We start from the raw sequence: 57373 nt of genomic DNA on the forward strand, positions 1-57373 counted from the left end.
GAGTTGACCGAGTTGACCGAGTTGACCGAGTTGACCGAGTTGACCGAGTTGACCGAGTTGACCGAGTTGACCGAGTTGACCGAGTTGACCGAGTTGACCGAGTTGACCACTCTGTCGTCTGCAATCTTGAGTTTGAGGGTGGCAGGTGAAGGCCGAGGACAGCCCGTTTACGCCCGGAGCGGGCGTCATGCCCGACGTGATGGCGGGCCGCGACGCGGTCGTGGCGGCCATGACGGCGCAGATGCGGCGGGCACTGAAATACCGGGCGGCGCGCAGCCTGGTGCTGCACGGGCTGCGCGGAACCGGAAAGACATCCATTCTTCTGGAGGCTCGCGAACAGGCCGAAGGTCTGGGCTGTCTGGTGTCCTGGATCGAGGCGGTGCCAGACAGGCCCTTCCTGCAGCAACTCGTCGCCCAGTTGCGCAAGGTTTTGATCGGACTCGACAATATCGAGAAGGCCAGGACGTTTGTACGGGCGGCGGGCCGGGCGCTGGCCAGCCTCGTCCGGTCGGTGAATATCGATTTTCCCGGCGGATCCGTCGGTATCGAATTCGAACCCGAGCCGGGCATCGCCGACAGCGGCGATCTCGAGACCGATCTGCCCGATCTGTTCGAAGCCGTCGGTGTGGCGGCCAGGCATGCCGGCACCGCTGTCGTACTGATCGTGGATGAGCTCCAGTTCGTCGGACATGGGCACCTCAATGCCCTGATCGTTTCCATGCACCGGATTGCCCAGCGGCGGCTGCCGGTCATCCTGATAGGCGCCGGACTGCCCAACATACTGCGGCAGCTGGGCGAGAGCCGTTCCTATTCCGAGCGGCTCTTCATGGCGGAGACGATCGGCCCGTTGAGCCGCGAGGCGACCGATACGGTCTTTCGCGACACGCTGGCACTGGAAGATGTGGAAATCGGAGACGGGGCGCTGGAAGCGTTGTGGGCCGAGACGGAGGGCTATCCGCATTTCATACAGGAATGGGGCAATGGCTGCTGGGCCGTTGCCAAAGCCTCACCGATCCGCCGCCGCGACGTCGAGCGAGCAGCGGGCCGCGTACGTGAGGCGCTGGATCGCGGCTTCTTCCAGATGCGCCTGGACCGGTGTACGCTCCAGGAGATGGACTATATGCGGGCGCTGGCCACGCTGGGACCGGGCGAGCACCGGCCCGGTGCGGTGGCGAAAGCCTTTGGTGTCGGCTCGTCCAGCCAGCTCAATTCGACGCGCCAGCACCTGATAGAAAAGGGCATGATCTACGCCCCCAGTTACGGGCAGCTTGCCTTCACGGTTCCCCGGTTCGACGCCTTCCTGATGCGTCATGCAGACTAGCCCTCGCCTTCGATCTCCTCGCGCAGGGCCTCCAGCTCCAGCCACTGCTCTTCCTTTGCGTCGCGTTCGGCGAGCGCGTCGGCCAGCTGCCGGGAGACCTGGGCGAAGCGGGTGCTGTCGGCAAACAGCGCCGGATCGTTCATCTGGCCTTCGAGCCTGGCGATGGTCTCGCCCAGCGCGTCGATCTCGCCCGGCAGGCGTTCCAGCGCATAGCGGTCCTTGTTCGCCATGCGGCGTTTTTCTGGCTTTGGCGCTGCCGGCTTCGGCGATGTAGCGGATGCCGGCTTGGCGGCGGTCACATTGCCAGTGCGGTCGTCCGGCGAGACACCGCGGCCGCGCTGGGCGAGCATGTCTGAATAGCCGCCGGCATATTCGCGCCAGCGCCCGTCGCCTTCCGATACGATGACACTGGTGCAGACCCGGTCGAGAAAGTCGCGATCGTGCGAGACCAGGAAGACCGTTCCGGCATAGTCGTCGATCAGCCCCTGCAGGAGATCGAGCGTTTCCAGATCGAGATCGTTTGTCGGTTCGTCCAGCACCAGGAGGTTGGAGGGCAGGGCAAGGGCGCGGGCCAGCATCAGGCGGGCCTTCTCGCCGCCGGAGAGCACGCGCAGGGGCGTGTTGGCCTGCTCGGGCGGGAAGAGGAAGTCCTTCATGTAGGCCATGACGTGCTTTGTCTTGCCGGCCACCTCGACCTGGCTTCCGCCGCCCTGGGTCAGCGCTTCCGACACGGTCCAGTCGTCCCTCAGAGCCAGACGCTTCTGGTCGAGACTGGCGATTTCCAGCTTGGTGCCCAGGCGCACTTCGCCGGTATCCGGCGCAAGCTGTCCGGTGAGGATGTTGAGCAGCGTCGTCTTGCCGGCGCCATTGGGGCCGACCAGACCGATCCGCGCCTTCCGGGCGATCTTGGTGGAGAAGTCCTTCACGATCGAGCGGCCGCCAAAGCCGATCGAGACATGCCGGGCTTCGGCGACCAGCTTGCCGGAATCCTGGGCCTGGCTGGCTTCCAGCTTGACCTGGCCCTGCGGGCCGCGATGCGTCGCGCGCTGGCGCTTGAGATCCTGCAGGTCGGCGAGACGGCGCACATTGCGCTTGCGGCGCGCCGTCACGCCATAGCGCAGCCAGTCTTCCTCGCGCACGATCTTGCGGTCGAGCTTGTGCAGTTCTTCCTGCTCCTGCTCGAACACCTCGTCGCGCCAGGCTTCGAAGGCGCCGAAGCCTTTTTCAAGCAGGCGCGTGCGGCCACGGTCCAGCCACAGCGTCTTGCGGGTCAGGGTTTCCAGGAAGCGCCGGTCGTGGCTGATCAGCACCAGAGCAGAGCGGCAGGCTGCCAGCTCGCTTTCCAGCCATTCGATGGCGGGCAGGTCGAGATGGTTGGTCGGCTCGTCGAGCATCAGGATGTCGGGATCCGGCGCGAGCGCTCTGGCCAGCGCGGCACGACGGGCTTCGCCGCCAGAGATCACGTCCGGCTTTTCCTCGCCCGTCAGACCGAGCTGTTCGAGCAGATAGTCGGCGCGATAGTCCATATCGCCTGGCGCCAGTCCGGCGACCACATAGTCACGCACCGTCGCGTAACCGCCCAGGTCGGGATCCTGCTCGAGATAGCGGATGGTGGCGCCGGGGTGCACGAAGCGTTCGCCACCGTCGGCTTCTACCAGTCCGGCGGCGACCTTCATCAGGGTCGATTTGCCCGAGCCATTGCGGCCGACGAGGCACAGCCTTTCGCCTTCGCCGACCTGCATGTCGGCGCCGTCGAGCAGTGGCGTAACGCCAAAGGTGAGGTGAATACCCTGCAGGGTGAGAAGCGGTGGTGCCATACGCCGACGCATACAATTGCGCGGGCCTGTCGTCACGGGTTTCCGGCATCGCGCGTATGAAGGGGGGACAAGGGGAATAACCGTCCCTCTGGTGGGGTTTGTGTACAAAGGCTCATTTGTGCCCGATCCGGGACAGGCCTAGTCTTGCCCCAATTTTGCCATTTTCAGGGGAGGCGGCTCGCAGGGGCCGTGACGGGACATGTTGGAAATCAACAACCTTACCAAGACTTATGCGGGTGGCGTGCGTGCCATGGACGGCGTCACGCTGAACATTCCCAAGGGCATGTTCGGTCTGCTCGGCCCGAACGGTGCGGGCAAGTCGACGCTGATGCGCACGCTGGCAACGCTGCAGGCGCCGGACAGCGGTACGGCCACGTTCGACGGTATCGACATCGTGCGCGAGCCCAAGGCCCTGCGTGCTGTGCTGGGCTATCTGCCGCAGGATTTCGGCGTCTATCCGCGCATGTCGGCGCGCGCCATGCTGGATCATCTCGCGGTGCTCAAGGGCATCTCGAACGGCAAGGAACGCAAGCAGGTCGTCGAAGCCCTGCTGGAACAGACCAATCTCACCCAGCATGCCGGCAAGTCGGTGGCCAGCTATTCCGGCGGCATGCGCCAGCGTTTCGGCATCGCGCAGGCGCTGCTCGGTGATCCGAAACTCATCATCGTCGACGAGCCGACGGCCGGTCTCGACCCCGAGGAGCGCAACCGCTTCCACAATCTCCTGTCCGAAATCGGCGAGAATGTCGTCGTCATCCTGTCGACCCACATCGTCGAGGATGTCGCCGATCTGTGCCCGGCCATGGCGATCATGAATGGCGGCAAGATTGTCGCTCAGGGGGCTCCGGCGGAGCTGATTGCCCAGCTGAACGGCAAGGTCTGGGCGAAGACGGTGAGCAAGGGTGAGCTTCCGGCTGTGCGCTCCCGTCTCAATGTGATTTCCGAACGCCTGACGATGGGCCAGGTTCTTGTGCGGGTCCTGTCGGATACCGATCCGGGCGAGGGTTTTGAAGCCGCGACGCCGGATCTCGAGGATGTCTATTTCGCCACCATCACCGACGGCCGCCGGGCCGCCAACGCTGCATAAGCGGCGCGAGGGAGGCTTAGCCATGCTCTGGAAAATCGCCGGATTCGAATTCCGGTTTCAGCTCTTTTCGCCGGCATCCATTGCCATTTTCGCGATCTTCTTCCTGCTCGTATTCGGCGGGGTGACGATCGACCAGATCCAGGTCGGCGGCGGTGGATCCGTCAACATCAACTCGCCCAATGCGCTGACCATCAACATCCTGATTTTCTCGATCTTCGGGGCGATCATACCGACGGTCTTCCTGTCGTCCGGCGTGTTGCGGGACTTCGGGTTCAAGACGTCGGAACTGTTCTATTCGCGACCCGTGCGGGAATTCGACTTCGTGCTCGGTCGCTTCATCGGCGGTTTCGTGATTACGGCCCTGGTCTTCTCGGCCGTGCCGCTGGCCTTCCTCGCCGGCAGCGTCATGCCCTGGCTCGACCCGGAACTGGTCGGACCGACGAATCTCGCCTGGTATCCCTATCTCTTTGCCGTGTTCGGGCTGGTCAATCTGTGGGTGATCGGCACGATCCTGTTCACGGTCGCCAATTTCACGCGTTCGACCATCGCGACCTATGCGGCCTTCGTGGCGTTGCTGGTTCTCTATTTTGTCGGTGTCGGCCTGTCCCAGTCCCAACCGGAGCTGCGCGATATGCTCGCGCTGATCGATCCCTTCGGTTTCAACACCTTCGGCGAGGTCACACGCTATTGGACCGTGTTCGATCAGAACGAGCGGGTTGTCGCGTTCGAAGGCGTGATGATGCAGAACCGCCTGCTCTGGATCGGCTTCGGCCTGGTGCTGCTGGCGATCAATGTCGCGACCTTCCGCTTCCGCCAGGGCAGTTTCAAGCTTCCCGGCCGCAAGGCCGCTGGCGCAGTTGCTCCGTCCGGCGCGGCCAATGCCATTTCCGAAATCGAGCTGCCGCGCGTGACGCCGAAACTCGATGGTGGAGCCGCCTTCCAGCAATTCCTCGCCCGGCTGAGCTTCGAGTTCAAGGGCGTGGTGTTCAATGTCGCCTTCTGGATTCTTCTGGTCCTGGGGCTGCTCAACACCGTTCCGGGCTTCTTCCTGGGCAATGAGTATTACGGCACACCGAACTATCCGGTGACGCGGATCATGATCGACGTCATCAACGGCGCCTTTTCATGGCTGCCCAGTGTCGTGGTGATCTACTACGCAGCGGAGGTGATGTGGCGCGAGCGCCGGGTCGGCTTCTCCTACATCGTGGACGCGACGCCGACACCGAGCTGGGTGTTCATGGCGACCAAATTCCTCGCGCTCTGCCTGGTTGTTGTCAGCCTGATCGGCCTGGCCCTGCTTGCCGGTGGCGTATCCCAGATGATCCAGGGCTTTGCTCCGGTTGAGTGGGATCAGTACGCCTTGCGCGGCCTGGTCGGGATGATCCTGCCGACGGCGATTTTCGCGGCCCTGGCGATCTTCGCCCAGGTGCTGATGAACAATCGCTGGCTCGGCATGGCCTTCATGCTGGTCTTCCTGATCGTCTCCATCGTGATGTCGCAGATGGGGCTCGACCATAATCTCTACCAGTATGGCAGCACCCCCGGTGCGCCCTATTCGGACATGAACGGCTATGGCCATTTCCTCGGCATTTCGCTGTGGTTCTATGCCTACTGGTCGTTCTGGGCGTTGCTGTTGCTGGTCCTGTCCTACCGGCTCTGGAGCCGCGGGTCGCTGTCGCCGATCCTTGCCCGTCTGGGGGCATTCGGTCGCGGCATGACGCCGGCAACAGCGGGTCTGATCGTTGTAGCCCTGGCCGGTATCGCCGGTACAGGCGGCTGGATCTTCTACAACACGAATATCCGCAACGAGTATCTGTCCTCCAACGACTTCCGCGGGCTGCAGGCCGAGTATGAGCGGGAGTATCTCTACCTTGAGGATGTCGATCAGCCGACGATCGTGGAAACGGCCTACGAGGTGGATATCTACCCCTCCGAACGCCGCTACACGGCGCGGGGCCAGTATGTGCTGGAAAACCAGACGGACGCCCCGATCGATACGCTGTGGATCTCCTATGGCTACGGTACGACAGTGCTGTCACAAGAGGCGCAGGGTGCGCAGGTCGATGCGGAAGATCCGCGTTTCCTGACCTATTCCTTCCGCTTCGACACCCCGATGCAGCCGGGCGAGACGCGCACGTTCGACTTCTCGGTCGAGCGGGCCAATCCCGGTTTCCGCAATGCGGGCAATGTCAGCACGGTCAATTACAACGGCACCTTCTTCAACAATGGCGAGTCGATGGCCAATATCGGCTTCAACGGGAACTGGCGTCTGCAGGACCGCCAGCAACGCCGGCGTGAAGGACTGGAGCCGATCGACCGGGCCTTCCCGCTGGAGGACGAAAGCCATTGGGACGAGAACGGTCTGACCGGGTCCCACTACGTCACCTTCCGCACGATCGTGTCGACTTCGGCCGACCAGATCGCCGTCGCGCCGGGCTATCTGGAACGCGAATGGGAGGAGAATGGCCGCCGGTACTTCGAATACGTGATGGACCGGCCGATCCTGAACTTCTACTCATGGCTCTCTGCCGATTATGCGGTGGCCGAGCAGGAGCAGGACGGGATCGATCTCCAGGTCTTCTATCACCCGGAACATGCCTGGAATGTGGACCGGATGCTCGAGGCATCGGCTGACTCGCTGGCCTATTTCTCGGAGCATTTCAGCCCCTTCCAGTACCGGCAGTTCCGGATCCTGGAATTCCCGGCCTACCAGACCTTTGCCCAGTCCTTCCCCAACACGATCCCGTATTCCGAGGGCATCGGCTTCATCGCCAATCTCTCGGACCCGTCGGAGATCGACTATGTCTACTACGTGACTGCGCACGAGGCGGCGCACCAGTGGTGGGCGCACCAGGTGCTGGGGGCGAATGTGCAGGGTGCCACCATGCTGGTGGAAACCTTCGCCCAGTACTCGGCGCTGATGGTGATGCGCGAGGAATATGGCGAAGACCATATGCGCCGCTTCCTCAAATACGAGCTCGACAGCTATCTGTCCGCTCGCGGCTCCGAGTCGATCGAGGAATTGCCGCTCTACCGGGTCGAGAACCAGCCCTACATCCACTACCGCAAGGGTGCGGTGATCATGTATGCCCTGGCCGATTATCTCGGCGAGGATGCGGTGAACCGCGTCATGCAGCAGCTGATCGCCGAGCGGGCCTATTCCACCGACCCGTATGCCACCACGCTCGACTTCCTGCGGATCCTGCGCGCCGAAGCCGGGCCGGAATGGGAAAGCGTGATCCACGACTTCTTCGAGCGGATCGTCGTGTTCGACCTGGAAGCCGTTTCGGCGACCGCGAGCGAGCGCGAGGACGGCCGCTGGGATGTCGCCATCGAGATCGAGGCGCACAAGTTCGAGGCCGACGGGGCCGGCGAGCAGACCGAGGAGGATATCGACTACATGATCGATATCGGCCTGTTCTCGGAGAATCTCGACGATGCCTATGAAGGCAGCGATCACGTGCTCTACATGGAGAAACACCGGATCGACGAGACCACGATGCGTATCGAGCTCATCGTCGACGAGCAGCCGCTCTATGCCGGTATCGATCCCTACAACAAGCTGATCGATCGAGATTCAGACGACAACCTCGTCCGCGTCACCGTCGAATAGCGCAGGCAGAAAACAGGACGGCCGGCCCGCCAGGCGGACCGGCCGTCTTGATTCTTCGGTCCGGGCCTGGCCGTCAGATGGCCGTGCGGACGTCGGTGTAGTGGATGTCCTCGGAGGTGCGCGTCAGCGAGCGCAGGAAGCTGGGGAAGATGTCCAGCGCGTCGTCGGCCGACAGGCTGCCCTTCTCCCGGTCGGTCCACCAGTAATTCCAGAACGACGTCACATGGGTGACCGCCGAGAGGTCGCTGCCGAGCTGACCGAAATAGGCCGGCGCCTTGAGCAGGAAGTCGCGGATCGCCGTCGGGTCTCCGCCCTTGCAGAAGCGCGTGTACTGGGCGTCGTAATCGTCGATCACCGTGGTCAGCGCGGTCCAGCGATCCTTGGCCATTTTCAGGATGGCGCGGCGGATGTCGTTGACTTCCTTGTTCTCTTCCCAGGTTGCGCCGCGAACGGTGACATTGTTCAGCTCGACCAGGAATTGCCGCAGCCCGTTGCGAGCCTCGCGGATGCGCCAGCGGTAGTAGAGAATGCCCTTCCAGCCGAAAATGCCCTCTTCATACTGCTCTTCGCTCATGCCGAGGGTTTCGCGCAATCCGACCAGCTTCTGTTTGTCCTCGCCGTCCAGAAGCTGGCGGGCAAACTTGCGGGCGCGGTCATCATTCGGGCTCAGGATCTCGTCATTGAAGGCCAGATTGACGATGCCGAATATCTGCCGCGTCACATGGCCCAGCATCGCTTCCTGCTCGTCCGGCGAGATGTTGAAATAGAAGCGGCCGACAGGGCGCTCGCCGGTGGCATAGCGGTCGGCGAGGAGGAAGGGGTCGAAGGAGGGCATTGCAGCGAGTTCCTTCACCCGCTGCAGGTCGGCCTCGAATTTCGGATTGATCGAGCCGGTGCCCAGGAATTCCTTGAGCCGGCGGTCAAAACCTTTTTCCTCCACAAAGAAGGAATGCCCGCCCATCGCCAGATCGTCGACGGAGACGGGGATGATCAGCTTGGTGGCGACCGGGTTCTCCGTCAGCAGATAGGGCCGGTCATGCGGGCGAACGGTGTGCTTCAGCATGAAGCTGGCATTCAGCCGCACATTGCGGAAGAAGGGCTTCGCCGCGAATTCCAGGGTCTGGCCGTATTTGCGGTGGATCGACCACAGGTCGAGAATGCGGGGTGTTGCACCGCCGCGCACGATCCGGCGAAGGCTGCTTCTGTCTGACCCGCTCATCCATTCCGTCCTGATTGCCCCAGCGCTGCAACGCTAGCGGGAACAGCTTAATATCGGATGACCTTGCCCCTTATTCCACTGCATGCGGGGCTGCTGCCTGAACGGTGGGCAGCAGCCCCGGCGGGCAGGACGATGGCGCGGTCTCAGGCCGCGTCCGTCGTCACGACGACCGGTTGGGGTATGGGTGAGCGCAGGCGCCGGCGGGCTTCCGTGCCGGTATGGCTGGCGCCGGGAGCGGTCCGGGTCACGCTGGCGATGAAGTCAGAGAACAGCGTCACCGCCTCGCGGGCGTGCAGGAAGCCCTTGGAGTTCTGCTTTGCCCAGTAGCGCCAGTAGCCGGGCACATGCCCCACCACCGAAAGATCGCTGCCCACATCGTAGAAAAGCGAGGGCGCCTTCAGGAGGAAGTTCCGGAAACCATGCGCATCCTCGCCGCGGCAGAAGCGGCCGAACACGGTCTCGTACTCCTCCATCACCGTCGTCAGGCAGGCCCAGCGGTGCCGGGTCTCGTCGATGATCGCGCGGCGCATGTGCTGCAGCTCGGAATACTCGTGCTCGCTGGCGCCGACGATCGAGACCGCCTTGATCTGCTGGATGAAGCCTTTCAGTGCCGAGAGCGCCTCGTTCATGTGATAGCGATAGTAGAGGATGCCCCGCCAGCCGAAGATGCCGGAGCGGAACTCCATCTCGGTCATGTCCAGCGAGCGGCGCAGATCGCTCAGGCGGCCGTCCAGGTCGCAGGCCAGCAATTGCCGGGTAAAGCGCAGGGCGCGTTCCTTGTCCTGCTGGGAATGATCGCCGAAGGCGAGACTGACCACGTCGACGATTTGGCGCGCCACGGAATCCTCCATGCGCTCCTTCTCGTGATCGGAAATGTTGAAGTAGAGATCGTCGATCGGCCGGGCATGATCGCGATAGCGTTCGGCCAGGATGAAAGGGTCGAAACTGGGCAGCGCGGCCAGTTCGCGCAGCCGGATCAGGTCGAGATCCATCAGGTGCGGCTCGTCCGGGCGCTCGAACAGGGTGCGCATCTTCTGGGCAAAGCCGATCTCCTCGACGAAGACGGCATGCCCGCCCAGCGACAGGTCGCTGTCGGCGAGCGGCACCAGAACCTTGGTCACGACCGGCTGGGACGACATCACATAGGGGCGTTCATGGACGCGCACCGTGTGCTTGATGATGAAGCAGCGGTTCAGGCGCGGGTGCAGGAAGAAGGGGTTGGCGCTGTGCCGGTCGTATTCGCCATAGCGCCGGGCGATCGAATACAGGTCCAGGATCCGCGACGTGGCGCCACCCTTGATGATGTTGCGCAGATCCGAGCGCATGGTTTCGCGGACACGTGCCATCGAGGACCCTCCCAGACAGGTGCATAACCCGGCCGGACTTAAGGCGAGGTCTGTCCTCGCGCTCGGAATTGAGTCGAATGCGATCTATCGCCGGGACGCGGTGTGGGCGGGCGGCTTCAGGCTGGCAAAGAGAAAGCCGGCAGCGGCCCCGCCCAGGCACAGGGTCAAGAGGCCGGGCAGATCGCGCGAGGAGGCGACCGGCGTGATCGTCGCGTCGAGGACCTGGCCGTAGAAGGCTGTGATGCCCAGCATGATGGCGGCTATGGCTGCACCCCCGGCGAGGGTGAAGCCCAGCCGCCGCCAGCCGCGGCCCAGGACCCGGCCCAGCAGCCCCGCGACCGGAAACGCGACGGCAAAGCCGAGGAGGATCAGCACGAAGAGTGTGGGTGCGAAACCGGCGAGGTCCTGCCGGATCGCGTCTAGGCGGACCGCGGTGGGGATGCTCGCTCCGGCGCGAACGAGGGCCTGCAGGACGACATGCGTGTTGGCGATGCTGACGAGCACGGTGCCCGTCACGACGGCGAGCAGGTAGACGGCAATCATGCGGGCCGTGGCCATGGCGTCCCCCGAATTGGGCTCAACAGCGATGGGCCGAGCCTATAGTGTGACGTCATTGGCGACAATTCGCTTGGGGGATGAGATGGCCGGAAAATTGATCGTGCTGGGCCTGGCCCTGATGCTGGCCGCCGCGCCGGGACACGCCCAGATGCATCTGGAAACCCGGGTCGAGGGGCTGGAACACCCCTGGAGCCTCGCCTTCCTGCCCGATGGCCGCATGCTGGTTACCGAGAAGCCTGGCCGTCTGCGCCTTGTGGCGGCGGATGGCACGCTGTCCGATCCGCTCGCCGGCGTGCCGGAGGTTCTCTATTCCGGCCAGGGCGGTCTGCTGGATGTCGTGCTGCACCCGGATTTCGAAACCAATGGCTGGCTCTATCTGACCTGGTCCGAAGGACGTCCGCGGGACAATACGCTGCATCTTGGCCGGGGGCGGCTGGTGAGCGGTGCGCTGGAGGATTTCGAGACGCTGTTCTCGGCCACGCCTCGACGGCGAACGGATGTCCATTATGGCGGGCGTGTTGCCTTTCTGGCCGATAACAGCCTGCTGCTGGGGATCGGCGAAGGCTTCGATTTTCGCGAACAGGCCCAGAATCCGCAAAGCCATTTCGGCAGCTTCGTCCACCTCGCCGATGACGGAACGCCCTTGGGCTCCGCCTTTGAGGGCGCGGCGCCGGGCGTCTTCTCGATCGGCCATCGCAACCCCCAGGCTGTCGTGGTCGATCCGGTCACCGGCACGGTCTACGCCAATGAGCACGGGCCGCAGGGTGGCGACGAGATCAATGTGCTGGCCGAAGGGAATAATTATGGCTGGCCGATTGCCAGCCATGGCGTCGACTATACCGGCGCGCTGGTCACGCCGTTCCAGACCTATGCCGGCATGACCGATCCGGTCCATGTCTGGGTGCCTTCGATTGCGCCCGCGGGGATGGCGATCTATCGCGGTGACATGTTTGCGGACTGGGATGGCGACCTTCTGGTCGCAGCCCTGATTGCCGGCGACGCTGACGTGCCCTCCGGCCATGTGCGCCGGGTCGATCTGGAGAACGGCACGGTGGCGGGTGAAGAGGTGCTGTTCGGCGAGCTGGAGGCGCGCATCCGCGATGTCCGCGTTGCGCCCGACGGCGCTGTCTGGCTGGTCACGGACGAGGAAAACGGCCGGCTGGTGCGGGTAAGCCGGGAGTAGGTTCCTGAGGTAATATGTTGTGAACGCCGCCAGCATTGACCTTCGGGCCGGCTGCCCACTATATCCTCCCCATACAGCCGCCTCGTTCCAGAGGCGATCATCCTGAAGGCCCCCGGATAGCTTGTCTTCCGGGGGTTTTCATTTAACATTATGCAAATGAAGGTTGCAATTCTGATCGATGGCGGCCATTTGCGTGCTGGCGCAAAGCAGGCTCGCAAGACATACGACAAAGACTTTATCGAGGCTTTCGCGCGAGGATGTGTCGCAGGAGACGAGTATCTGCTTCGAATTCTCTACTACGATTCCCCGCAATATCGTGGGCAGAAGAGCCTCCCCATTTCAGGCAGGCCGCACCAATTTACCGCGTCAGACAAATGGATGGTCGATCTGGCAAAGCGCGACCGTTTCGCCGTGCGCCGTGGAACACTGGCGTTTCGAGGCTGGAAACCGAAGGCACTGCCATTGAAGCAAACTGCGGTTGATCTTGTCGATACAGACTTCGACCCGATCTTCGAGCAGAAGGGCGTGGACATGCGCGTCGGGCTCGATATCGCGACATTGTCAAACGAACGCCTCGTAGACCGGATTGTACTGGTATCGGGCGACACGGACATGATTCCGGCCATGAAACACGCGCGGAAAGCCGGCGTCGAGGTCGTAACCGTTCAACTCCCCAAGCCTGCCATGGGGCTGCACGATCAGATCATGGCGCATTGCGACAGCGTCAGGCCGGTGGTGTGGCCGTAGAGGACGGTGAGCCAACTGAAACGATGCCGGTACCTTGAGTGACGGAAAGTCGCAATCGAGCGCCGGCAAATCGTAATTGGAGGAGTCCGGCCGTTTGGTGGCCTTGATCTTCTCTATTCCGCGGGGCCCGATCCCTCTCGGATCCCGAACCGTCGCTTGCCGTACCACATGTCCAGGAATTCCCGGATTGCCCGTGCTCGCTGCCGCCGCCAATTGCCCAGCCGCATGGGCGCGCCCAGCATGACCGGGGTGAGCACCAGCGTCAGCAGGGTCGAGAAGCCCAGCCCCCAGACCACCGCCGAGGACAGCTGCACCCACCATTCCGAAGCCGGTCCGCCGATCGACAATACGCCATGGGCGAAGTCGGCATTGATCTGGAACACCATCGGCAGCAGGCCGAAAATCGTCGTCACCGTGGTCAGCATGACCGGGCGCAGGCGCTGGGCAGCGGTGCGCACGATGGCCTCGTCGACGGCCATGCCCAGGCCGCGCAGGCGCTGGAAGGTGTCGATCAGCACGATATTGTTGTTCACGACGATGCCGGCCAGCGTCACCACGCCCGTCCCCAGGAAGAGGATGGAGATGTAGGGGAAGGTCAACAGCACGCCCAGCAGCACGCCGACTACCGACAGCACGACCGCCTGCAGTGTCAGCACGACATGCCAGAAATTGTTGAACTGCCAGAGCAGGATCACCGCCATCATGAACAGCGAGGCCAGCATGGCGTTGCCGAAGAAGGCGCCGGCTTCGGCATTCTCCTCGTCGGCGCCGAGATAGTCGATATCGACCCGGCGATCGATGGCGCCGCTTTCCACCTGTTCGTCGATCCAGGCCCGCAGCTCGGCCAGCAGGATATTGCCGGCATGGCCTTCATCGGCATTGGCGCGGATCATCAGCACGCGCTTGCCGTCGCGGCGGTTGATCGAGTCGATGCGCTGATGCGCCTCGCGCGTGACGAAGTTCGAGATCGGCACGGCGCCGGTCTGGGTGTTCACACGCAGATCGTCGAGCCTTGAAATGTCGCGGTCGCCTTCGGGGAAGCGCACCCGGATATCCACCTCCTCGTCCGCATCGTCGGGGCGGTAGCGCCCGACCAGCGTGCCGGTGGTCACCAGCTGCACCGCTGCGCCCACCTGGGTGACGTCGGCACCGAAGCGGCCGGCCTCTTCGCGATCCACGTCGAGGCGCCATTCGACGCCCGGCAGGGGCAGGGTGTCCTCGATATCGGTCGTGCCCTCCATCGCGTCGATATAGGAACGGATCAGGCGGGCGGCCTGTTCCAGCGCCGCCGCGTCGTCCGAGCGCAGCTCGACCTGGATGTCCTTGCCCACGGGCGGGCCCTGCTGGAAGGGGCGCACTTCGATGATGACGCCGGGAATACCGGTCATGGCTTCGCGAATGCGGCGTTCGATCAGACGGCCATTGGGGCGCTGTCCGAAGGGTTCGAATTCCACGAAAATGCGGGCCACGCTGTCGGCCGGAGCCGCACCGGTGCCGTCGAAGGGCGACTGGCCCGGCGGTTCGCCGGCGACGGTGTAATAACCCTTGATGCCCTCGATCCCTTCCAGGCGCTGTTCGGCCTCCAGGGCGAGTTCATACTGTTCGGCCGGCGAGAGATTGCCGCGGGCGCGGATGAAGACGTAGAGCTGTTCCGGCTCGGCATCGAGGAAGAACTCGGTCCGCATGCTCGAGGCGCGGGCTCCGAAACTCATCACAATCACCACGACCAGTGCCAGCGCGGCGAGGCTGACGAAGATCGGCCGCTTTACCAGCACCGAGATCATGCGGGCATAGGCACCGGTGAAGCCGGGCAGGGATTCGGGATCGCCTTCCTCGGTCGCGTTGAGGTGGGCGACGGCGGAGGTCTCGTCCATCACACCGCCCTTGCGGCCGAAGACCGAGCCCAGCGTCGGCAGGAAGACCAGCGCCATCACCAGTGCCGAGGTCAGCACGAAGATCAGGGTCAGCGGCAGGAAGGCCATGTACTGTCCCGGGATGGAGTTCCAGAACAGGAAGGGCACGAAGGCCGCCAGCGTGGTGCCGGTCGAGGAGACGATCGGCCAGAACATGCGTTTGCCGGCAGCGGCATAGGCGGCCTTGCGGGTTTCGCCCTCGGCGAGTTTGCGGTCGGCGTATTCGACCACCACGATGGCACCGTCGACCAGCAGGCCCACGGCCAGCACCATGGCGAACATCACCATGAAGTTGACGGTCAGCCCGTAGATGCTCAGCAGCAGGAAGGAGAAGAGAAAGCTCGACGGGATCGCGATGCCGACCAGCAGGGCCGAGCGCACGCCCAGCGCCGCCACGACCAGGATCAGCACCAGCACGATGGCCAGCATGATCGACGAGGTCAGGCTCTGCAGGCTGTCACGCACATAGGTGGACAGGTCGAGGCTGAAATCATGGCGGACGGTTTCCGGCCAGGTTTCGGAAATCTCGTTGGTCAGCGCCCGCACGGCGGCGGCGGTGTCCATGATGTTCTCGCCGGACCGGCGCACGACCTGCAGCGTATAGGCCGGCGCGCCGTTATAGCGCGAGAAGCTGTCGGCATCCTTGAAGGTACGGCGCACCGTGGCGACGTCTTCCAGGGTGACCACCGTGTCGCCCGACCGGGTCAGCGGCAGGCGCAACGCATCCCCGGCATCCTCGAACAGGCCGGGCACCTTCACCTGGAAACGGGCTTCGCCGCTGTCCAGCGAGCCGGCCGCGATCAGCCGGTTGTTCGACTGCACCGCGTTGAACAGCTCGTTATAGGTGACGCCATAGGTCTCCAGCAGGGCCGGGTCGATGACGATCTCCAGCACTTCCTCGCGCAGGCCCTGAACGTCGACCTGCAGGATCTGCGGCAGGGCCTCGATCTCGTCTTCCAGGTCGCGGGCAATGCGGTAGAGCGTGCGCTCGGGCGCCTCGCCATAGACCTGCACGGCGATGGTCGGGGCGAGGGCCGAGTTGAACTCCTGGATCACCGGTTCGCGCACATCCTCGGGATATTCGCGGCGGGCCATGTCGACCGCTTCGCGCACGTCCAGCACGGACTGGTCGGCATCGAAGGGCACGTCGAATTCGGCGATCAGCGTACCGGCGCCCAGAGACGCCGTGCCGTTGAGCTCCTCCAGCCCCTCGATCGAGCGCATCTCGGTCTCGGTGGGCCGCACGATCAGGCGTTCGGCGTCTTCCGGGGAAATGCCGTCCAGCGGCACGACCACGATCACGAAGGGGAAGGGGATGTCCGGATCGGCTTCGCGCGGCAGGCTGACAAAGGACAGAAAGCCCGCGGCAAGGGCGCAGACGAAGATCGCCAGCACCATGCGGGCGCGATTGATCGCGAAGTCGACGACGCCGGTCACCGGGCCGCTCCCTCCCGCGAGACATCGACCTCGACCCCGTCGGCCACGAAGTCCTGTCCCAGCACGATCACCTCGGCGCGGCGCGGCAGGCCGGCGACCCAGACCTGCTCGCCATCATCGCTGAGCAGCTCCACCGGCACGAAGCGGACGCGATTGCCCTCCTCGACGATCCGCACGCCCAGTACACCTTCGGCATTGAGCGCGAGGATGGAGGCCGGGACGCGATGGGCCGGTTCCTCGGGCAGGTCGAGACGGATTTCCGCCGTGATACCTGCGCGGATGGCGTGATCGGGATTGGGCGCTTCCAGTTCGACGCGGAAGGTGCGGGTGGCCGGGTCTGCCCGGCGTTCGACAAAGCGGATCGTGCCGTCGACCGTCTGGCCGGTGACCAGGCGGGCCGAGCCGGCCATGCCGGGTTCCAGCTCGGCGACATGGCGTTCACCGACTTCCGCGACCACCAGGATCGGATCGAGCTGCACCACGGTGCCGCAGGCGTCGCCGGCGCGCAGGAAGTCGCCGACTTCCGCAGCGCGGCCGTCGAAAATCCCGTCGAAGGGCGCTGCGATATTGACGTTGGCCAGCTCTTCGCGCGCGGCGCTCAGGCGGGCCCGGGCGGCGTCGCGTGCGGCTTCGGCGGCGGCAACCTGGTTGGCCGAGCGGTGACCGCGCTCGCTGAGTTCCGCGGCGGCATCGTATTCCAGCTGACGCGCGCGCAGGTCCGCTTCGGCCTGCTGGACCGCAGCCGAGCGCGAGTCGACGTCAAGCCGGCACAGGACGTCACCGGCGGCGACCCTTGTTCCTTCCAGCCGTTGCGCTTCGGCGACCCGGCCGCCGGTTTCCGCGCGCGCGACGACCTCCCGGAAGGCTTCGGTGTGCCCGCGCAGGGACAGGCTGGCCGGGCGCATCCGGGCCTCGACCGTACGCACCACAACCTCGAAACGGTGGCTGGTTTCGGCCTGTTCGGCGTCAGGGGAGGCGGCGCCGCCATTGAGCAGCGTCCCCACAGTGAACAAGAGGACCACGGCGACGAAAATGGCGAGGGCGGCGATATAGGAACGGTTCATGTCACGACCGGCTTGCCCGCGTCAGACCGGCAGGCCTGCTTGCGGAAAACAGTGTTTACTTGCCCCTCTAGATACCTCTGGATGTGCCGCATGACGAGGGTTTTCTCGCGGCGCGAAATGTTCGTCGGGGCCTGTCGCATTCAGGCCACCTGACCGGCGCTCCAGCCGGACGACCAGGCCCACTGGAAGTTGTATCCGCCAAGCCAGCCCGTCACGTCAACCACCTCGCCGATGAAGTACAGGCCGGGTACGCTGCGGGCCTGCAGGGTGCGGCTGTCCAGCCCGTTCGTATCGACCCCGCCCAGCGTGACTTCCGCCGTGCGATAACCTTCCGAGCCGGTCGGGCGCACCGTCCAGGACTCCAGCATAGCGCCGGCTTTCTGCAGTTTCTTGTCGGACTGGTCGGCCATGTTGCCGCGCAGGCCGGCCTCCTCGGCCAGCAGCTGGGCGAGACGTTTGGGCAGATGCTCCGCGAGCACGCTCTGAAGCGCCTGGCGCGGGGTTTCCGTGCGTGCCGCGCGCAGGGTGCCGAACCAGTCGCGGCCGGGCAGGAAGCGGATCACGATGTCGTGACCTTCGCGCCAGAAGGAGGATATCTGCAGGATGGCCGGGCCGCTGAGACCGCGATGGGTGAACAGCATCGCTTCCTCGAAGGCCGTGCCGTTGCAGCGGGCGGAGATGTCGGCCGCGACACCGGACAGCGGTTTGAACCGCGCCAGCGTGTCCGGATCGAAGGTCAGCGGGACCAGGGCCGGGCGTGTCTCGGTGACGGCCAGCCCGTACTGCCGGGCGGCGTCGTAGCCGAAACCGGTCGCGCCCATTTTCGGGATCGATTTGCCGCCCGAGGCGATCACCAGCGACTGGCAGGTCAGGGTGCTGCCGTCCGACAGGTCGAGCCGGAAACCCTCGCCCTCGCGTGTGTGAGAGGTCACCGAGACACCCAGGCGCAGGGTCGCGCCGGCGTCGCGCATATCGCCCGTCAGCCCGTCGACGATCTGCCGGGCCGACTGGTCGCAGAAGAGCTGGCCCAGCGTCTTTTCGTGCCAGGCGATGCCGTGCCGGTCGACCCAGCCGATGAAATCCTGTTGCGTGTAGCGCTTCAGCGCCGATTTCGCGAAGTGCGGATTGGCCGACAGGAAATTGCCCGGCCCGGTGTGCAGATTGGTGAAATTGCAGCGCCCGCCGCCGGAAATGCGGATCTTCTCGCCGGGCGCCTTGCCGTGCTCGATGACGCAGACCGAACGGCCGCGGCGGCCGGCCTCGATCGCGCACATCATGCCGGCAGCCCCGGCGCCGACAATGACGACGTCGTATCGGGTCACGGTCTAGGTTTTCGCAGGGCAGACGCTGTCGAGCCAGTCGGCGAAACCGGCCATGGCGGCGTCGCGTCCGGCCTCGTTGACTGTCTCGTGCCTGTAACCTTCGAGCACCTCAAGGGTGACATGGGTCATCCCCAGGCGCTCCATTCGTGCCCCAAGATGTTGCACGGTCTTGCCGCCCTCGGTCGCCGGATCCAGCGATCCGCCGATCAGGTGGACGGGGAGATCCTTCGGCAGCTTCTCCAGATTGCCGTCATCCTCGGCGAAAGCGACGCCGTCCAGGAAGTCGCGCCAGAGCGAGACGCTGGACGGCCAGCCGCACAGCTCGTCGGCGACATAGGCGTCGACTTCGGCCGGGTCCGAGGACAGCCAGTCGGCATCGGTGCGGCCTTCGGGAAAACGCTTGTTCCAGGCCTTGAAGGTCAGCTTGTCGATCGTGGTGCTGGGCGTGAAGGGGCCGCCCGCCAGCGCCTCGCACCACAGCACGAACCGCATCACGGATTTCAGCCCGCCCAGCGCCATATTGCCGTTCCAGGCGGCAAGACCGGCAAGGCTGTCGGGTTCGCGCAGGGCGTGATTGACCGCGACGACCGATCCCATGGAGTGGCCGAAGACCACCAGCGGCAGGCCGGGCCAGCGGCGTTTGGCCTCCTCCTCGACCGCCTTCACATCGCCCATCACCTTGGTCCAGCCATCCGTGTCGGCAAAGCGGCGCGGGGCGCCGTCCGGTGCGGTGGTGAGGCCGTGGCCGCGATGATCGTGGGCGATGACGTGATAGCCGCGCGATGCGAGATAGTTGGCGAAGCGGGCATAGCGTGCCGCGCGTTCGGCCAGGCCGTGATTGATATGCACGATGCCGCGCGCCGCACCGTCGGCCTCGCGCGTGTAGACACACAGATCGGCGCCGGTCGGGCTGGCGAGCCTTTCAGGCGTGAAGGCGGCGTCGGTCATGCATGCTCCCCCGTATTGGTTGCGAGCCTAGCGCGTTTCTTCCGGTCGCGTCATGGCTATAGTCGCACGAAAACCGCAGAGGGGGACAAGTATGGCGCAGCGCAAGACGGCGATCCTCGCGATCGACCAGGGCACGACGAGCTCCCGCGCAGTGGTGTTTACCGGCACTTATGAGGTGATTGCCGTTGCCCAGCGCGAGTTCCAGCAGATCTATCCCGAGCCCGGCTGGGTCGAGCACGATCCGGAAGTCATCTGGGCGACCGTGCGCGCGACGGCCCGCGAGGCGCTCGCGGCGGCGGATAAAGCCGGTTATGCGGTGGCCGCGATCGGCATCACCAATCAGCGTGAGACCACGCTCGTCTGGGACCGCAAGACCGGCGAGCCGGTGCACAATGCCATCGTCTGGCAGGACCGGCGCACGGCGCAGACCTGTGCCGCGCTGCGCGAGGCGGGGCATGCGGATCGGGTGCGCGAGAAGACCGGCCTGGTGCTGGATCCCTATTTCTCTGCCACCAAGATCGCCTGGATACTCGATCATGCCGACGGCGCCCGGGCGCGGGCCGAGGCGGGCGAGCTGGTCTTCGGCACGGTGGATACCTGGCTGATCTGGCGGCTCACGGGCGGCGCGGTGCACGCGACCGACGCCACCAATGCCAGCCGCACATCCCTGTTCAATATCCGCACGAATGCCTGGGACGAGGCGCTTCTCTCCCTGTTCGGCGTGCCGGCGGCGATGCTGCCGGAGGTGCGCGACAGTGCGGGCGATTTCGGCGTGTCGGAGGCGGCGGTTCTGGGCCGGGCCCTGCCCATCCGCGGTGTCGCCGGGGACCAGCAATCTGCCGCTATCGGCCAGGCCTGTCTGGTGCCCGGCGAGATGAAATCGACCTATGGCACCGGCGCCTTCCTGCTGATCAATACCGGCAGCGACCCCGTGCTGTCGCAGAACCAGCTTCTCACCACCATCGCCTGGCGGATCGGCGGCGAGACCGTCTATGCGCTGGAAGGCTCGATCCTGTCGGCCGGGGCCACCGTGCAGTGGCTGCGCGACGGGCTGGGCCTGATCGCCAAGGCCTCGGAGATCGAGGCGCTGGCGGCGGCGGCCGATCCGGACAGCGGCGTCTGTCTCGTCCCGGCCTTCACCGGGCTGGGCGCACCCTATTGGGACCCGGATGCCCGCGGCGCGATTGTCGGGCTGACCCGCGGGTCAGGCCGGGCCGAGATTGCGCGGGCAGCGCTCGACTCCACTGTCCACCAGACCTGCGATCTGCTCGACGCCATCGCCGCCGACGGTGTTGCGGCAACGCGCTTGCGGGTCGATGGCGGGATGACCGCCAACAACGCCCTGATGCAGCGCCTCGCCGACCTGACCGGGATCGAGGTCGTGCGCCCGGTCCAGTCCGAGGCGACCGCCTGGGGCGCGGCCTTCCTGGCCGGTCTGGGGGCGGGGATTTTTGCCAGCCTGGAAGACGGCCGCCGCCTGTGGGCGCAGGACCGCAGCTTCACGCCGGACATCGCGGCCGGCGCGCGCGATGCCGGCCGGGCCGCCTGGCGCACAGCCGTGGAACGGGTGCGGACGGGGTAGCGGCCGGCGCGGAATTATTTTCCATTCAGGGTTGCTTGAGTATCTTTCTCGCTGCAGAATTGTTGCGTGAGTACGCGTCCGTCCTGTCAGCGGCCCGGGGGAAGCCCCGCGAGGAGACACGCATGCCGTCCCTGTTTTCCCGCCTGTTCGCCACACACCTCGTCAGGGGGTTTTGCCTGGCCGGCCTTCTGGCCATCCCGTCCGCCAGCGCGCAGGACGATCCGCCGCCGCGGGCCGACCAGTATGACGCGCTGTCCGAATTCCTCGCCTGCTCGGGCAATGCCTATGCGCTGTGCTATTATTCCGGGCCGGAAGAGCCCACCCCGCCGGGCCAGAGCGCAACGCCGCCCCTGCCGTGCACGATCGGCGGTCCCGAGCATGCCGACTGCACCTGCTATGCCGTCGACGAGCAGATGCTCGAACCGGGCCTGCGCTATAATTTCGTGCTGATCGGCTCGATCCTCAATCCGGTCGCCCGCGCAGAGACCGAACTGCGCTGCAATGCAGACGGCTCGAACTGCCTCAACATGGCCCATCTGGCCTCGGGCATCTGCAATAATGCCGACGATCCGCATGTCGACGAGTATGAGTTCTGCCAGGAGGCGCCGGTATGCAGCCTGCTGGGCGATCTGGAGACCGGCGAGACGCAGTCGCTCTATCCGCAGAGCGAGGCGACGCTGATCTCCACCTTCTCCTTCTATTCCAGCGAGGTGCACAATTTCGGCTCGCAGGACTGCAGCGAGAACGATATCCGCCTCTATGCCGGCTGCATGACCGCGCCCTGCACCGACGAGGACGGCGACGGCCTCGCCGAGTGCCAGTGCCCGCTCTATGACGGCCCCTACCAGATCGGCCAGGACTCCGAAGGCCTGCAATGCAACATCCTGCCGAACGTCTGGTCCGCCGCCAATAACGAGACCACCCCGCCTCATCTGCCGGGTGCATTGGGTGGGGAATAGGTAGGGTTCTTCTTCTCCCCTCACGGGGAGAAGGTGCCGCGAAGCGGCGGATGAGGGGCGCGCGGCAGCGCCGCGCCATAGAAGAGTCTTTAGCTGGCCGCTCCCGCGGCCGCCCCTCACCCTGCCCTCTCCCCGGTGGGGGAGAGGGGCTTACCCTCCGCTTCCCCCGGACCTGTTCCGGGGCCTAGCGGCGGCGGCCGTTAAGGCTCGGCGCCAGGATGCGTCACCAGCGGCAGGCCCCGGAATGAATCCGGGGGAAGTATGGATTGGGGAGAGGGGGCGGACCCAGGGCTCGCCCCGCTTGCGGGGGAGCTGTCCGCGTAGCGGACTGAGGGGGCGGCGTGAAGCGGCGCAAAGCGCGTCAGCGCGCACCTGCGACTCACCCCCTTCGACCTCACCCGGCCCGAGGCCGGGCTCGGCCACTTCCCCCGCTGACGCAGGGGAAGCCTTGTCCGGTGGCCGGCATTTGCATCCCTGACGCTGTGAAAACCACTCCGCGCTTTTCCCGGCCGGACGCCCGGCCTCGGGCCGGGCGAAGCGCCGGGATCGACGGGAAACGCATCGCTCAAGATGACCCTCGGTCGGTCCCGGATCTGCAGCCTGCCTTCGCAGGCTTTCATCCGGGAAAAATGGAGGGGCGTTGAATAACTTCGCGCCCGCTTTCCCCTTCTCCCCCCACTTTCCCCGGACCCGTTCCGGGGCCTAGCGTCGGTGGCCGTCAAGGCTCGGTGCCAGGATGCATCACGAGCGGCAGACCCCGGAACAGGTCCGGGGGAATTACTATCGGAGGGGGCAATGAGAGCTCCCGCCAATTATTCCGATCTCCTGAAGACGGCGATACCCGTGACTTGTGGGCCAATTTGGGTGAAAACGGGTGCCGTTTCGCCAACAGGTTGAGTCGCGGCGTGCTGATCGCCGCGTTTGTGCTGATATGTCTAGACGTCTTTGGATCGCGGGAATTGTGCTTGGGCTGGTGGTACTGAGTTTCGCTGGCTACACGTCATACAGGTATCAACGCCACAATCTGGACGGCCTGCACAAAACGTCCGATCAGCATTTGGCCGGGCGGGATCATCAGCTCCGGTCCGCCTGTCGAATACTCCCACTAAGCCTCACGATTGAATGTGCTTCGCAGCCAGACATATCCGAGGGCGTCCAGGCAGCAGCCGAGTACGATCTAAAAGCTCAACAAGACATGGCGGCTTGGACGCTAATGATGTTGTGGGTGAGCGTCGCGATGTTGGTCGTTACGGGATTGGGGGTCTGGTATGTCGCTCGCACGCTGGACGCCACTCGTGGCGCGCTTCGGCTGGCCGAAGAGGCCAATGAGGCCGCTATCGCCGCCGTCGAGGCCACCATTGAGCACGGGCATCGACAACTTCGACCTTACCTTTCGGCAATACCGACGAGAGCGGTTTTTGAAGTAACTGGTAGCGGAATACCAATCTCCCAGAAATTCGGGCTGAGAGTCATCATCGAAGTTCACAACACAGGTCAGACACCTGCGTTCCGCAAGCGGTTGCGAGGAAACATCCGCGTCGTTGCCAAAGATGCGATAGCTGGCACGAAAATCCAATTGCCTCCACTTACGGCTTTTGGCCCGCCGACCATGCTGGGTCCAAACCGGGATACTGAGAGTGACAACCTATCCAGGGTGATTGCTGTAGACGACGCCATGCTCAATGGTGAATGTGAAATTCTCGTCTATGGGCAGATTGTGTACGAGAGCGATTATGCGTGCCATTACTCAAACTTTTGCTCGGTAAGTATCAACCTCAAGAAAGCGATTTTGGACGCTCAAGCCATTTCTGAGGCTGGTAAAAAAAGTGCATCGATGCCGCCAGTCCAGCTCGTTGGGCTCGATTTCGGCAACGACGCAATTTAGGGCCATGAGCGCGAGTTCAACTGCCTTCTCTCACGCCTGATCGGCGGGATGCACCAGTCAGAAGAGCTGGGCCTCTCCCCTCGGAGAAAAAGGCGTCTCGAAGCGGCGGATGAGCGGATGTGGCGCGACTGTCCTTCGCCAACCGCGTGCCCCACTACCCACTTCCCCGGACTTGTTCCGGGAAAGCGAGTAGTGATGGAGGCCCCCCTAACCCAGCGCCTTGTCCAGATCGGCGATCATGTCGGCGGCACCCTCCAGCCCCACTGACAAGCGGATCAGCGTGTCGGGCACGCCGGCCTCCTGGCGGGCTTGTGGCGACATGGAGGCGTGGGTCATCAGGGCGGGGATGCAGACGAGGCTTTCCACGCCGCCCAGGGACTGGGCGAGGGTGAAGAGGTCGAGCCGGGAGACGACATCGCGGGCGCTGGCGGCGCTGTCCGAGAGCTGGATCGAGATCAATTGCCCGAACCCGTCCTGCTGGCGCGCGGCGATGTCGTGACCGGGATGGCTGTCGAGGCCGGGATAGTCGACATGGGCGATGCGCATGTCCCGGGCCAGCCAGGTGGCGACGTCCTGTGCGCTCTCGCACTGGGCCTTGGCCCGCAGGGGCAGGGTGCGCAGGCCGCGCAGGGCGAGATAGCTGTCGAAGGCCCCGGCGCCGGTGCCGACACAATTGGCCCACCAGGTGAGGCGCTCGACGCGTTCCGGATCGGCGCAGCACACCACACCGCCCACCATGTCGGAATGGCCGTTGATCAGCTTGGTGATCGACTGGACGGAATAGTCCGCCCCCCAGTCGAGCGGCCGCTGCAGGGCGGGCGACATGACGGTGTTGTCGATGGCCAGTTCGGTGCCGGCATTGCGGGCGAGCTTTGCCAGGGCGCGGATATCGGTGATGCGCAGGCGCGGATTGGACGGGGTCTCGGCCAGGATCAGGGCTGCGTCCTCATTGAGGGCGGCGGAGACGGCGTCGAGATTGGACGTGTCGACATAGACCGGCACCAGGCGGCCGCCCGAGGACCGCGCATCGAGCAGGCGGCGCGTGCCGCCATAGGCGTCGTGCGAGCAGATCACCCGCGCGCCGAAGGGCAGGTCGTGCAGCAAAAGGTCGATCGCCGACATGCCGGACCCGGTGACCACGGCCCCGGCGGCGTTCTCCAGCTCGGCGATGGCATCGGCCAGCAGCGAGCGTCCCGGATTGGCGGTGCGGGCATAGTCATAGGCCGGCTGCACGGCCGGGTCCTCGCGGCGATAGGCGGTCGACAGCGAGATCGGCGGGATGACGGCGTTCCAGCTGCGGTCGGTGTTGAGACCGGCGCGGATGGCCCGTGTGCGGGGATCCTGGCTCATATCAGCTCCGCAGGAAGTCGGTGATGATGCCGGCAATGGCCGTCTCTTCCTTCAGGAAGGCGTCGTGGCCATAGCGCGAATGCAGGGTTTTCAGGCGTCCGTCCGGGGTGCGGCCGGCGGCTTCGGCGATCTGCGAGGCCGGCACCAGCCGGTCTTCCAGCACGGCCAGATAGGTGACCGGGCAGGCGATACCGGCCGGATCCACATCATGGGCGTCCATGGAATAGGACAGGGCGAGGAAGCGCTGCGGCGACACGGTCTGCGCATAGTCGCGGCCGCGGGCTTCCAGATAGCCGGCAATACCGCCCGCATCGCGGCTGTCCGGATCGGGCGCGTAGAAACGCTCTTCCAGCTCGTCCGGCGTGCGATAGGTGGTCATGGCGAGACGGCGGGCAAGGTCGAGCCCGGCGGCGCCGTCGCCCAGGCGCAGGGCGAGTTCCACGGTCTCGCGCTGGATCGAGCGCCAGGCCTGCGCCATGGCGCAGGGACGATGGGCGCCGGAAATCACCAGCAGCTTGCCGACCCGTGCCGGTGCCAGTGCGGCCAGGGCGAGGCCGATCATGCCGCCATAGGAGGAGCCGATAATGTCGAACCGCTCGATCCCGGCCGCGTCGGCCAGGGCGAGGATGGCGCGGGCCTGGTCCTGGGTGGTGGGGAAGGGGGACAGTTCCTCGCCGATGAAGTCGAAGGAGAGGATGCGGCGGCGGCCGGTGTCGATGGCGCGGGCCGGTCCGGCCTGGGCGGCCCACCAGCCGGGCTCGCTCTCATGATCGGTGACATTGCGGCCCGAGGAGATACCGCCCAGCACGACGACCGCCGGGGCCTCGTCCGGACCGGTGATCCGGCCGGTCACGCGCACCGGCGAGCCATTGCCGGCCAGGGCGATCGTGGTGATGTCACGACATCGGGTGGAGGGGATGCATTCCAGGGTCACGGCCATCATACCTCTCCGGCTTCGACGAGATCGCGAATGTCGGCCAGCACGGCGCCGGCCGTGGGGGAACGGCCGGCGCCCTTGCCGTGAAGCACGACCTTCAGGCCGCTTTCACAGACGATCTCGACAGTATTCTCTTCGTTTTCCGGACGGGCCAGCGGGTGGTCTTCCGGCAGGGCGGTGAGGCTGACCCGGGCGTCGATCGTGCCGTCTTCCAGACGGGTCAGTTCGGCCAGCTGGCGATAGCGCAGACCGTTTTCGCGGGCGCCGCACACCTGGCCGGGATCGAGCGAGAGCAGGCTTTGCGCCGGAATGCTGGCGGCGTCCGGGGCGAAGGCAAAGGCCTTGCGGGCGATCAGGGCCAGCTTGGCCGCCGCGTCCAGCCCGTCGATATCGGCAGACGGGTCGGCCTCGGCAAAACCGGCGGCCTGGGCGGCGGCGATGGCCTCGTCAAAACCCGTGCCCTGTTCCAGCAGGCCCAGGACGAAATTCGAGGTGCCGTTGAGAACGCCGCGCACCCGCGCGATACGCTCGCCGGCCGAGGTGAGGCGGATGACGGTTTCCAGCACCGGCACGCCGCCGCCGACGGCGGCGGAATAGACAAAGCGCGTGCCCTTGCGGCGGGCGCGCACTTCCAGATCCGGGCGGCGGGCGATCACGGCCTTGTTGGCGGAGACGACATGGATGCCGCGCTCGACCGCCAGTTCCAGCGCCTTTTCGGCGGCCGGACAATCCGGCAGGCCGTCGATCACCAGGTCCGGCCCGGTGTCGAACGCGTCGCGGATATCGGTCAGCCAGGCGGTGCGGCCATCCTTGCCGGGGCGCGGGCGGCGCGTCACCACAGCAGACACCTCGACGGCTCCGGACATCTCTGCCAGCCCGTCCAGAACACCGGAATTCACCGTGCCGCAACCCAGCAGCACCGCCCGCAGGCGGGTGCGGAGGGGGCGGACATTGCGCGAGGGAAGCTCGAAGTCGAGGGCCGCAAGTTGCGTCATGTCGTTTTCCATATGCGCGGAAAAGAACGAACGCCGATTTGCGGAACGAAGGGGGTGGCGACAGGTCGCTTTGATGCCTTCGGTCGCTCCGCTTTAGCCGTACTTATTCCGCGCCCGCAAGCTGAACATCAAATCGGCGCGTCTTCACGTATAAAGATATGTTTATGTGTGTCAAGCGGTGTGTGCGGGGTGTCTTTCCTCCCCATGGAATGGGGAGGGGGACCCGCGAAGCGGGGGAGGGGCGCCGCGGTACGCGGCGGTGTGCTTGAGGCAGGCTCCACCGTCTTCCGGCGCTGGCGCGCCGGCCCCTTCGACCCGCGGCTAACGCCGCGGCCCACTTCCCCATGAAATGGGGAAGAAAGGCGGGCTGTGGCCTACGCCCCCAGCTTCGCGAGCAGCGCCTGCGCTGCTGCGGGATTGCGCACCTTTGCGCCGGCGATGAAATAGGCGAAGACGTCGCCGCCCCTGGCCCAGGCGCGGGTCTGGCCGGCGATGCTGTCGAGTTCTTCCGGGGAGAGGCCCGTGGGTTCGTCCTCGCGGCTCGACATCAGGCGGGCATATCTGAAGTCCGCCGTGTCCTGGTCGATGCGCGGCCAGCCGGGGGCCTCGTCATCATGGGCATAGACGATGGCGGCGCCGTATTTGCGGGCGAGATCGTAGAATTCCTCGGTGTCGAAGGTGGGGCTGCGCACTTCCAGCGCGTGGCGCAGGCGGATGCCGTCCTTCTCCTGCGGCAGGCGTTTCAGGAAGCCTTCGAAGTCTTCCGGATCGAATGTCTTGGTCGCCATGAACTGCCAGTTGATCGGGCCCAGCTTGTCGCCCAGCGCCGTCAGCCCCTGGTCGAGAAAGCGTTCGATGCTCTCGCCGCCCTCGGAGAGGCGTTTGCGATTGGTGCAGAAGCGGCTGGCCTTGACCGCGAAGACGAAATCCTCGGGCGTCTCGTCGCGCCATTTCATCCAGGTGTCCGGCTTGAAACCGGAATAATAGGTGCCGTTGATCTCCAGCGAGTTCATCTGGCGCGAGGCGTATTCCAGCTCGCGCTTCTGGCTCAGCTTTTCCGGATAGAAGACGCCGCCGCGCCAGGGCGCATAGGTCCAGCCGCCGATCCCGGCCCTGATGGTTCCCGTCATGGCGTGCTCGCTCCCCGTCGCTGCCAGTCCTGACCTGTATGGTCCGACCTATATAGGGGCGCGAGGGCGCGTCTGCTAAGTCGCGACGAAGGCCTTTTCGACAACAAAGTCGGCCGGCGCAGCGTTGGAGCCTTCGATGAAGCCGCGGTCGAGGCAGATCTGCCTGGTGTCTTTCAGGAGGCCTTCGGAACCGCAGATCATCACGCGGTCGACCGCCGGGTCGAGCGGCGGGACGTTGAGGTGGCCGAACAGTTCGCCGCTCTCGATGAGATCGGTGACGCGGCCCTTCACCGGGCTGTCCTCGCGCGTGGTCGAGGCGAAGTGGACCAGTTTCTCCTGCGCCATCTCGCCGATCAGCTCGTCGGACTTCACGGCCTCGACCAGCGCGTTGCCATAGGTCAGCTCGGCGCTTTCGCGGCAGGTGTGGGTGAGGATGACCTGGTCGAATTTCTCATAGGTCTCCGGATCGCGGATCAGGCTGGCAAACGGCGCGATGCCGGTGCCGGTGGAGATCATGTAGAGCCGCTTGCCGGGCTTGAGCGCATCGAGCACCAGCGTGCCCGTCGGCTTCCTGCCCAGCAGGACCTGGTCGCCCGGCTGGATGTGCTGCAGGCGCGAGGTGAGCGGACCGTCGGCGACCTTGATCGAATAGAAGTCCAGCGCCTCGTCCCAGAACGGGCTGGCGATGGAATAGGCGCGCAGCAGCGGTTTGCCGTCTTCCTTGGGCAGGCCGATCATGACGAATTCGCCCGAGCGGAAGCGGAAAGCGTCCGGCCGCGTGATGCGGAACCAGAACAGCCGGTCGGTATAGTGCTTCACCTCGAGCACGGTCTCGATCGTATAGGGGCCCGGCTTGGCGCTGATCGCGTTCTTCACGCGGGCGGTCGAGGTCATCGTCATGTCGTTCATCGTCGTCTCTTCTACCTTGGCGGCCCGGGATCAGGCCGTGGCCCGCGGCGCTTCGCTATCGGCCCAGGGCGGGACGGGCAAGCCCCGGCTGGACAGGAATTCCGGATTGAACAGCTTGCCGGCATACCGGGATCCGGCATCGCACAGCATCGTTACGATCGTCTTGCCGGGACCCAGCTCGCGGGCGAGGCGGATGGCTCCGGCGATATTGATGCCGGCCGAACCGCCCAGCGACAGGCCCTCGGTCTTCACCAGTTCGAACAGGATGGGCAGCATTTCCGCATCCTCGATGCGAAAGATGTGATCGACATCCAGGCCTTCAAGATTGCCGGTGATGCGGTTGACGCCGATCCCCTCGGTGATCGAGGAGCCTTCCCCCTTCAGCTCGCCCTTCGTGTAGTAATTATAGAGCGCCGCGCCGGCGGGGTCGGCGGCACCGATGGCAATGTCCGGCCTGTTGGCGCGCAGGCTGGCCGCGACGCCGGCGAGCGTGCCGCCGGAACCGACCGCGCAGATGAAGCCGTCGATCTTGCCGCCGGTCTGCTGCCAGATTTCCGGACCCGTGGTCTTCTCGTGGGCGCGCCGGTTGGCGAGATTGTCGAACTGGTTGGCCCAGATCGCGCCATGGGGCTGACTCTCGTTCAGCTCTTCGGCGAGGCGGCGCGAATAGTGCACAAAGTGGTTGGGGCTGGAGAAGGGCGCGGCATCCACCTCGATCAGCCGCGCGCCGTGCGAGCGGATGACCTGTTTCTTCTCTTCCGACTGGGTGCGCGGCATGACGATGATGACGTCATAGCCCAGCGCGCCGCCGACCAGGGCGAGCCCGATCCCGGTATTGCCGGCCGTGCCTTCCACGATCGTGCCGCCGGGTTTCAGCGAGCCGTCGGCCTCGGCCTCGCGCACGATGTTCAGCGCGGCGCGGTCCTTCACGGAACCGCCCGGATTGAGGAATTCGGCCTTGCCGAGGATCTCGCAGCCGGTGGCCTTCGACGGGCCGTCCAGCCGGATCAGCGGCGTATTGCCGATCAGGTCGAGCACATGTGACACGCGGGTGTGTCCTTCCAGGTTTGTGTGTCCAGCCTATTCCGCCGCGATACGCTCGGCGGGGGCATGGATGCCGCATTCGGTCTTGTCGCGTCCGCGCCAGCGGCCGGAGCGCACATCGCCGTCATCCTCGACCGGGGCGGTGCACGGCCAGCAGCCGATGGATGCATACCCCATATCGCTCAAGGGATGTCGCGGCAAATCGAAGCGCTTGAAATAGGCGTTCACACGTTCGGCATCCCAGGCCGCCAGCGGGTTGACCCGGATGCGGCCATCGATGCGCTCGACGACGGGCAGGGCCAGGCGTTCGCCGCCATGGAAGCGCTTGCGGCCGGTGATCAGCGCGTCGTAGTCGCCGATGGCGCGCGCCAGCGGACGCACCTTGCGCAGGGCGCAGCAGGCATCGGGATTGCGCTGCCAGAGACGGTCATCGCCATCCTCGGCAGCGGCCTCGGCGCTGTCGGGTGCCAGCACGCGGATATTGGTCAGGCCCAGCTGTTCGCTCAGCGCGCGCTGATACTGTTCGGTCTGGGCGAAGAGGCGGCCGGTGTCGAGAAAGACGACCGGCGTGTCCGGGGCGATCTGGGCGATCATGTGCAGGCCGACCGCGGCTTCCGCGCCGAAGGAGGAGAGCATGGCGATCCTGCCGGTCCACTCATTGCGGATCGCGTCGTCCAGGATCTCCATCGCATCGAGACCGCGATAGCGGGCATTCAGGGCGGCCAGATCGTCACCGGCGGGCGCGGCCTGGCGGTGGCGGAAGACCGGGGTGCGCTTGTCCTGGGCGGGCTGATAGGCGTGGGTGAAGCGCGCGCGGGCGCGGGCCCAGTCATCGTCCAGATTGTCATTGTCCGGGGCGACATCGTCAAAGCCGACGCGCTTGAGATGCATGGCCTGGTCGGGGATCAGATCGCCCACGGCGCGCAGCTTGCCGGCAAAGCCGGCGCGTTCGCGCAGAAGGGCCGCAAGCGAGAAGCCGCGCCCGTCCTTGAAGCTGGCAAAACGGATATCGACCTGCACCGCGCCGCGCGCCCGTTCGGCGGCCTCGCGCCAGTCGGTCTCGCCGGGGATTTCCACCACCGCGCCGCCACCGGCTTCCATCTGGGCCTCGACGCGCTTGCGGGATTGCGGATTGCGCTCAAGCTGCAACATAGATCGACTCCTTGAACGCATCGGCACCGACGCGCCGCAGCGTGTCGATAAAGCGTTCGTTTTCGTCCCTGATTTCCAGATAGGTTTTCAGCACCCGCACGATTGCGCCGGGTACGTCTTCGCCTGCCAGACCCTTGCCGACAATGCCACCGATTGACGCATCATTGCCGAAGGCGCCGCCCAGCGTGATCTGGTAGAATTCCTCGCCCCGCTTGTCGACGCCGAGCACGCCGATATGGGCGACATGGTGGTGTCCGCAGGCATTGATGCAGCCATCGATCTTGATCGTCACATCGCCGACGGGTTCGGCCAGGCCTTCCGCCTCCACCAGGCTGGAGATCGCCTGGGCGACCGGGATGGAGCGGGCATTGGCCAGGCTGCAATAATCCAGCCCCGGGCAGGAGACGATATCCGTCGCCAGGCCGGCATTGGCGGTGGCGAGACCGGCAGCAACGAGCGCGTCCCAGACGGTTTCCAGATCCTCGTTGCGTACATGCGGCAGGACCAGATTCTGGTCCGGCGTGGCGCGGGCCTCGTCGAACCCGTAGCGCTCGGCCAGGTCGGCGACGATGTCCAGCTGGTCGTCGGTGATGTCGCCCGGCGTGCCGCCGACCGGCTTCAGCGAGATGACGACCGAGGACAGGCCCTCGACCTGGTGGGCGCGGCGATTGCGGCGCAGCCAGCCGGCGAAACCGGGCTTGCCGGAAACCGGAACCGGCTGCGCCTTCGACACGGAGGGACGGTCGAAGAAGGCGCGGATGCGGGCGATCTCGGCGGCGGGCAGTTCCAGCTCGCCCTCGCGGATCTCGGCCCATTCCTCTTCGGTCTGGCGGCCGAATTCCTCGGCGCCCAGCGCCTCGACCAGGATCTTGATCCGGGCCTTGTAGAGATTGTCGCGGCGGCCGTGCTGATTGTACACGCGCAGGATGGCGGTGAGGTAGGACAGGAGGTCACGCGGCTCCAGGAAGTCGCGAATCTTCTGCGCCAGGCGCGGCGTGCGGCCCTGGCCGCCACCGACCCAGACCTCGAACCCGGTCTCGCCGGCTTCGTTCTTCACGATCTGCAGGCCGATATCGTGCACCCGGATGCCGGCCCGGTCGTCGCGGGCGCCATTGACGGCGATCTTGAACTTGCGGGGCAGGAAGGTGAATTCCGGGTGGAAGGTCGACCATTGGCGGATGATCTCGGCCCAGGGACGGCTGTCCTCGATCTCGTCGGCTGCGGCCCCGGCAAAGGGATCGGCGGTGACATTGCGGATGCAGTTACCCGAGGTCTGGATGGCGTGCATCTCGACCTTGGCGAGATGATCGAGAATGTCCGGCACATCCACCAGCGCCGGCCAGTTGAACTGGATATTGGTGCGCGTGGTGAAGTGGCCATAGCCGCGGTCATAGCGCCGGGCGATATGGGCCAGGGTGCGCAATTGCGGGCCGTTCAGCGTGCCGTAGGGAATGGCCACCCGCAGCATGTAGGCGTGCAGCTGCAGATAGACGCCATTCATCAGGCGCAGCGGCTTGAACTGGTCTTCCGTCAGCCGGCCGTCGAGGCGGCGTGCGACCTGGTCGCGGAATTCCTCGATCCGTTCGCGCACCAGGGCATGGTCGTAGGCGTCGTACTTGTACATGGGATCAGGCGGGCTCGTGGGTGGAACCGGTCGTCGGGCCGGTCAGGCGGATCGCCTCGCGGCGCCATTTCTGGCCGCCGGGGCGCTCGTCCTCGATGTCGATGAGATAGGGGCCGACCGCGATGCCGAACTCCGCCTCGGCCTGGGCCAGGCGGGCCTCGGCAGCGTCGCCGTCCAGATGTTCGGCCTCGTCCAGACGGCTGGACCATTGCCCCTCGGCCGTGCGGTAGATCACGCGGCCGTCGGTCAGGCGGTTTGCGGTGATCGCTTTCATGCGTAGTTCTCCAGGGAGGCTTGAGCCGCAGCCTGGGCCGCGGCCGTGCCGGCGCTTTCGCCGACGATGATGACGGTGGGACCGGCAATGCCTTCGCGCTCGACCAGTGCGGCGAGGCCGCCCAGCGTGCCGAAGACGCGGCGTTCGGTGTCGTGCGTGCCGTTCTCGATCAGGGCGACGGGCGTGGACGGTGCCCGGCCGGCGGCGATCATCTTGCGTTCGATCTCCGGCGCAGCGCCGACGCCCATATAGAAGACGGCAGTGGAATTGGGCGCCGAGAGGGCGCGGTAGTCGGCGTCGGGCCCGTCCTTCTTCACCACGCCCGAGGCGAAGGTGACGGACTGGGCATGATCGCGATGGGTCAGCGGCACGCCGGCCGAGGCGGCGCAGGCCATGGCGGCGGTGATGCCGGGCGTGACTTCAGCGGCGATACCGGCGGCGCGCACCACGTCGAGCTCCTCTCCGCCGCGGCCGAAAATGAAGGGATCGCCGCCCTTGAGGCGCACGACGCGCTGGCCCTTGCGGGCCTCGCGCACCAGGATTTCGCCGATCTCGTCCTGCGGTACAGGGTGATGGCCCTTGGTCTTGCCGACATCGATGCGCAGCGCGTCGCGGCGCGCCAGCGCCATCACGCCCTCGGAGACCAGGCGGTCGTGCACGATGACATCGGCTTCGCGCAAGAGGCGGGCAGCCTTGAGGGTGAGAAGATCGGGATCGCCGGGACCGGCGCCGACCAGGTGGACGATGCCGCGGCGTTCCGCGCGTTCACCGTTCAGCTCGCGCAGCATTTCGCGGCGGGCACCGGCCTTGTCGCCCGAGAGCGCCAGATCGCGGGCCTTGCCGCGCAGGGCGCGTTCCCAGAAGGCGCGGCGGTCGTCGAATTTCGTCAGCACCGACTTCACCGTGCCGCGCAGCTCGCGGGCCAGATCGGCCAGCGTGCCGATGCGCGCGGGCAGGGCCTGTTCCACCGCAGCGCGGATATCCACCGAAAGGACCGGCGCCGCACCGCCCGACGCGATCGCGACGACAATGCCGTCCCGGTCGACAATGGCGGGAGTCTGGAAATCGGAGGCCGACGGGCTGTCGACAATATTGACCGGAATGCCCAGACGGCGGCCGGTGCGGGCCAGCGCGTCGACGGGGATACCGTCGCCGCCGGCGATGAAGAGCAAAGTCGCGCCACGAAGGTCCCGCCGCGTCGGCATGCGGCGTTCGATCCGCGCATATTGGGCGATATCCGCGGGAACAGGATCGTCCGTGTTTCCGGTGAACCACAGCAACCGGGCAGGGGAGGCAGCGAACAGGCGGACCTTCGGTTCGGCCATCGGTCCACGTCCGACGACGATCACCGTGCGCCCATCTAGGGGAATGGAGGCTGGAAAGACCTGCATGTTCACTCATCCGATCCTGCGCCTTCGTGGCGCGACGAGTGCAATATTTCTATTCGATGACCCGGTTTCAAACGACGTTTCTTGGCATTTCAGATTAGAAAAACTAAACTGAAGCCATGGCCCGATCCTCCCGCCTTCCCCCGCTCAATGCGCTGCGTGCCTTCGAGGCTGCCGCGCGCCTGGAAAGTTTCGCCCGTGCCGCCGACGAGCTGGCCGTGACGCCGGGGGCAATTTCCCAGCAGATCCGCTCGCTGGAGGAGCATGTCGGGACCCCGCTTTTCGTGCGCGAGGGGCGGGGGCTGTCCCTCACCGAGGCCGGGCGCGCGGCGGCCAATGTCGCCTCTGATGCCTTCGAGACGCTGGAGCGCGCCGTGTCGCTGATGCGCCAGCCCGCACAGCGCCGCGCGCTGACGGTTTCAGTCGCGCCCTCCTTTGCCGGCAAGTGGCTGGCGCCGCGCCTGCACCGGTTCCAGGAGACCCAGCCGGGCGTGGAAGTGTGGATCGCGGCAACCTCGGAACGGGTCGACCTGTCGGCCGGGGCCGCCGATCTGGGCATACGCTACGGGCCGGGCGGCGACATGACGCTGAACGAGGAAACCCTCCTGCCCGAGGAAGTGCTGCCGGTATGCTCGCCGGATCTGCTGCGCGACGGGCCGCGCCTGGCAACGCCGCGCGATCTGGACGGTCACACCCTGCTGCACGACGCCTCGCCGGAAAGCGAGGTCGATGGCGCCGACTGGCCGTCCTGGCTGAAAGCGCGCAATATCCGCGGGGTCGATACGGCGGGCGGGGTGCGCTTCAACCAGTCCGCCCTGGTGATCGATGCCGCCGTGGCCGGCCGCGGCGTGGCCCTGGCCAAACGCGCGCTCGCCCAGAACGACCTGGCCTCCGGCCGCCTGGTCGCCCTCTTCGCCGACGGCACTTCACCCGTGCGCTCCGCCTACCACATCGTCACGGCCCGCAACCGCCCGCTGAGCCCGGATGCCGAGGCCTTCATCGCCTGGCTGAGAGGCGAAGCCCGGGTGCACGAGCACTCGGTGGATGAGTTGTAGGGTTTCTTCGAAGGCCGGTGTCTTCCCCCTCTCCCTCGATCCCTCTCCCAGGGGAGAGGGAGGTTTGAGCGTGTTGCAGTGTATGGTGAGCACTCGCGACCGGGCGTGACCGCACTCACGCCCTGCAACTCACTCTCATAAACAAACAAACCCGTTCAAATCCGCTGTGATGCAAGGGGAATTCGCTTGACCGGCGCGGTCGTGACCATGTGAGAATGAGCGCAACAAAGTGGCCGGCAAGGACCACATGCGCCAACAGGTTACGGGCGGTATCGCCCGGGGTGAGGAGAATGCAACCGACCGATACGCGCGATCCCGACTATTTTCACAAGGTCGTGGATTGCCAGTGGGCCTGTCCGGCACATACGCCGGTGCCCGAATACATCCGTCTGATCGCCCAGGGTGACTTCACCGGGGCCTATCTCGTCAATCGCCGCTCCAACGTGTTTCCCGGCATTCTGGGCCGGGTGTGCGACCGGCCCTGCGAGCCGGCCTGCCGGCGCGGCCGGGTGGAGGAGGAACCGGTGGCGATCTGCCGGCTCAAGCGCGTCGCCGCGGATCATCGCGACGAGGTGAGCCATCTCCTGCCGCAAAAGCCGGACAAGACGAACGGCAAGAAGATCGCCCTGATCGGCGCAGGCCCGGCCTCGCTGACCGTGGCCAATGATCTCGCCCCGCTGGGTTATGAATGCACGATCTTCGAGGCGCATCACCGGCCCGGCGGGCTGATGATCGCCAATATCCCCGCCTTCCGCCTGCCGGAAGAAGTGCTGGACGAGGAGATCGGCTACATCCTGAACATGGGTGTCGAGCTGAAGCTGAACAGCCGGGTGGAAAGCCTCGCCGCGCTGATGGAAGGCGGCTATGACGCGGTCTTCGTCGGCTCCGGCGCGCCCAAGGGCAAGGATTTGCAGATCGAGGGCCGCGAAGAGGCCGATGCCAATATCCATATCGGTATCGACTGGCTGGAAAGCGTCGCCTTCGATCATATCGACAAGATCGGCAAGCGCGTCCTGATCATCGGTGTCGGCAATACCGCGATGGATTGCTGCCGCACCTCGCTGCGCCTCGGCGCGGAGGATGTGAAGGTGATGGCCCGCAAGCCGCGGCAATTCTTCAAGGCCTCCCCCTGGGAGCTGGAGGATGCCGAGGACGAGAATGTCGAGATCGTCGTCAATCATTCCCCCAAGCGCTTCGTCGTCGAGAACGGCAAGCTGACGGGTATGGAATTCGAGCTGATGGAGTATGAGCTCGACGATGACGGCAATATCACCGAGACGCGCAAGGCGGGCACCAAGGTGATCCCCTGCGACGACGTGATCCTCGCCATCGGCCAGGAAAACGCCTTCCCCTGGATCGAGCGCGATCTGGGTATCGAGTTCGACAAGTGGGGCGTGCCGGTGGTCGACGAGACGACGCACCAGTCGACCCTGCCGGGTGTCTTCTTCGGCGGTGACAGCGCCTTTGGCCCGAAGAATATCATCTGGGCGGTCGAGCATGGCCATCAGGCCGCCATCTCCATCCACAAGCACTGCCAGGACGAGGCGATCACCGAGCGCATGCCGCGCGGGGTGAATCTCCAGTCCGCCAAGATGGGCGTGAACGAGTGGATGTATTCCAACGCCTATACCGGCGCCCATCGCCGCGACATGCCGCTGGTCGAGCTGAAGCAGCGCCTGTCCAACCGCAAGACCGAGGTCGAGCTGGGCTTTGACGCCGAGCGGATCGCGACCGAGGTGCAGCGCTGTCTGAACTGCGACGTGCAGACCGTGTTCGAGGCGCCCTTGTGCAAGGAGTGCGATGCCTGCCTGGACATCTGTCCGGTCGACTGCCTGTCGATCCTGCCCAATGGCGAGGAAGAGGCCCTGCGCCAGGGGATGAAAGTGCCGGCGGCCAACAAGGACCAGGCGCTCTATGTCTCCGAGCCGCTGAAGGATACCGGCCGGGTGATGGTGAAGGACGAAAATCTCTGCCTGCACTGCGGCCTGTGTGCCGAACGCTGCCCCACCGCCGCGTGGGACATGCAGGATGCGGATATTTTCATTCCGCATGTCGACAATGAAGCCGGAAAGGTGGCGGCGGAATGAAGGACGTCGTGGAAACGCCGGGCGAAGTGCGTGTGAACGACTTCGTGATCAAGATCGGCAATGTGAACGGCACCGGTTCGGCTTCGGCCAACGGGCTGCTGATGAAGGCGATCTTCCGCATGGGCGTGCCCGTGGTCGGCAAGAACCTCTTCCCGTCCAACATCCAGGGTCTGCCGACCTGGTATGAGATCCGCATCACCAGGGACAGCTATTTCGCGCGCTCGGGCACGGCGGATTTCGTCGTCGCGATGAATGCGGAAACCTATGCGCGCGACCTTGCCGAGGTCTCGCCGGGCGGCTTCCTGCTGTACGATTCGACCTGGCCGCGCCCGGACCTGCACGGCCGCAGCGACATCACCGCCATCGGCGTTCCGCTGGCGCGGATGTGCAACGAGCAGTTCGACAATGCGCGCACCCGCGTGCTGATGAAGAACATGGCCTATGTCGGCGCCGTGGCGGGGCTGACCGGGATCGATGTCGAGGTGATCCGCGGCCTGGTGACCGAGATGTTCGGCACCAAGGCGCATCTCATCGATGCCAACATGAAAGCCATCGAGCTGGGGCTGAACTATGTGCGCGAGCACTATCCCGACCCGCTGCCGCTGCGCGTGGAGCCGATGGACGGGACCGCCGGGCATATCCTGATCGACGGCAATACCGCCGCCGCGCTGGGCTGTGTCTATGCCGGGGCGACCTTCGGCGCCTGGTATCCGATCACGCCCTCGACCTCGCTGATGGACGGGTTCAAGTCGTTCTGCGAGAAATTCCGCGTCGACAGGGATACCGGCGAGAAGAGGTTCTGCATCATCCAGGCCGAGGACGAGCTGGCCTCGATCGGCATGGCGATCGGTGCCGGCTGGAATGGCGCGCGGGCCTTCACCCCCACCTCCGGGCCGGGCATCTCGCTGATGAGCGAGTTCATCGGCTTTGCCTATTATGGCGAGGTGCCGGTGGTGCTGTTCGACGTGCAGCGGGCGGGGCCGTCGACCGGCCTGCCGACGCGCACCCAGCAATGCGATCTCACCCTGGCGGCCTATGCCAGCCATGGCGATACCAAGCATATCCTCCTCTTCCCCGCCAATCCGAAGGAATGCTTCGAGATGGCGGTGCAGTCCTTCGATCTGGCCGAGCGTTTCCAGACGCCGGTCTTCTTCATGACCGACCTGGATATCGGCATGAATGACTGGATGATCCCGGAACTCACCTGGGATGACAGCTACCGGCCCGATCGCGGCAAGGTGCTCGGCAAGGACGAGCTCGAGGCGATCGAGAAATTCTACCGCTATGAGGACCGCGACGGCGATGCCATTCCCTACCGCACCCTGCCGGGCGTGCATCCCAAAGGCGCCTATTTCACCCGCGGTTCCGGGCATAACTGGAAGGGCGGCTATACCGAGGATTCGGACGAGTACAAGGAGGTGCTCGACCGGCTGACGCAGAAGTGGAAGAACGCCGCGGCCGCCGTGCCGGCGCCGGTCGTCATCAAGTGCGGCAGGCCCGCGCGCCGGGCGATTGTCTCGGTCGGCGGCTGTGACGGCGCGGTGCGCGAAGCGATGGACCGGATGGCCGCCGACGGTGTGCACCTGGACTATCTGCGGGTTCGCGGCTTCCCCTTCAGCCAGGAGGTCGACGACTTCATCGCCGCCTATGACGAGGTGTTCGTCGTCGAACAGAACCGCGATGCGCAATTGCGCACCCTGCTGATCAACGAGACCTCGGCCGACAAGACGCGCCTCATTCCGGTGCTCGACTATGCCGGCATGGCCGCCAATCCGAAATTCATTGTCGAGGGCATTACCGCCCACCTGGAAACCGTGGGAGACGCCGCATGACCTCCATGCCGAAACCCTTCATCGACAAGCACCTGCCCAAGAACAGGCTGGGCCTGTCGGTGCGCAACTATGAAGGCGTGATGTCGACCCTGTGCGCCGGTTGCGGCCACGACTCGGTCACAGCCGCGCTGGTGCAGGCTTTCTGGGAGCTGGACCTGGCGCCGGAAAGCGCCGCGAAAGTCTCCGGCATCGGCTGTTCGTCCAAGACGACCGCCTATTTCATGGGCCAGTCGCACGGCATCAATTGCGTGCACGGGCGCATGCCCTCGGTGGCGACCGGCGCCAATGCCGTGAACGGCAAGCTGCACTATATCGGCATCTCCGGTGACGGGGACTCACTGTCGATCGGCTTCGGCCAGTTCGCCCACGCGATCCGCCGCAATCTCAACATGCTCTACGTACTGGAAAACAACGGCGTGTACGGGCTGACCAAGGGCCAGTTCTCGGCCTCGGCCGATTATGGCTCGAAGTCGAAGAAGGGCGTGCCGAACGAGCAGACGCCGATCGATCCCTGCGTGCAGGCCCTGACCCTGGGTGCCGGTTTCGTGGCGCGCGCCTTTTCCGGCGACAAGTCGCAGCTGGTGCCGCTGATCAAGGCCGGTCTGATGCACAAGGGCTTCGCCCTGATCGACGTGATCTCGCCCTGCGTGACCTTCAACGACCATGCCGGCTCGACCAAGAGCTATGCCCATACCTACAAATACTATCACCCGCTGGTGCACACGGATTTCGTGGCCCATGCCGAGGAGATCACCGGCGAGTATGCCGATGACGGTGCGATGCGGGTGACCATGCATGATGGCGGCGAGCTGCGGCTGCGCAAGACGGACAGCGATTATGATCCGCGCGACCGCGCCCAGGCGATCGAGACGCTGATGCTCGGCGGCAGCGATGGCGAGATCCGCACCGGCCTGCTGTACCTCAACGAGGACATGGCTGACATGCATGCCGCCAACCGGCTGCCCGAGGCACCGCTCAACACGCTGCCCTACGACCAGCTGAACCCGGGCGCGGGTGCACTGGCCGCCCTGCAGAAGCGCTACCGCTGAGTAGTGTCAGCCGGTGGCGGACAGATGGTCGGCCGGCGTGATGCGCAGCCGGTCCGATCCGTCGGGCGCGGACAGGCTGGCATGGATGAAGCAGCCGCCCGCCCCGTCGCGCAGCGGCACATAGTGCAGCGTCACGGTCTCGCCCTTCGGGGCCGTCCAAGGTGCCGTCGCGGCGAGGACCCGGCCTTCGCAAAGCCCGGCCTCGTGGAGCGCGGCCGCGTGTGCGCAGAGTTCGGCGAGCCTGTCATCATCCGTCAGATCGAGGCAGCCGGTTCCGAGATAGGTCTCGCGCATGGACATGCTCGCGGCCTCGACGGGAAAGCGGCCGTCGGCGGGAAGGGCACGCGCGACGAAACAGGCAAACGGGCTGAACCGCACCAGCGCCAGCAGGTCGTCGAACGGGCTGCGCGTACGCGGATCCTCGCTCAGGCGTTCCAGCGCCGCCACGATATCGTCGGGCGGCGTGACACTGCCGGCCTCAAGTCTCGATACATAGGTCTGGCTCACCCCGATGAGTTGAGCCAGGGCGACCTGCTTCAAGTGCAGCCTTTGCCGCACGGTGCGAACGCGTGATGCCCAGTCCATTCCCGCTGTCACTTCCAGTCCCCAAGGTGAATCCGGTCTTAGGGAAGCGCGCCGCGGGACGGCACTCATATTTGATGAACTTTGCTCGCGAATGAAAGTCAGAAACCGAGGGCGCGTCCGACATAGCCCGGCAGGTCCGACATCAGGAGGCCGAATTCGCCGCGTGCGATGGCCGGCAGCAGGATGGCCAGGACGACACTGATCACCAGGCCGATGAAGGCACGCAGGACATCGGAGATGACGTCCCAGAGCGCATCCATGTGCGAGCGCAGGCCGGCGACATAGGAGATCGCGATCTCGCGGCCGGCCAGCATGCCCAGGAAGACCCAGGTGGTGCTCATCGGGATGTCGTTCAGTTCCTTGAAGAAATACAGGATCACGCCGTAGATGAAGTCGATCAGCGTGGCGGCGCGCACGTCGGTCGTATTGGTCTTGCTCAGGACGATCTTCTGGATCTCGCCGCCGCGCGTCGCGAAGATTATCGCGTGCAGCGCCAGCATCACCAGGGTCGCGAAGACCAGCAGCATCGGCGAGAAGGTGACCTGGGTCTGCATCACGGCGACGCCGTCCTGCAGCAGCGGGGCGCCGTTTTCCATCACCGGCACGAGCTCGGTCGTGCGCGGCAGGAAGACGAAGATGTTCGCGAGGTCCTGCATCAGCCATTGCGACCACAGGAAGGCGGTCGACAGCCATTGCAGCACGAACCAGTAGGGCTTGTGCGGCTCGCTGTGGGTGCGATGCACCCAGCGCTCGAAGATGCGCGAGACGATCAGGTAGACGACGAAGGCCGCGCCGATGGCGACGATGTAGCCCAGCGCCGACTTGGTCAGCATTTTCGGCAGCACGCCTTCGGTCTCGGCGCCGCCGGTGAGGGCGAAGATCGTCAGGACGAGGAAGGTGGTGGAGACCGGCACCCCGTAGCGCGTCAGCACCAGCAGGAAGAGCGGGGGAATGGCATGCCACCATTTCACGCCGCCTTCGGGATAGGGCAGCTCGTTCAGCCGGTCGAAGGCGATGTCCTGATTGCCGCCGAAATAGCCCCACAGCATCACCGCCGTCAGGATCGAGCAGGCATAGAGCCAGAGGATCCACCAGGGGCGCTTGGCATTGGAGGACAGAAAGGTGCCCAGCGTCTGGATCGCGTCGTTGGCCACGATCGAATAGGAGGCGATCAGAAAGCCGACAATCGAGAAGGCCCAGGCTGCAAGCGTGAGATCAGCCATGACGGACTACCTTTCTTCCGGGAAGTGCGGGGGCAGGTAGCAATTTCCCTGTCGGCGGATCAATCGGCAAACGGCAACCGGGTGACAATTTCACAAAACTGTCGCGATGCATGTCCGGCATTGCGTCCGAAAGGTAGCGTTAGGCATCCATCTTCACATCGAACCGGTTTAGGGTTATAAAATATAACCGCTGCCCCTCGTGGCCGGCGCCCCGTCCGGAACGGAGATGCGCACATGAATTCGATGACCCGCACGATCGAGACCCAGGCCATCCACTGGCCGTCGGTGATCCGGCATTACCGCTTGTCCAAGGGGCTGAAACAGGCCGCGCTGGCGCACGATCTCGATGTCACCCAGACCATGGTGTCGCGCTGGGAAAGCGGCATGGCGCTCCCCAGTCCGCGAATCCAGGAACGCATTTTCGACCTCTACTGGTCGTCGCACACCTCGGTCTCGCGCGCGGCCTGGATGGACCGGATCGGACGGCACCCCTCCCTCGTCGCCGTGATCGACGGCCGCGGGCGGATCGAGCGCGCCAGCCGCGGTCTTGTCAGGACGCTGGGCTGCGAACGTCACGCTGTCGAGGGCCGCTATCTGGCCGAGGCGTTCCAGGGCGATCTCGTCGACCTGTTCGACACGTTCGACACCAGCGGCTTCTTCGAGGGCCGTGTCGCGTCGGCGGAAAGCATGGACCGGATCGAGTTCCTGCCGCCGGGCAAGGGGGCGCCCGTGACACGCCTGGTGCATGGCCTGCACCGGCCGACCTTCCTGCCCGGTCCGCGTATCGTCTGGCTGCTGTCGGCGGCCGAAGTGACCCAGGCCGTCTTCGATGACGTCCGGCTGCGGCTGGGCGGTCCGCGCGTGATCCGCAAGGGTATCTGACATGCCGAGGCGGGCGCAGAGGGCTGTTGCCAGCGAGCCGCCGGACCTCTGGCGGGCGCGGCTGCGCCGGTTCCGCTTCACCCACAATATCAAGCAGGCGGCCCTGGCGGCCGATCTCGGCGTGACCCAGGCGATGGTGTCGCGCTGGGAATCCGGTGTGGTGACCCCGAGTGCCGAGATGCGCGCCCGTATCATGGACCTATTCGAGACCGGCGAGGTTTCGACGCCGCTGATCGACTGGCGCAGCCACACCGCCGCCCAGCCCGGCATTGCAGCGGTGATCGACCGCACCGGCACGATCGAGACGGCCAGCGCCGGGCTGCTGCGTCTGCTGGCGCGCGAGCGCGCCGAGGTTGAAGGCACCAGGCTGGATGATCTGCTCTCCGGCGACCTGCCGGCCCTCTTCCAAACGCTTGGCGCGTCGGGATTCTTTGACGGCAGGCTCGAAAGCGTCGAAAGTGTGGACCGATATACCTTCGTCGATCGCGAGGGACAGGTGAGCAGCCTGTGCATCGAAGGATTGCACTGGCCGCACACGGGCGAGGATGGGGCGATCCGCTGGATGCTGTCCGGTGCCCCGATCGACGAGGCCGAATACGAAACACTGTGCCGCGAGCGGGCTGGAAAGGTCGCGCTCCACCCGGCACGCTGAGCCCTGAAGGGGGGGCAGAATTGGTACAGGATATCAAACTGTCTGTGTCTTCCAGCAAGGTGAACTGGCCGTCGGTGATCCGGAATTTCCGGATGTCCAAACGGCTCAAGCAGGCCGCGCTGGCGGCAGATCTGGGCGTGACCCAGGCGATGATCTCGCGCTGGGAGAACGGCGACAGCGACCCGCCCGAACGGGTCAAGCGCCGCATGGCGGAACTCGTCCAGGATGCCTTCGTCGTCGCACCGGCGCCGACCTGGGTCGATCTCATCACGCTGAACCCGTCGGTCGAGTTCGTGACGGATTCGATGGGCATGGTGAAGGCGATCTCGCGCGGTGCGCTGGATTTGTTCGGCATGGCACGCCACGAGATCGAGGGGCGCAATATCCGCGACTTCGTCGGCGGCGACTTCATGTCTGCGCTGGACAGGATCCGCGAGGAGGGCATGTTCCAGAGCAATCTGGCCTACGCCCAGAGCCTCGGTTCGATGGAGATCAACGTCTCCGCCGGCATGCAGTCGCGCCTGTGCGACTTCCTGCACTGGCCGCGCATCTCCGAAGCACGCACCGTCTACTGCATCCACTCCGGCGCCGTGCTGGACGAAGCCCGCTATACCGCGCGCCTGGAAGAGCGCGGCGAGAAGATCGTCTTCCGCCGGACCTTCTGATCGCGGATATCGGATACCGCACACGAAAAAGGGGCGGCTCCAGCGGAGCCGCCCCTTTCCTGTCAGGCCTGCGCCAGCACTATTCGCCGCGCTGTTCGTCGCGCAGGGCGCGGAACTCGTTGCCTTCATACCAGTTCGGCCAGTCGTCCGAATTGGCGAGGCGCGAACCGACCTCGTAGAACAGTTCGACATTCTCGATCATGCCGTCCATCGGCCAGTCGGCCGAGTACTCGTCGGCCGGGCCGTGATAGCGATTGGCGCGATAGTCCTCGCCCGCGGCCTGGCCGGCTTCCGTGCCGCCCTCGCGCAGGTCTTCACCGCCATCGGCATACAGCATCGGCACGCCGTGCTTGGCGAGCGAGATATGATCGGAGCGGTAGAAATAGCCGGCTTCCGGATTGGGGTCCGGCACGATGTAGCGGTCCTGCTCCGAGGCGACGCTCTCCAGAACGTTTTCCAGCTCCGACGCGCCGTGGCCGACGACGATGATATCGCGCGAGCGGCCGGTGGGCAGCATGGCGTCGATATTGATACCGCCGACAGTCTGGCTGAAGGGGACGATCGGGTTCTCGCCGTAATACGCCGAGCCCAGCAGGCCGGATTCCTCGGCCGTCACGGCCAGGATCATCACCGAACGTTCCGGCGGATTGGCCATGAAGGCCTCGCCGATCTCGAGGATGGCGGCGGTGCCGGTCGCATTGTCGACGGCGCCGTTATAGATGCCGTCCTCGCCCTCGGCCACGTCGCGGATACCGATATGGTCCCAGTGTGCGGTGTAGATGACGTACTCGTCCGGCCGCGTCGTGCCCGGGACAATGCCGACGACATTGCGCGAGTCGAGCGTGCGGGTGGAATTGTGCAGCGTCGCGGAGGCGGTCAGGCCTTCCATCGGCACGGCCTCGAAATCCGCCTGCGAGGCGGCAGCGGTCAGGGTATCGAAATCGAGACCGGACAGGTCGAACAGCTGGCGGGCCACATCCTCGGTGACCCAGCTCTCGACGGCAGCAAATGTGCCTTCGCCTGGTTCGCGCGCGAGATCCAGCTGGGCGCCGGTCCAGGAGCCCGAAACCACGTTCCAGCCATAGGAGGCCGGGGCGGTCTGGTGGATCAGGATGACGCCGGCCGCGCCCTGGCGGGCCGCTTCCTCATACTTGTAGGTCCAGCGGCCGTAATAGGTCATCGCATTGCCGTTGAAGAGGCCGGAATCGGGATCGGCATAGCCGGGATCATTGACCAGCATGACCACCGTCTTGCCCTCGACATCGACGCCCTCATAGTCGTTCCAGCCGTATTCCGGCGCGACGACGCCATAGCCGACAAAGACCAGGTCCGAGCTGTCGAGCGAGACCTCTTCGGTGGCGCGCTTGGTCCAGAACACCACGTCTTCATTGGCGGTGAGGCCGAGCGGCTCGCCATTGTGGGCGATGTCGAAGCTGGACGTGCTCTCGTCCAGCGTGACTTCCAGCAGCGGCACCGGCTGGAAATAGCTGCCCTCATAGCCGGGCTCGAGACCGATACGGGCCATCTCGTCGGCGATCCACTGGCTGGCGGCGATCCCGCCCGGCGTGGCCGGCGCGCGGCCCTCGAATTCATCATCCGCGAGGGTCGAGATCATGCGGCGCATATCGGCTTCCGCGATCGCGGCGCTGGAAACTCCGGTATCTTCCGCCGGCGCGGAATGGCCCGCGTCAGTCGTCCCGGTGGTCGTCTCCGGTGCCGGCGCGGCGTCCGTGTCCGCCTCGTCTGCCGGGGTGCAGGCGGCGAGCAGGAGCCCGCTTGCCAGAGTGCTCAAAACTAGTCGTTTCATGGTTCTCCCCCATGTTGCGGCCAACTGGGCCTTGGGCTTTGGCGCAAAACTGTGGCACATCCTGCATTCGTGCTCGTCGCGCACAAGGGGTGGCGTCACTGAGATCGAGCGCAAATGGGGTTTGACCAAACCTGAATGACCATTCATGTTTGGTGTTGACCACACAAAAGAAGAGTGGGTCGAAAGACCGGTACGCCTGAGGGGAGAGATCATGGCGGATACGAATGCAGGTGCTGCGCAAGGCGGCAACTTGCCCGGAGCAGGCTATCGCAGCCTGGTCATGGTGCTGCTGTTCCTGGTTTATGCGTTCAACTTCCTGGACCGCCAGATCATTTCCATCCTGGCCATCCCGATCAAGGAAGACCTGGGCCTGACCGACGAACAGCTCGGCCTGCTCGGCGGTATCGCTTTCGCGCTCCTCTATTCCACGCTGGGCGTGCCGATCGCCTGGTTTGCCGACCGGTTCAACCGGACCTGGATCATGACGGCGGCGCTGACGATCTGGAGCGGCTTCACGGCGCTCAGCGGCTTCGCCCAGAACTTCATGCAGCTCTTCCTGGCCCGCGTCGGCGTGGGTGTCGGCGAGGCGGGCGGCGTCGCGCCGGCCTACACGATCATCGCCGACTATTATCCGCCCTCCAAGCGCGCCAGGGCGCTGGCGATCTACTCGCTCGGCATTCCCGTGGGCAGCGCCTTCGGTGTCATCGCGGGTTCGCAGATTGCCGGCGGCGGCATTTCCGACGCGCTGGACTGGCGCTCCGCCTTCTTCATCGTCGGTATTGCCGGCATCGTTCTGGCGCCGATCTTCAAACTCGTCGTGCGCGAGCCCAAGCGCGGGCAATATGATGCGCCGGCCGTGGCCGCCAAGGTGGATGCGCCGAAGGACACGGTCGATGTCTATCCGGCCGATCGCATCCGCATCCTGTCGATTGCCGGTGCGGCGCTGCTCGCCCTGCCCAGCCTGCTCTCCATCTTCAACGCTGTTGTGTTCGGTGCGACCCCGGTGCAGTCGGTCGGCCTGCTCGCCGTGACCGCGGCTGTCGCCGCCGTGTGCGGCTGGTTTGGCGGGCAGTGGATCGGGCGTCAGTCGAAAGGGCTGCCGCTGGCGCTCGGCCTGTCTGTCCTGATGGTCCTGCCGGGCCTTGTGGCCTGGTTCGTGCCGGCCCTGACGGGCGGTGCCCCCATCGGCACGGCAGCGATCGCCTGGCTGATCGGCCGGGCCATCGCGGGTGCGCTGATCGGTTTCTTCTTCGCCACCTTCCGCGAATTCATGATGCTGGCCCTGCGCAAGCCGAGCTTCTGGCTGATGATCCTGGGCGCCTCGGCCTCGTCGATGATGGGCTATGGCGTCTTCTTCTGGCTGCCCTCCTTCTTTGCGCGCAGCTTCCAGCTGTCGCTGACCGAGACGGGCTGGCTGTTCGGCGGCGTGCTGTTCGTGGCCGGCAGCCTGGGCATCTTCCTGGGCGGCGTGATGGGTGACTGGATGGGCAAGCGCAAGCGCTCGGCCTTCGCCACGGTTCCCGCCGTCGCCTTCCTGCTGTGCGCGCCGCTCTACTGGGCCGGCGTGATGTCGCCGTCCGCGACGATGGCGGTCGCCCTGCTGTTCATCCCGACGGCGCTGGGCCTGGCCTGGCTGGGACCGGTTCTCTCGGCCTTCCAGCACCTGGTGCCGCCGCACATGCGCACCAGCGCCTCGTCGGTCTTCCTGCTGATCAACAATCTTCTGGGTATTGGCGGGGGCGTCTACGTGCTGGGCCGGTTGTCGACCGCGCTGCAGCCGACCTTCGGTGACGGTTCGCTGCGCATTTCCATCCTGATCGGAGCCAGCCTCTATCTGGTGGCTGCCTTCTTCATGTTCTGGGCCGCGCGTTATCTGGCCCGCGACTGGGAAGGCGAGGGCGAGACCGTGCCGGTGCCGGAAGCGGAGCCGCCGACCGAGGCCGAACCCAGCTGATGACCGGTACCATGTTCACAGACCATTTCTTCACCAATGCCGACGGGCTGCGCATCCATTATCGCGACTATCCGGCCCAGGGCACAGAGACCGGCGTGCCGGTGCTGTGCCTGCACGGTCTGACGCGCAATGTGAAGGACTTCGAGGATCTGGCGCCGAAGATCGCGGCGAAGGGGCGGCGGGTGATCGTCGCCTCCCAGCGCGGCCGCGGCCGCTCCGATCCGGACCCGCAGGTCGAGCGTTACCAGCCGCCGGTCTATGCCGCCGACATGCTGGGCCTGCTCGATACGCTGGGGATTGCCCGGGCGGTGTTTGTGGGCACGTCGATGGGCGGTCTGATGACCTTTGTCGTCGCCGGCATCCAGCCGCAACGCATCGCCGCGGCGGTGATCAACGATGTCGGACCGGTGGTCTCGAAAGAAGGCCTGGACCGGATCAAGCTGAACACGTCCAGCCGCGATCCGGCGGCCAGCTGGGACGAGGCGGCGGCGCGCACGCGCGACAGCAATCTGGCCGCCTTCCCGGCGCGGGCCGACGACGAGGCCTTCTGGCTCGACTTTGCGAAAAAGACCTGGATCGACGGCGAGAATGGCGCGGTCGTGCTCGATTATGACGGCGCGATCCTGTCCATGCTGGGCGGCGATGACGGCCCGCTGCCGGAGCTCTGGGAGCTCTGGGAACCCTTCCGTACCATTCCGGCCCTCGTCGTGCGTGGCGGGATCAGCGATCTTCTCTCGCCGGAAACGGTGGCCGAGATGCGCCGGCGCAAGCCCGATCTGGGCGTGGTGGAAGTGCCCGATGTGGGCCATGCCCCCTTCATGACCGAGCCGGAGGCCTGGGCCGAGATCAGTACCTTCCTCGACCGCGTCGACTAGAGTCATAAGACAAGCATTTTCAGCAAAAGTGGGCACCGGTTTTGCGGCTCGAAAATGCGGCCACTCAGAAAACCGGAGCGATTTCATCGCCCCCTATTGCGATGAAGCCGCTCTAGCCGAAGGTCTGCGCCAGCAGTCCGGCATCGGGTTTTTCGTTCCAGAACAGCCGGGCGCCGGCCTCGCCCTCGATATCGGCGGCGCAGATATGGCCGGTCTTCACCTTTGCATTGCTGTCGGCACCGCTCAGCGCGGCATGCATGTAGCGCAGCACGCCGTTTGATGTGACGATGAGGGTGAGGGGACCCTGTGCCGCATCGCGCATGGCCGCGAGCGCATTGGCCTTCAGTGTCGCCTCGTCCGGCGACCAGTCGGCGCCGTCCGGGCGGCGGTGATGCTTGTCCCAGCTGTCCAGCGCGTCCTGACCGAAGGCGGCGACGATCTCGTCATTCGACTTGCCGCCCCAGGCGCCGTAGTCGATCTCCTTCAGGCGTTCGTCGATTTCGGGCGTGCCGGCAAAGCCGGTCAGTCCGGCGACGATGTCCGCGGCGCGCCGCGTGCGCTTCAGCGGACCGCAGACGATGCGGCCCGGTGTCAGACCGGACGCGGCCAGGGCTTCGCCCAGCGCCCGGGCCTGGGCCTCGCCGCTCTCGACCAGCGGCAGGTCTTCCTTCGCGCCGACCCAGACCGGCGTGTCGCCGGGACCGAATGTATTGCCGTGGCGGGCGAGCAGGATTTTCGTCATGCCACCAGCTCTCCTTCGCGGGCGATGATCTCTTCCACGCGCACGGCATCCTCCGGTGCATCGACCGACCAGGCCGAGCGGCCGCGATAATCGGTCAGCACGACGCGGATCGGGATGCCGTTCTCCAGGGCACGCAATTGTTCCAGGCTCTCGGTGAGTTCGAAAGGCGTGGGCTCCAGCGCGACCAGTTTCTCAAGCGTGTCGCGGCGATAGCCGTAGAGGCCGATATGCTGATAGGTCGGCGCGCCTTCTCCCGGCTTGCGCCGGAAAGGGATGACGGCCTTGGAAAAATACATCGCGTCCATCGCCTTGTTGAAGACGACGGTCGTGCCCGAGGCCGAGCCTTTCGCCTTGTCGGCGCGCATCCGGGTTTCGGTCTCCGCGGGCAGTTCGATGGCGGGTGTGGCCATTTGAAGTGAGGGGTCCGCCCGCAGCGTCCCGGCGACACCGCCGATCACCCAGGGCGGGATCAGGGGCGCGTCGCCCTGCACGTTGATGACGATTTCCGCATCGCTGTCGAGACGGCGCATGGCATCGAGTGCGCGTTCCGTCCCGTTGCGGCAGGCCGGGTCTGTCATCACCGCTTCGCCGCCGGCGGCGGTTACGGCGTCCAGGATGCGCTCGTCGTCGGTTGCGACCACGACGCGGTCGACCCCGTCGGCTGCCGCGGCGATCCGCCAGACCCGCTCGATCATCATCTTGCCGGCGATCTTCGCCAGCGGTTTACCGGGAAAGCGGGTCGACCCGTAGCGGGCGGGAATGACGGCAAGAACGGACATGTGGCGCAGCTCCCTCGGCTTTTCCGGCTTGTTCCACAATCCGCCGGGAATTGCCATATTGACAGTATCCACGACCCTGGATGCGGAATTTCCCCGTGCACTCGCGGCATTGATGTGTACACATGACGCCGCCCGGACCCTGAACAGCCCGGGACTCCTGTCACCGAAGGCGAAACGAGGACGTTAGATGCGCCATTTCCTGTCCACCGAAGATTGGTCCCGCAACGAACTTCAGGGCCTGCTCGACCGAGCAGCCGCCTTCAAGTCGGGCGTGAAGAGCCGATCCTTGGAGGGCAAGTCGATTGCGCTGGTCTTCTTCAACCCCTCGCTGCGAACACGATCGAGTTTCGACATCGGCGCGCACCAGCTGGGCGGCCACGCCATCGTGCTCGACGCAAAGGGCGCGACCTGGCCGATGGAGTTCGGTGACGGCGCCATCATGGACGGTGCCGAGGAAGAGCATGTGCGCGAGGCCGCGCGCGTGCTGTCGCGCTATGTCGACCTGATCGCCATCCGCTGCTTCCCGGAATTCAAGAACTGGCAGGCCGAGCGCGAGGATCCGATGATCTCCGCTTTCGCGAAACATGCGACGGTGCCGGTCATCAATATGGAGACCATCGTCCACCCCTGTCAGGAACTGGCCCACATGCTGGCCCTGCAGGAGCGCTCCGGTCCGGTGGCGGGCAAGAATTATCTTCTGACCTGGGTGCCGCATCCCAAGCCGCTGAACACGGCCGTGGCCAATTCCGCGCTGCTGATCGCATCGAAATTCGGCGCCAATGTCCGCATCCTGGTGCCGGATGACGTCTACCGTCTCGACGAGCGCTACATGTCAGCCGCGGAACGCTTTACGGCTGAAGGCGGCGGTTCGGTGACGCTGACGACCGATATCGAGGCGGCCTATTCGGGTGCCGATGTCGTTTATGCCAAGAGCTGGGGGGCGCTGCCCTTCTACGGAAATTGGGGCGAGGAAGCGCCGTTCCGGGCGAAGGGTGCCGACTTCATGATCACGCCGGAAAAGATGGCGCTGACCAATAATGCCGTCGTTTCTCACTGCCTGCCGATGCGCCGCAATGTGAAGATTGCCGATGCCGTGGTCGACAGCGACGCCTTCATGGGGATCGACGAGGCAGAAAACCGCCTGCACGTCCAGAAGGCCGTCATGGAAGCCCTCGCCTTGCAAGGGGGGGCGGAATGAGCGGCAAGGATCCGGTCCAGCCCCCGGTTCGCCAGACCATTGTCCAATTGCTGTCGCACATGCGCGACGGCAAGGAGATCCGCGAATATCTGCACCGCTTCTCCGGCGTCGACCAGGAACGCTTTGCCGTCATCAAGGTCGGCGGTGCGGTCATCCAGGACGATCTGGACGGGCTCGCCTCGGCGCTGGCCTTCCTGCAGACGGTCGGTCTGACGCCGGTCGTGGTGCATGGCGGCGGGCCGCAGCTGGATGCAGCGCTCGACGCGGCGGGCATTGCCACCGAACGGATCAATGGCCTGCGCGTCACGCGTGAACCGGCCATCCCGATCATCCGCGACACGCTGACCGAAGCCAATCTCGCCCTGGTGGACGCGATCCGCGCCGCCGGCGGCCGTGCGGCGGCCATCCCGCGCGGCGTGTTCGAGGCCGAACTGGTTGACGAGAAGACACTCGGACGGGTCGGCGAGCCGAGCCGGGTCCGGCTGGACCTGGTGGCGGCTGCGGCCCGGGCCGGCCAGGCCTCGATCCTGGCCTGTCTGGGGGAGACGGCCGACGGGTGTCTCGTCAACGTCAATGCCGATACCGCCGTGCGTGCCCTGGTGCATGCGCTGCAGCCCTACAAGGTCGTCTTCCTCACCGGGACGGGCGGGCTGCTCGACGAGGACGGCGATATCCTGTCCTCCATCAACCTGGCGACCGATTTCGCCGAGCTGATGGATGCCGACTGGGTCAATGGCGGCATGCGGCTGAAGCTCGAGGAGATCAAGCGCCTGCTCGACGACCTGCCGCTGTCATCCTCTGTGTCGATCACGCGTCCGGCCGAACTGGCGCGCGAGCTCTTCACCCATGCCGGTGCCGGTACGCTGATCCGCCGTGGCGAGCGCATCAAGGCGGCCTCGTCGAAGGACGAACTCGATATCGCCAAGCTGGACAGCCTGGTGACCAAGGCGTTCGGCCGTCCGCCGATCGCCGGTTACTGGGACAGTCTTGTGATCGACCAGGCCTTCGTGACCGACAGCTATCGGGCCGCGGCCCTCACCACCCGGCTGGACGACTGGATCTATCTGGACAAGTTCGCCGTGCTCGACGACGCGCGCGGTGAGGGCCTGGGCCGGGCCGTCTGGCACCGCCTGGTCGAGTACGCGCCGCGCCTGATCTGGCGGTCGCGCACCAGCAATCCGGTCAACGGTTTCTATTTCGACGAATGCGATGGCGCAGTGCGCCGCGATGAATGGACCGTGTTCTGGCGCGGCGAGGATGTCAGCCTGACCGGGATCGATGCCGTGGTCGAGAAAGCCTTCTCCCTGCCGCCCACGCTCGAGGCACCGAAATGACCGCCCGGATCGGACTGATCGGTGCACGCGGACATACCGGCCGGGAATTGCTGCGCCTGATCGGCGGCCGCGACGACATGGTTCTGGCCTATGCCGGTTCGCGCGAGTTTGCCGGCAAGCCCGTGGCCGACATGGCGCCGGAAATCGGCGGCGATCTCGCATTCGAGGCGCTGTCGCCGGAGGATGTCGGCGCGCGGCCCGTCGATGCCGTGATCCTGGCGCTGCCGAACGGGGCCGCGGCGCCGTTTGTCGCGGCCATTCCGGCCGGAACCGTGATTGTCGACCTGTCGGCCGACTACCGGTTTGACGACAGCTGGGTCTACGGCCTGCCGGAAATCCACGGCCGTGAGGCGATCCGCCATGCCCGCCGCATTGCCAATCCGGGGTGCTATGCCACCGCCGGCCAGCTGGCTATCGCGCCGCTGCGCGGCCGCCTGGCCGGTCCGGCGCATGTGTTCGGCGTCTCGGGCTATTCCGGCGCCGGCACGACGCCATCGCGCAAGAATGACCCGGATGCATTGGCCGACAATCTGATGCCCTATGCCCTGATGGGGCATATCCATGAGGGCGAGATGAGCCGGCATCTCGGCGAGAGCGTCCGCTTCACGCCGCATGTCGCGCAATTCTTCCGCGGCATCGTGGCGACGGTGCATGTCGAGCTGGCCGAGCCGATGGATCGCGACACGCTGATCGGATGCTTCCGTGACGCCTATGCTGACGAACCGCTGATCGAGGTCGTCGAGCGCATCCCGGAAGTGCGCGACGGTGCCGGCAATCCCGGCGCGGTGATCGGCGGCTTCGCGGTGGATGAGAGCGGCCGGCGCGCCGTCATCGTCAGCGCGCTGGACAATCTCCTCAAGGGCGCGGCCACCCAGGCGATGCAGAATCTGACCCTCGCACTGGGGCTGGAAGAGCTGCGCGGCTAGCGGGGACAGGCAGTCCCGGAGGTTTGTCGTCCTTCCCCTCGATGGGGAAGGTGGGCCAGCGCATAGCGCTGGCTCGGAAGGGGTGAATCCCGGTGCCGGCTGTCTGATTGCATAGTCGCGAAGACCTCGCCGCCACCCCATCCACCACGCCTTCGGCGCGGTCCCCCTTCCCCATCAAGGGGAAGGACGGGGCCTTACCCGTCGTCGTTGGAGTATCCGCGCACGACGCCGGCTTCCGCGTCGATCGCCTGCCAGCGGTCTTCATACGCAGCATCGCGCTCGACCCGGACATGTCCTTCGGCCCGCCAGAGGGTGAAGTCGCGCGTGCGGCCGCCGTCGAGCGGAATGGCCAGTTCGCCCACGCTTTCGAAAGTCCGGAAGTCCTCCCGCAGGCGCGGCACTTCCAGCGGCCTGTGGGAGACGATCAGCACGGGGCCGTCGATCGTCTCCGGCAGCGGCCAGATATCCTCGGCATGGTTCACGGGACCGGAATAGCGCAGCCACATGCGCATCTCCGTCTGCAGCGAAGGCGCATAGCGCTGGGTCTGGTGGAAGACATTGCGGTCGTCGAACACGATGAAGGCATAGTCGTCCGCGGCGGCGGCTTCGGCGATGGCGGCGGCGGTTTCCGGCCAGGCGCGGATACGCTTGGTCGCGTTGTCGAGGCCGGCCATCTCCACCAGAGCCGGGCTGGCGGCCATCACGGCAAAGCCGATACCGACAACACTGTGCAGGGCGATTGAGCCGATCAGCACGGCGCGGCGCCAGGCGGGTCCGTTCAGAAGGAAGAGTGTGACCAGGAGCGTTGCGGCCACATAGGCACCGGCCGCCCAGTTGGCATGGGCCCGACTGATGAAAGCCTGGATCGAGACGGCGAGGATCGCGGGCAGGATGAAGGCGGCGAGCAGGCGGCGTTCGGGTGCGATGTTGCGAAGCTTCAGTGCGCCGGCGATCAGCAGGCCGATCAGCACCGGAAACAGGACGGGGCCGAAGACAGCGATCTGCTCGACAAGAAATTCGGCCATTTCGGCGGGATGAAACAGGTCGCCGCCCCAGTTTGCATTGGCCGCCGTGTGCGTGACGGTGGCGAAATCGTTTGCTGCGTTCCAGGCGAGATTGGGGGCCAGGCAGGCGAGCGCGATGAGTGCGGCGACGGCACCTTTCAGGCCCAGCAGCGCCCGGCGCAACGGTGCGTCGATCACGATGCCGATGGCCGTGCCGACGACGAAATAGATCATCGCGTATTTCGACAGGAAGCCGAGGCCGATGGCGAGGCCCAGACCCGCCGCGGAAACCCAGCCGCCATCCTCACGCAGGCGCAGCAGGGTGTAGAGACCGGCCGACCAGGCACACAGCAGCAGCGCATCGGTCGAGATGACGACGCCGGACAGCCAGATCGAGGGCAGGGTGAGATAGACGGCCGCGGCCCAGAAGCCGGCCCGGCTGTCCGCCAGTCTTTGTGCGCTTGCGAAGAGGAAGGCCGCCGTTACCGAATGCAGCAGGGGCGCCGGCAGGCGGACGGCGAAGTCGCTGTCACCGAGAAGGGTCGTCGATGCGGCGATCAGCCAGGCGATCATCGGGGGCTTGGAGAAATATCCCCAGTCGAACTCGCGGGACCAGATCCAGTACTGGGTCTCGTCTGCGTAGAGCGCAACCGGCGAGATTGCCAATGCCACAAGGCGCATCAACGCGACGCCGATAATCAGCCCGATCGTCGCCTGTCGCCAGGGATTCGTCCGTGAAGATTCGGCGAAGGTGGAATCAGTCATTCGGACGTCCCGTTTCCGCTGCTGAAAAGTGTAACATTTTCGCCGCAGCCTATGCGCTTTTCGCACGGGCCGGTAAAGGGGCGCCGTGGAGAAAATTCCGGGTGCTGGACACGCCGGCATCCCGGATTTTGAGGTTTTGTGCGGCTGCACACACATATTTTGGGTTTGCTGCGTTGCAGCGACCAATCCGGCGCCAGGGTTAACCCGCCGGGGTGTCACAAAAGCTTCTCATATACGTCTTGGAAAGTTTTCACGCCCGGCGTACGAGGCGCGTGCTTCGTACCCGGGGGCCGTGCCCCCATCTGATCATCCATTGGGGGACATGCTCCATGTCTTTTATGAAAAAGCTTTCCTATAGCGCGGCGACCATCGCCCTGCTGGCCGCCGCTCCGGCTGCCGTTCACGCCCAGGTGACGTCTGCACAGCTGCGCGGCACCGTGGTCGACGAAAACGGCGCTCCGGTGTCCGGCGCGTCCGTCACCATCATGCACCTGCCGTCCGGCACCTCCGGCTCGGCCACCACGACCTCGACCGGCTCCTTCTTCGAGAGCGGCCTGCGCGTCGGCGGTCCTTACCGCATCTTCGTTTCGGCTCCGGGCTTCCAGGGCGACGTGATCGACGACCTGATGATCCAGCCGGGCTCGCAGGCTCCGCTGACCATCCGTCTGAGCTCCGCCACGGAAGACGTGATCACGGTCACCGGCCAGGCCATCAACACGCTGGACCTGAACAATGGTGTGGGTTCGACCTACTCCGCGCGTGACGTCGCCAACGCCCCGTCGCTGAACCGCGACCTGATCGACACGCTGCGCCTCGACCCGCTGGTTTCCCAGTCGGGCGAAAGCTTCATGTCGATCGCCGGCCAGTCCCCGCGCTTCAACGCCGTGTCCATCGACGGCTCGCTGCAGCAGGACAATTTCGGCCTGGGTTCGAACACCTATGCCACCAGCCGTTCGCCGATCAACATCGACATCGTCGAGTCCGCCTCGGTCGTGGCCGCCGACTATTCGGTGACCTCGGGTAACTTCCAGGGTGGCCTGATCAACGTCGTGACCCGCTCGGGTACGAACGAGTTCGACGGCGCAGCCTTCTATTACCGTGCCGACGAAGACTTCCGCGGCAACGTGACTGACGGCGTTCTCGTCCCGTCCGTTC

General features: G+C 65.4%; 45 protein-coding genes and 1 pseudogene (1 of these 46 only partly in view). 22 read left to right on the plus strand and 24 right to left on the minus strand.

Features of this window, described 5'->3' with window-relative positions; translation table 11 throughout:
* Window positions 1-187: 187 nt before the first annotated feature.
* A complete protein-coding gene (locus tag PKE71_RS06960) occupies window positions 188-1321 on the plus strand; it encodes an ATP-binding protein (protein WP_271186227.1) in 1134 nt (377 codons plus the stop codon).
* On the opposite strand, the gene PKE71_RS06965 is transcribed toward PKE71_RS06960, so the two are convergent.
* Window positions 1318-3138 carry an ABC-F family ATP-binding cassette domain-containing protein gene (locus PKE71_RS06965; protein WP_271186228.1) on the minus strand — a complete coding sequence of 607 codons (1821 nt, stop codon included), beginning with the start codon at window positions 3136-3138 and terminating at the stop codon, window positions 1318-1320. The two genes, PKE71_RS06960 and PKE71_RS06965, sit on opposite strands and share 4 nt — an antisense overlap.
* Window positions 3139-3337: 199 nt before the next feature.
* On the opposite strand from PKE71_RS06965, the gene PKE71_RS06970 reads away from it, so the two are divergent.
* Window positions 3338-4225 (plus strand): ABC transporter ATP-binding protein, encoded by an 888-nt coding sequence (locus tag PKE71_RS06970; protein WP_271186229.1) that lies wholly within the window; start codon window positions 3338-3340, stop codon window positions 4223-4225.
* 22 nt (window positions 4226-4247) lie between these two features.
* Entirely contained in the window at window positions 4248-7838 is a 3591-nt protein-coding gene (locus tag PKE71_RS06975) for an ABC transporter permease/M1 family aminopeptidase (protein ID WP_271186230.1), read from the plus strand.
* Between the two features lie 73 nt (window positions 7839-7911).
* Here the strand turns inward: PKE71_RS06975 and PKE71_RS06980 are convergent, their stop codons facing one another.
* The 3 genes from PKE71_RS06980 to PKE71_RS06990 all read right to left on the minus strand — a co-directional run bounded on the left by PKE71_RS06980 (window position 7912) and on the right by PKE71_RS06990 (window position 10961).
* A complete protein-coding gene (locus PKE71_RS06980; RefSeq protein WP_271186231.1) occupies window positions 7912-9057 on the minus strand; it encodes a hypothetical protein in 1146 nt (381 codons plus the stop codon).
* 143 nt (window positions 9058-9200) lie between these two features.
* Window positions 9201-10403 carry a hypothetical protein gene (locus PKE71_RS06985; protein WP_271186232.1) on the minus strand — a complete coding sequence of 401 codons (1203 nt, stop codon included), beginning with the start codon at window positions 10401-10403 and terminating at the stop codon, window positions 9201-9203.
* 84 nt (window positions 10404-10487) lie between these two features.
* Entirely contained in the window at window positions 10488-10961 is a 474-nt protein-coding gene (locus PKE71_RS06990) for a hypothetical protein (RefSeq protein WP_271186233.1), read from the minus strand.
* A gap of 82 nt (window positions 10962-11043) precedes the next feature.
* Here PKE71_RS06990 and PKE71_RS06995 point away from each other — a divergent pair, with 82 nt between their 5' ends.
* Both PKE71_RS06995 and PKE71_RS07000 read left to right on the plus strand, forming a co-directional pair.
* Entirely contained in the window at window positions 11044-12144 is a 1101-nt protein-coding gene (locus PKE71_RS06995; RefSeq protein WP_271186234.1) for a PQQ-dependent sugar dehydrogenase, read from the plus strand.
* 156 nt (window positions 12145-12300) lie between these two features.
* A complete protein-coding gene (locus PKE71_RS07000; RefSeq protein ID WP_271186235.1) occupies window positions 12301-12891 on the plus strand; it encodes an NYN domain-containing protein in 591 nt (196 codons plus the stop codon).
* Between the two features lie 113 nt (window positions 12892-13004).
* Here the strand turns inward: PKE71_RS07000 and PKE71_RS07005 are convergent, their stop codons facing one another.
* The 4 genes from PKE71_RS07005 to PKE71_RS07020 form a co-directional block, all read right to left on the minus strand.
* Complete coding sequence (locus tag PKE71_RS07005) at window positions 13005-16241, minus strand: efflux RND transporter permease subunit (RefSeq protein WP_271186236.1); 3237 nt, start codon at window positions 16239-16241, stop codon at window positions 13005-13007.
* Complete coding sequence (locus tag PKE71_RS07010) at window positions 16238-17305, minus strand: efflux RND transporter periplasmic adaptor subunit (RefSeq protein WP_271186237.1); 1068 nt, start codon at window positions 17303-17305, stop codon at window positions 16238-16240. The genes PKE71_RS07005 and PKE71_RS07010 overlap by 4 nt, the downstream gene beginning before the upstream one ends.
* Window positions 17306-17445: 140 nt before the next feature.
* The gene (locus PKE71_RS07015; RefSeq protein ID WP_271186238.1) at window positions 17446-18627 is read right to left on the minus strand and encodes a BaiN/RdsA family NAD(P)/FAD-dependent oxidoreductase; all 1182 of its coding nucleotides are present in this window, start codon (window positions 18625-18627) and stop codon (window positions 17446-17448) included.
* A 3-nt stretch (window positions 18628-18630) separates the two neighbouring features.
* The gene (locus tag PKE71_RS07020) at window positions 18631-19575 is read right to left on the minus strand and encodes an alpha/beta fold hydrolase (protein WP_271186239.1); all 945 of its coding nucleotides are present in this window, start codon (window positions 19573-19575) and stop codon (window positions 18631-18633) included.
* Between the two features lie 91 nt (window positions 19576-19666).
* Here PKE71_RS07020 and glpK point away from each other — a divergent pair, with 91 nt between their 5' ends.
* From glpK to PKE71_RS07035, 3 genes are all read left to right on the plus strand, one after another.
* The gene (gene glpK, locus PKE71_RS07025) at window positions 19667-21157 is read left to right on the plus strand and encodes a glycerol kinase GlpK (RefSeq protein ID WP_271186240.1); all 1491 of its coding nucleotides are present in this window, start codon (window positions 19667-19669) and stop codon (window positions 21155-21157) included.
* A 122-nt stretch (window positions 21158-21279) separates the two neighbouring features.
* Window positions 21280-22116: a hypothetical protein gene (locus PKE71_RS07030; protein WP_271186241.1), complete on the plus strand. Its 837-nt coding sequence runs from the start codon at window positions 21280-21282 to the stop codon at window positions 22114-22116.
* A gap of 931 nt (window positions 22117-23047) precedes the next feature.
* Window positions 23048-24001: a hypothetical protein gene (locus PKE71_RS07035; protein WP_271186242.1), complete on the plus strand. Its 954-nt coding sequence runs from the start codon at window positions 23048-23050 to the stop codon at window positions 23999-24001.
* A gap of 207 nt (window positions 24002-24208) precedes the next feature.
* Here PKE71_RS07035 and PKE71_RS07040 read toward each other — a convergent pair whose 3' ends face one another.
* From PKE71_RS07040 to cysG, 10 genes are all read right to left on the minus strand, one after another.
* Window positions 24209-25351 (minus strand): trans-sulfuration enzyme family protein, encoded by a 1143-nt coding sequence (locus PKE71_RS07040; protein WP_271186243.1) that lies wholly within the window; start codon window positions 25349-25351, stop codon window positions 24209-24211.
* A gap of 1 nt (window position 25352) precedes the next feature.
* Complete coding sequence (gene metX / locus PKE71_RS07045) at window positions 25353-26291, minus strand: homoserine O-succinyltransferase MetX (protein WP_271186244.1); 939 nt, start codon at window positions 26289-26291, stop codon at window positions 25353-25355.
* Window positions 26291-27283 (minus strand): homoserine dehydrogenase, encoded by a 993-nt coding sequence (locus PKE71_RS07050; RefSeq protein WP_271186245.1) that lies wholly within the window; start codon window positions 27281-27283, stop codon window positions 26291-26293. The genes metX and PKE71_RS07050 overlap by 1 nt, the downstream gene beginning before the upstream one ends.
* A 374-nt stretch (window positions 27284-27657) precedes the next feature.
* Complete coding sequence (locus tag PKE71_RS07055) at window positions 27658-28413, minus strand: DUF72 domain-containing protein (RefSeq protein ID WP_271186246.1); 756 nt, start codon at window positions 28411-28413, stop codon at window positions 27658-27660.
* 75 nt (window positions 28414-28488) lie between these two features.
* Window positions 28489-29307 (minus strand): ferredoxin--NADP reductase, encoded by an 819-nt coding sequence (locus tag PKE71_RS07060; RefSeq protein ID WP_373878800.1) that lies wholly within the window; start codon window positions 29305-29307, stop codon window positions 28489-28491.
* 45 nt (window positions 29308-29352) lie between these two features.
* Window positions 29353-30369: a cysteine synthase A gene (locus PKE71_RS07065; RefSeq protein WP_271186248.1), complete on the minus strand. Its 1017-nt coding sequence runs from the start codon at window positions 30367-30369 to the stop codon at window positions 29353-29355.
* A 33-nt stretch (window positions 30370-30402) separates the two neighbouring features.
* Window positions 30403-31518, minus strand: a complete 1116-nt coding sequence (locus tag PKE71_RS07070; protein WP_271186249.1) for a phosphoadenylyl-sulfate reductase — start codon at window positions 31516-31518, stop codon at window positions 30403-30405.
* Entirely contained in the window at window positions 31505-33142 is a 1638-nt protein-coding gene (locus PKE71_RS07075; RefSeq protein ID WP_271186250.1) for a nitrite/sulfite reductase, read from the minus strand. Before PKE71_RS07075 ends, PKE71_RS07070 begins: the two co-directional genes overlap by 14 nt.
* 4 nt (window positions 33143-33146) lie before the next feature.
* Window positions 33147-33416, minus strand: a complete 270-nt coding sequence (locus tag PKE71_RS07080; protein ID WP_271186251.1) for a DUF2849 domain-containing protein — start codon at window positions 33414-33416, stop codon at window positions 33147-33149.
* Window positions 33413-34741: a siroheme synthase CysG gene (gene cysG, locus PKE71_RS07085; RefSeq protein ID WP_271186252.1), complete on the minus strand. Its 1329-nt coding sequence runs from the start codon at window positions 34739-34741 to the stop codon at window positions 33413-33415. Before cysG ends, PKE71_RS07080 begins: the two co-directional genes overlap by 4 nt.
* A 182-nt stretch (window positions 34742-34923) precedes the next feature.
* Here cysG and gcvA point away from each other — a divergent pair, with 182 nt between their 5' ends.
* From gcvA to PKE71_RS07105, 4 genes are all read left to right on the plus strand, one after another.
* On the plus strand, window positions 34924-35859 hold the full coding sequence (gcvA, locus tag PKE71_RS07090; protein ID WP_271186253.1) for a transcriptional regulator GcvA: 936 nt from the start codon (window positions 34924-34926) through the stop codon (window positions 35857-35859).
* 290 nt (window positions 35860-36149) lie between these two features.
* Window positions 36150-37946, plus strand: a complete 1797-nt coding sequence (locus tag PKE71_RS07095; RefSeq protein WP_271186254.1) for an FAD-dependent oxidoreductase — start codon at window positions 36150-36152, stop codon at window positions 37944-37946.
* Window positions 37943-39778: a 2-oxoacid:acceptor oxidoreductase subunit alpha gene (locus tag PKE71_RS07100; protein ID WP_271186255.1), complete on the plus strand. Its 1836-nt coding sequence runs from the start codon at window positions 37943-37945 to the stop codon at window positions 39776-39778. The genes PKE71_RS07095 and PKE71_RS07100 overlap by 4 nt, the downstream gene beginning before the upstream one ends.
* A complete protein-coding gene (locus tag PKE71_RS07105) occupies window positions 39775-40827 on the plus strand; it encodes a 2-oxoacid:ferredoxin oxidoreductase subunit beta (protein WP_271186256.1) in 1053 nt (350 codons plus the stop codon). Before PKE71_RS07100 ends, PKE71_RS07105 begins: the two co-directional genes overlap by 4 nt.
* A 6-nt stretch (window positions 40828-40833) precedes the next feature.
* Here PKE71_RS07105 and PKE71_RS07110 read toward each other — a convergent pair whose 3' ends face one another.
* Window positions 40834-41412 (minus strand): helix-turn-helix domain-containing protein, encoded by a 579-nt coding sequence (locus tag PKE71_RS07110; RefSeq protein ID WP_271186257.1) that lies wholly within the window; start codon window positions 41410-41412, stop codon window positions 40834-40836.
* 98 nt (window positions 41413-41510) lie between these two features.
* Complete coding sequence (locus PKE71_RS07115) at window positions 41511-42635, minus strand: hypothetical protein (RefSeq protein WP_271186258.1); 1125 nt, start codon at window positions 42633-42635, stop codon at window positions 41511-41513.
* Window positions 42636-42869: 234 nt separating this feature from the next.
* On the opposite strand from PKE71_RS07115, the gene PKE71_RS07120 reads away from it, so the two are divergent.
* From PKE71_RS07120 to PKE71_RS07130, 3 genes are read left to right on the plus strand one after another with little or no spacing between them, the layout of a single operon-like run.
* Window positions 42870-43517 carry a helix-turn-helix domain-containing protein gene (locus PKE71_RS07120; protein ID WP_271186259.1) on the plus strand — a complete coding sequence of 216 codons (648 nt, stop codon included), beginning with the start codon at window positions 42870-42872 and terminating at the stop codon, window positions 43515-43517.
* A gap of 1 nt (window position 43518) precedes the next feature.
* On the plus strand, window positions 43519-44169 hold the full coding sequence (locus PKE71_RS07125; protein ID WP_271186260.1) for a helix-turn-helix domain-containing protein: 651 nt from the start codon (window positions 43519-43521) through the stop codon (window positions 44167-44169).
* A gap of 44 nt (window positions 44170-44213) precedes the next feature.
* Complete coding sequence (locus tag PKE71_RS07130) at window positions 44214-44834, plus strand: helix-turn-helix domain-containing protein (protein ID WP_271186261.1); 621 nt, start codon at window positions 44214-44216, stop codon at window positions 44832-44834.
* 79 nt (window positions 44835-44913) lie between these two features.
* Here PKE71_RS07130 and PKE71_RS07135 read toward each other — a convergent pair whose 3' ends face one another.
* A complete protein-coding gene (locus PKE71_RS07135) occupies window positions 44914-46641 on the minus strand; it encodes a M28 family metallopeptidase (protein WP_271186262.1) in 1728 nt (575 codons plus the stop codon).
* A 211-nt stretch (window positions 46642-46852) separates the two neighbouring features.
* Here PKE71_RS07135 and PKE71_RS17695 point away from each other — a divergent pair.
* The 3 genes and pseudogenes from PKE71_RS17695 to PKE71_RS07145 all read left to right on the plus strand — a co-directional run.
* A pseudogene (locus tag PKE71_RS17695) lies at window positions 46853-47539 on the plus strand (MFS transporter); the annotation flags it as partial.
* A gap of 375 nt (window positions 47540-47914) precedes the next feature.
* Window positions 47915-48595: an MFS transporter gene (locus PKE71_RS17700; protein WP_407069890.1), complete on the plus strand. Its 681-nt coding sequence runs from the start codon at window positions 47915-47917 to the stop codon at window positions 48593-48595.
* On the plus strand, window positions 48595-49470 hold the full coding sequence (locus PKE71_RS07145; protein ID WP_271186264.1) for an alpha/beta fold hydrolase: 876 nt from the start codon (window positions 48595-48597) through the stop codon (window positions 49468-49470). Before PKE71_RS17700 ends, PKE71_RS07145 begins: the two co-directional genes overlap by 1 nt.
* A 112-nt stretch (window positions 49471-49582) precedes the next feature.
* Here PKE71_RS07145 and PKE71_RS07150 read toward each other — a convergent pair whose 3' ends face one another.
* Window positions 49583-50212, minus strand: coding sequence for a histidine phosphatase family protein (locus PKE71_RS07150; RefSeq protein WP_271186265.1), 630 nt, complete (start codon window positions 50210-50212; stop codon window positions 49583-49585).
* Window positions 50209-50991: a 3-deoxy-manno-octulosonate cytidylyltransferase gene (gene kdsB / locus PKE71_RS07155; protein WP_271186266.1), complete on the minus strand. Its 783-nt coding sequence runs from the start codon at window positions 50989-50991 to the stop codon at window positions 50209-50211. The genes PKE71_RS07150 and kdsB overlap by 4 nt, the downstream gene beginning before the upstream one ends.
* Before the next feature lie 187 nt (window positions 50992-51178).
* Between kdsB and PKE71_RS07160 the strand changes: the two genes are divergently transcribed.
* From PKE71_RS07160 to argC, 3 genes are read left to right on the plus strand one after another with little or no spacing between them, the layout of a single operon-like run.
* Window positions 51179-52189: an N-acetylornithine carbamoyltransferase gene (locus tag PKE71_RS07160; protein ID WP_271186267.1), complete on the plus strand. Its 1011-nt coding sequence runs from the start codon at window positions 51179-51181 to the stop codon at window positions 52187-52189.
* Entirely contained in the window at window positions 52186-53523 is a 1338-nt protein-coding gene (locus PKE71_RS07165) for an acetylglutamate kinase (RefSeq protein WP_271186268.1), read from the plus strand. Before PKE71_RS07160 ends, PKE71_RS07165 begins: the two co-directional genes overlap by 4 nt.
* A complete protein-coding gene (gene argC, locus PKE71_RS07170) occupies window positions 53520-54449 on the plus strand; it encodes an N-acetyl-gamma-glutamyl-phosphate reductase (protein ID WP_271186269.1) in 930 nt (309 codons plus the stop codon). Before PKE71_RS07165 ends, argC begins: the two co-directional genes overlap by 4 nt.
* A 194-nt stretch (window positions 54450-54643) precedes the next feature.
* On the opposite strand, the gene PKE71_RS07175 is transcribed toward argC, so the two are convergent.
* A complete protein-coding gene (locus PKE71_RS07175) occupies window positions 54644-56218 on the minus strand; it encodes an ArnT family glycosyltransferase (protein ID WP_271186270.1) in 1575 nt (524 codons plus the stop codon).
* A gap of 329 nt (window positions 56219-56547) precedes the next feature.
* On the opposite strand from PKE71_RS07175, the gene PKE71_RS07180 reads away from it, so the two are divergent.
* Window positions 56548-57373 carry the start of a TonB-dependent receptor gene (locus PKE71_RS07180; RefSeq protein ID WP_271186271.1) on the plus strand. The gene runs 2420 nt beyond the window's last position, so 826 of the gene's 3246 nt are visible here — the first part of the coding sequence; its start codon is at window positions 56548-56550; its stop codon lies off the right edge, out of view.

The organism is Maricaulis virginensis, assembly GCF_027922185.1.
GTDB classification, from domain to species: Bacteria; Pseudomonadota; Alphaproteobacteria; order Caulobacterales; family Maricaulaceae; genus Maricaulis; species Maricaulis virginensis.

What these genes read in the sequence shown, in the direction of transcription:
- PKE71_RS06960 (WP_271186227.1), top strand. Translation starts at nt 188, where the DNA reads ATGCCCGACGTGATGGCGGGCCGCGACGCGGTCGTGGCGGCCATGACG.
- PKE71_RS06965 (WP_271186228.1), bottom strand. Translation starts at nt 3,138, where the DNA reads ATGGCACCACCGCTTCTCACCCTGCAGGGTATTCACCTCACCTTTGGC.
- PKE71_RS06970 (WP_271186229.1), top strand. Translation starts at nt 3,338, where the DNA reads ATGTTGGAAATCAACAACCTTACCAAGACTTATGCGGGTGGCGTGCGT.
- PKE71_RS06975 (WP_271186230.1), top strand. Translation starts at nt 4,248, where the DNA reads ATGCTCTGGAAAATCGCCGGATTCGAATTCCGGTTTCAGCTCTTTTCG.
- PKE71_RS06980 (WP_271186231.1), bottom strand. Translation starts at nt 9,057, where the DNA reads ATGAGCGGGTCAGACAGAAGCAGCCTTCGCCGGATCGTGCGCGGCGGT.
- PKE71_RS06985 (WP_271186232.1), bottom strand. Translation starts at nt 10,403, where the DNA reads ATGGCACGTGTCCGCGAAACCATGCGCTCGGATCTGCGCAACATCATC.
- PKE71_RS06990 (WP_271186233.1), bottom strand. Translation starts at nt 10,961, where the DNA reads ATGGCCACGGCCCGCATGATTGCCGTCTACCTGCTCGCCGTCGTGACG.
- PKE71_RS06995 (WP_271186234.1), top strand. Translation starts at nt 11,044, where the DNA reads ATGGCCGGAAAATTGATCGTGCTGGGCCTGGCCCTGATGCTGGCCGCC.
- PKE71_RS07000 (WP_271186235.1), top strand. Translation starts at nt 12,301, where the DNA reads ATGAAGGTTGCAATTCTGATCGATGGCGGCCATTTGCGTGCTGGCGCA.
- PKE71_RS07010 (WP_271186237.1), bottom strand. Translation starts at nt 17,305, where the DNA reads ATGAACCGTTCCTATATCGCCGCCCTCGCCATTTTCGTCGCCGTGGTC.
- PKE71_RS07020 (WP_271186239.1), bottom strand. Translation starts at nt 19,575, where the DNA reads ATGACCGACGCCGCCTTCACGCCTGAAAGGCTCGCCAGCCCGACCGGC.
- glpK (WP_271186240.1), top strand. Translation starts at nt 19,667, where the DNA reads ATGGCGCAGCGCAAGACGGCGATCCTCGCGATCGACCAGGGCACGACG.
- PKE71_RS07030 (WP_271186241.1), top strand. Translation starts at nt 21,280, where the DNA reads ATGCCGTCCCTGTTTTCCCGCCTGTTCGCCACACACCTCGTCAGGGGG.
- PKE71_RS07035 (WP_271186242.1), top strand. Translation starts at nt 23,048, where the DNA reads ATGTCTAGACGTCTTTGGATCGCGGGAATTGTGCTTGGGCTGGTGGTA.
- PKE71_RS07040 (WP_271186243.1), bottom strand. Translation starts at nt 25,351, where the DNA reads ATGAGCCAGGATCCCCGCACACGGGCCATCCGCGCCGGTCTCAACACC.
- metX (WP_271186244.1), bottom strand. Translation starts at nt 26,291, where the DNA reads ATGGCCGTGACCCTGGAATGCATCCCCTCCACCCGATGTCGTGACATC.
- PKE71_RS07050 (WP_271186245.1), bottom strand. Translation starts at nt 27,283, where the DNA reads ATGACGCAACTTGCGGCCCTCGACTTCGAGCTTCCCTCGCGCAATGTC.
- PKE71_RS07055 (WP_271186246.1), bottom strand. Translation starts at nt 28,413, where the DNA reads ATGACGGGAACCATCAGGGCCGGGATCGGCGGCTGGACCTATGCGCCC.
- PKE71_RS07060 (WP_373878800.1), bottom strand. Translation starts at nt 29,307, where the DNA reads ATGACCTCGACCGCCCGCGTGAAGAACGCGATCAGCGCCAAGCCGGGC.
- PKE71_RS07070 (WP_271186249.1), bottom strand. Translation starts at nt 31,518, where the DNA reads ATGTTGCAGCTTGAGCGCAATCCGCAATCCCGCAAGCGCGTCGAGGCC.
- PKE71_RS07075 (WP_271186250.1), bottom strand. Translation starts at nt 33,142, where the DNA reads ATGTACAAGTACGACGCCTACGACCATGCCCTGGTGCGCGAACGGATC.
- PKE71_RS07080 (WP_271186251.1), bottom strand. Translation starts at nt 33,416, where the DNA reads ATGAAAGCGATCACCGCAAACCGCCTGACCGACGGCCGCGTGATCTAC.
- cysG (WP_271186252.1), bottom strand. Translation starts at nt 34,741, where the DNA reads ATGGCCGAACCGAAGGTCCGCCTGTTCGCTGCCTCCCCTGCCCGGTTG.
- gcvA (WP_271186253.1), top strand. Translation starts at nt 34,924, where the DNA reads ATGGCCCGATCCTCCCGCCTTCCCCCGCTCAATGCGCTGCGTGCCTTC.
- PKE71_RS07095 (WP_271186254.1), top strand. Translation starts at nt 36,150, where the DNA reads ATGCAACCGACCGATACGCGCGATCCCGACTATTTTCACAAGGTCGTG.
- PKE71_RS07100 (WP_271186255.1), top strand. Translation starts at nt 37,943, where the DNA reads ATGAAGGACGTCGTGGAAACGCCGGGCGAAGTGCGTGTGAACGACTTC.
- PKE71_RS07105 (WP_271186256.1), top strand. Translation starts at nt 39,775, where the DNA reads ATGACCTCCATGCCGAAACCCTTCATCGACAAGCACCTGCCCAAGAAC.
- PKE71_RS07110 (WP_271186257.1), bottom strand. Translation starts at nt 41,412, where the DNA reads ATGGACTGGGCATCACGCGTTCGCACCGTGCGGCAAAGGCTGCACTTG.
- PKE71_RS07115 (WP_271186258.1), bottom strand. Translation starts at nt 42,635, where the DNA reads ATGGCTGATCTCACGCTTGCAGCCTGGGCCTTCTCGATTGTCGGCTTT.
- PKE71_RS07120 (WP_271186259.1), top strand. Translation starts at nt 42,870, where the DNA reads ATGAATTCGATGACCCGCACGATCGAGACCCAGGCCATCCACTGGCCG.
- PKE71_RS07125 (WP_271186260.1), top strand. Translation starts at nt 43,519, where the DNA reads ATGCCGAGGCGGGCGCAGAGGGCTGTTGCCAGCGAGCCGCCGGACCTC.
- PKE71_RS07135 (WP_271186262.1), bottom strand. Translation starts at nt 46,641, where the DNA reads ATGAAACGACTAGTTTTGAGCACTCTGGCAAGCGGGCTCCTGCTCGCC.
- PKE71_RS17700 (WP_407069890.1), top strand. Translation starts at nt 47,915, where the DNA reads ATGCTGGCCCTGCGCAAGCCGAGCTTCTGGCTGATGATCCTGGGCGCC.
- PKE71_RS07145 (WP_271186264.1), top strand. Translation starts at nt 48,595, where the DNA reads ATGACCGGTACCATGTTCACAGACCATTTCTTCACCAATGCCGACGGG.
- PKE71_RS07150 (WP_271186265.1), bottom strand. Translation starts at nt 50,212, where the DNA reads ATGACGAAAATCCTGCTCGCCCGCCACGGCAATACATTCGGTCCCGGC.
- kdsB (WP_271186266.1), bottom strand. Translation starts at nt 50,991, where the DNA reads ATGTCCGTTCTTGCCGTCATTCCCGCCCGCTACGGGTCGACCCGCTTT.
- PKE71_RS07160 (WP_271186267.1), top strand. Translation starts at nt 51,179, where the DNA reads ATGCGCCATTTCCTGTCCACCGAAGATTGGTCCCGCAACGAACTTCAG.
- PKE71_RS07165 (WP_271186268.1), top strand. Translation starts at nt 52,186, where the DNA reads ATGAGCGGCAAGGATCCGGTCCAGCCCCCGGTTCGCCAGACCATTGTC.
- argC (WP_271186269.1), top strand. Translation starts at nt 53,520, where the DNA reads ATGACCGCCCGGATCGGACTGATCGGTGCACGCGGACATACCGGCCGG.
- PKE71_RS07175 (WP_271186270.1), bottom strand. Translation starts at nt 56,218, where the DNA reads ATGACTGATTCCACCTTCGCCGAATCTTCACGGACGAATCCCTGGCGA.